The following is a 54,364-nucleotide window of genomic DNA, read 5'->3' as shown; positions in this document are numbered from 1 at the left end:
GATGCCGTCCCGCTCGGCCGCTACGGGCTGGAGGAGGAGTTGGCGGAGTCGATCTTCTTCCTGTGCTCGGACAAGGCGAGTTACATCACCGGGCAGGTGTTGGCCGTCGATGGCGGGTTCGATGCGGCCGGGATCGGATTGGCGACGCTGCGGGGTGAGCGGCGGAATTTATAGAGGGGCTGGTTTCCCCCTCCATCCGCTTGCCGGCGGGTTTCCCGGAAAGCGGGATGATCTTCGCAGCGGCTGTTGCGGTTGTGTTACTTCGTCGGCTGAGTGCGCGCGGTGAGCTTGTTTCCGTCGGGATCGCGAAGGTAGGCGACGAAGGCTCCGTTCGGGCGCTCGCTGGGTGGGCTCTCGATCGACGTTCCGCCATGGGCGGTGCCGGCATCATGCCATGCGAGAACATGGTCACGGCTCGCCGCGGCGATACCGATTGTCCCACCGTTGGCCGCCGTCGCTGGCTTGCCGTCGATCGGCTTCGTGATCATCAGCCGACCGCCGTCGTGGACATAGATCAGCCTGCCTCTGGCATCGATCTCGCCGGGCTCGCCTCCCAACGCGGCGAATGTGGCGTCGTAGAACTCTCTCGCCCGCTCCAGGTCGTTGCTGCCGATCATGACGTGAGTGAACATCGTTTTGTCTCCAAAGAGGGCCGGTGCGAGATCATCGAGCGCGAAGAGGGGCGGCTGCCCGCGCATAAAAGGTCGGTGATCGTCAGCTGCACTGTACGGCCTTTGAGCCGCATTGCCCCCTACTTGTAGAACCCCTCGCGCAGGTTGAAGCCGTGCTCCAGCCAGACTTTCATCGCGCAGAGCATGCCCGTCCAGCCCTCGCAATTGCCGTAGGAGGCCTTCAGCCCCTCCGGCGTCCGTGACCAGGCCTGTTCCGATATCCGGACGAGCGTGCGGCCGTCTTCGAGCGGCTCGAAGGTCATCGTGACGGTGGTCTCGCGGCTGGCGGCGGGGTCGGGCGTCGTCTCGGCCGAGCCCCAGCGCAGGACGATGCGCCTGTCCTTCTCCACCTCCACGACATGGACCGGGAAGGCGCCTGGGAAGTCGTGAAAATCCCAGGTGACGACCGCTCCAGTCTCGAGCCGCCCCTTCGCGCCGCCGGTCGTGAAGAAACGGGAGAGGTGGTCGGGATTGACCACTGCCTCGAAAACCTCGCCGACCGGCTTCGCGATGCGCCCGGCGACCGAAAATTTCAGATCCATCTGCGGTTCCATCGACGGTCTCCCATTGCTGTCGGGATTATTATGTTATAGATTTATAACATGTCAATGGACGACCAGGACGACGCGCTCTTCAAGGCGCTGGGCCATCGCGCCCGGCGGCGGATTCTGGATGCGCTGAAGGCGGGCCCCCGCACGACGGGGATGCTGTGCGAGCTTATGCCGGAACTCGATCGCTGCACCGTGATGCAGCATCTGAAGGTGCTGGAGGAGGCGGGTCTTGTAATCGTCGAGCGGCGCGGGCGCGAGCGCTGGAACCATCTCGACGCGCTGCCGATCCACGGGATTCACGAGCGCTGGATCGGTCCCTATGCGGCCTATGCGGCGGCCATGCTGAGCCGCCTCAAGCGGATGAGCGAAGGCGAGGCGGGCGTCCCGATGCATGAACCGACGGGCACGAAGGAAACGGGGAACGCCTAGCGGCGCTCTAGATGCGCGCTCGCCGGCCGGTCGCGCCTCCGCTGACGCCGGGTGTCAGTACATCGCCGGCAGCGGCTTTCGGCTGGCGGCAGCCATGCTAAGCCTGTCGTGACGCGTGGAGAGTTCACCGATGGCTTCAGACCCCTTGTTCGAGCGCCTGTGGAACGGCAGCGCGCCAATGGAGGAATGGACGGCGGCGGTTTCCGATGGCGCCATCACCGCTGTCGCGGACGGCATCATCACGGTCCACACCACCTATTTCTGCGGCAGCGTCACCGCGATCCGCACCACGGAAGGGCTGGTCCTGATCGACACCGCCAAGCCGGATACGGCGCAGCGGACGCTGGAGGTGATCCGGAGCTGGGACGACAGCCCGATCCATACGGTGATCTTCACCCATGGCCATATCGACCACACCAGCGGCATCGCCGTCATCGATGCGGAGGCCGATGCGCGGGGCGTCCCACGCCCCCGGATCGTCGCCCATCGCAATGTCCGCCGGCGGATGGAGCGTTACGCGGCCTCGCACGGCTTCAACAGCATCGTGCAGGGCCAGCAGTTCAACAAGCCCGGCTATGTCTACCCCATCGGCCAGCGGCAGCCGGACGAGGTCTATGACGAGACGCTGTCGCTCACGATCGGCGGCGAGCGGCTCGAACTCTTCCATGGGCGAGGTGAGACGGATGATGCCAGCTTCGTCTGGCTGCCGGAGCAGCGCGTCCTGGCAAGCGGCGACTTCGTGATCTGGGTGTTCCCGAATGCCGGAAATCCCCGAAAGGTCCAGCGCTATGCCGCCGAATGGGCCGTTGCGCTCCGGCACATGGAGCAACTCAGGCCCGCCATCCTGATCCCCGGCCATGGCCCTGTCGTCTTCGGCGAGGAGCGGGCGTTGCAGATGCTGCGCGACGGTGCGGAAGCGCTCGAACATCTCGTGCGCGAGACGCTGGCGTTGATGAACCGGGGCGCCACGCTCGACGCGGTGCTGCATGCGGTGAAGGTGCCGGCGGGTTACCTCGCGAAACCCTATTTGCTGGCGAAATATGACGATCCGGAGTTCCTCGTCCGCAGCATCTATCATTTCTATGCCGGCTGGTTCGATGGCGATCCGGCGCATCTCAAGCCCGCCCGGACCGCGGAGGTTGCCGCCGAGCTGGCCGGGCTCGCGGGCGGAGCGGAGAAGCTGGCCGAGCGGGCGGCCATCCTGTCGGAGCAGGGAGCGTCCCGGCTCGCCGTGCAACTCGCCGAGCTTGCCGGTGCGGCAGCGCCCGACGCTCCCCGCATCCAGGCCATTCGCGCCAGCGTCCTGCAGAAGGCCATCGATGGCGAGAGCTCGCTGATGGGCAAGGCCTTTCTCTCGGTCTACCAGCGCCAGGCGCAGGAGCGGGCCGGCTGAGCCCCGTCGTCCCGGCGGCGAGGGGCGCTTCCTTGCGCGGCCTGCCGGCTCCGCTGCGGTGCGGCACATAATCTCCTTGCAGCCGACCGTGAACGGCGCGAACCTGCCTTGACATGCCTCTTCGACGGCCGCTCGGCCCGCTCGGGCCGGTGCGACCGCCGCCTGACCGGTGCTGCGGGCTCTTCTGTCCCGACGCGCCGGCCTCCATCCGCGTCGATGAGAGGCCAAAGGCCTTTCGTCCTCGTGGGTCCAACCCGAAGGAGGACGTCATGGCTGCACAGAACGGCAAGGGAGACGCGGCATCCGGCACCCGACGCGCGGGGCCACGATGCATCGCGATCGTCGGCCCCTTCCAGAGCGGCAAGACCACGCTGCTCGAAAGCATCCTGATGCGATGCGGCGCGCTTTCCCGCACCGGCTCGGTCAAGGCCGGCAACAGCGTCGGCGATGCCTCGCCCGAGGCGCGGGCTCACCAGATGAGCGTCGAGCCCAATGTCGCGAGCGTCGAATTCCTCGGCGACCAGTTTCAATTCATCGACTGTCCCGGATCGGTCGAGTTCCTGCACGAGATGCGCCATGTCCTGCCGGCGGTCGACGCGGCCGTGGTGGTCTGCGAGGCGGATGACCGCAAGGCGCCGGCGCTCGAGCTCGTGCTGCGCGAGCTCGAGGAGGCCGACATCCCCCGCTTCCTTTTCCTGAACAAGATCGACACGGCCTCGCGCCGGGTGCGCGAGACGCTCGCCATCCTGCAGCGGGCCTCGCGCACGCCCTTGCTGCTGCGCCAGATCCCGATCTGGCAGAAGGGCATCGCCATCGGCTTCATCGACCTCGCGCTGGAGCGGGCCTTCATCTATCGCGAGCACGCGCCCAGCGAGATCGTTCCGATCGACCCCGACGAGAGCGGCCGCGAGAAGGATGCGCGCTTCTCGATGCTGGAGAAGCTCGCCGATTACGACGACGAATTGATGGAGGAGCTGCTCGGTGACATGGAGCCGCCGCGCGATCGCATCTTCGACGATCTCGCCCGCGAATTGCAGCATCGCCACGTCGTGCCCGTGTTGATCGGCGCGGCCGAGCGCGGCAATGGCGTGACGCGGCTCCTGAAGGCGCTGAGGCATGAGGCCCCGACGCTCAGCGAGACGCGCGGGCGGGTCGGCATCGTCGAGAACGGGCCGCCATTGGCGCAGGTGATGAAGAGCTGGCATGCGGGGCAGGGCGGCAAGGTTTCGCTCGCCCGGGTCATGCGCGGGCGGCTGGCCGAGGGCGACGTCGTCACCTCTTCCGCCGGCGTCGAGGCGCGCATTGCCGGCATCGTCTCCCTGAAAGGCAGCGAGCAGAGCCGCAAGCCCGCCGCAGAGGAGGGCGAGGTCGCCGGCTTCGCCAAGCTCGACGGCATCGGTACGGGCGAGGCCTTCATGCTCGGCAAGCAGCGTGCCGGCGTGGTCAGCGCGGTCGCCCCGCCCGAGCCGGTGCATACGCTCGCGATCGCGGTCAAGGACCGCAAGGACGATGTCCGGCTCGCCGCCGCGCTGCAGAAGATCGCGGAAGAGGATACCGCGCTCCTCGTCACCCAGGTGCCGGAACTGAGCGAGACGCGGCTTTCGGGCCAGGGTGAGATGCATCTGCGCGTCACGTTGGAGAAGCTCGCCGGCCGCTACGGCGTGAATGTCGTAAGCCGGCCACCGCAGGTCGGCTATCGCGAGACCATCCGCGGCCAGGCCGGTGCGCGCGGGCGCCATCGCAAACAGAGCGGCGGCCATGGCCAGTATGGCGATGTCGTGATCGAGATTGCGGGGCTGCCGCGCGGGGAGGGCATCCGCTTCATCGACAAGATCACCGGCGGGGTGGTGCCGCGCCAGTATATCGGCTCGGTCGAGGCGGGCATGCGCGACTATTGCGAGAAGGGGCCGCTCGGCTTCCCGGTGGTCGATCTCGCGGTCACGCTGACGGACGGCTCCTATCACACCGTCGATTCCTCCGACATGGCCTTCCGCCAGGCGGCGCGACTGGCGATGAGCGAGGCCATGCCGCAGGCCAGGCCCGTGCTGCTGGAGCCGATCCTCTCCATCGAGGTGGTGATCCCGTCCGAGGCGATGTCGCGTGCCTCGGCGCTGATCTCGGCCCGGCGCGGGCAGATCCTCGGCTACGACACCCGCCCCGGCTGGCGCGGCTGGGACCAGATCAACGCCCTCGTCCCGGAAGCGGAGATGCCGGGGTTGATCGTCGAACTGCGCTCGGCGACCTCCGGCGTCGGTTCCTTCAGCGCGCGCTTCGACCATCTGGCGGAGCTCGCCGGCAAGCCGGCCGAAGCGGTGGTTTCGGCCCAGGCACTGGCGGCGGCGCAGGCGCGCTAGAGCCGGATGATGTCAGATGGAATCACATGGTGATCCCATCTGACATCTGAATCCGTCTCTCATCAAAGAGACAGAGCAGGATTCTCGCGAAAAAGCCGGCTCCTGCTTTTCGCATCCTGCTCTAGACGGACCTCTTACGACGATAGTCTCGGCGGAACTCGCTCCGCCAGGGCTTGCCTCGCCATCCCGCGAAAGGTTTATATCTAAACAATTCGTGGGGTGGCGAGAGGTCGCGCTTGCGCGTCGGGCCGCCGTTCCGCACTCTATGGTCGTGAAAAAGCGCGCCGGAGGCTTCGCGCAAGCAAGCTGAGCCGGGCGAGAGGGAGGAGACCATGACTGCGATCGGCGTCGCGCAGCCCATGCAGGGTGCGCGTCCGTGGCTTGCGCATTATCCGCCGGCCGTCCCGGAAACGCTCGACGAGGCGAAGATCGGGACATTGGCGGATCTGATCCGCTCGTCCTGCGCGACCTATGCCAATCGCCCGGCCTTCGAGAGCTTCGGCAAGACGATCACCTTCGCCGAGACCCTGCGCGCGGCGGAGGCCTTCGCGGGCTGGCTTCAGGCGAGGGGGCTTCAGAAGGGCGACCGCGTCGCGTTGATGATGCCGAACATCATGGCCTATCCGGCGATGATCTTCGGGACGCTGCTCGGCGGCTTCACCGTCGTCAACGTCAACCCGCTCTATACGGCGCGCGAGCTCACCCACCAGGTCAACGATGCCGGTGCGCGCGTCCTCGTGGTGATCGAGAACTTCGCCCATGTCGTCGAGGAGGCGAAGGCGAACCTGAAGCTCGACGCCATCGTCATTGCCACGGCCGGCGATTTGATGGGTTTCAAGGGCAGGATCGTCAATTTCGTCGCCCGCCGCATCAAGAAGGTGGTGAAGCCCTTCAATCTGCCGGGCGCCGTCGAGCTCCGGCATATCCTGCAGACGGTGGAGGGAATGGAGCCTGTCGCCATCGTTCCGGAAGACGTCGCCTTCCTGCAATATACCGGCGGCACGACCGGGGTCGCCAAGGGCGCGACGCTGACGCATCGCAACGTCGCCGCCAATGTTCAGCAGGCCGGATTCTGGCTCGAATGGACGCTCGAGCCGCCGCAAGGGCGGGGCGAATATCAGCACGTCATGGTGACGGCGCTGCCGCTCTACCACATCTTCGCGCTGACCTGCTGCTGCATGTTCCTGCTCCGGATCGGTGCCAAGAGCCTGCTGATCGCCAATCCGCGCGATATTCCCGGCTTCATCAAGACGCTGAAGGCGAGCCGGTTCACGCTGATCTCGGGCGTCAACACGCTCTACAATGCGCTCGCCAACCATCCCGAGATCGGCACGGTGAATTTCGGCGAGCTGCGCTTTGCCGTGGCCGGCGGCATGGCGACCCAGGCCGCCGTCGCCAAGCACTGGAAGGAGGTCACGGGCAAGCCGATCATCGAGGGCTACGGGCTTTCCGAAACCTCGCCGGTCGCCACCATCAACCGGCCGGACATCCAGGAGTTCTCCGGCACGATCGGCTATCCCATTCCCTCGACCGATGTCGCTGTCCGCGACGCCGACGGCAACGACATGCCGCCCGGTGAGCCCGGCGAGATCTGCATCCGCGGGCCGCAGGTGATGCGGGGCTACTGGAACCGCCCCGACGAGACCGCGAAGGCGATGACGGAGGACGGCTATTTCCGCTCCGGCGACATCGGCGTGATGCTGCCCGACGGCCAGTTCAAGATCGTCGACCGCATGAAGGACATGGTCCTCGTCTCGGGCTTCAACGTCTATCCCAACGAGGTCGAGGATGTGCTTGCGGCGCATCCCGGCGTGCTGGAAGCGGCGGTGATCGGCCTTCCGGACGAGCATTCCGGCGAGGTCGTCGCGGCCTTCGTCGTGCGCAAGGACCAGACGCTCACGGCCGACGCGCTGCGCGCCTACTGCAAGGAGAATCTCACCGGCTACAAGGTGCCCAGGCAGATCTTCTTCCGTGAAACCCTGCCCAAGACCAATGTCGGCAAGGTCTTGCGCCGGGCCCTGCGCGAGGAAATCGTCGCCAAGGGGTGAGTGCTTGCGGCGTCCGGGAAGCTGCCAAGCGCCGCCGGGCAGTCGACAGAGGGCGGAACAGCGTGTTGTCTGTCCGGCCGCTGTCGCCGGAGACCGTTCTCGCTTGCCACGCCGCCTTATCGAACTGCCCTTGCTGCGCCGGCTGAAGCCGGGGCTCTACGTCCATGACGAGGAGGCCCTGAACGCCGAGCCGGCGCTCGATCTCCTCGACGAGGCGATCACGCCGGTCAGCGCCTTCTTCATCCGCAACAATGGCGAGCTTCCGGACATCGCCGATGAAGGCTCGTGGACGCTGACGATCGACGGTGAGGTCGAGCGTCCGGCCGTCTGGACGCTGCCGGCGCTGCGGGAGGCTTTCGAGACGGTCACCGAGACTGCCGTGCTGGAATGCGCCGGCAACGGCCGCGCCCAATTCTTGCCCGCGACCGACGGGTTGCCGTGGCGGCTCGGCGCGGTCGGCTGTGCGCGCTGGACCGGGGTCAGGCTCGCCGATGTGCTGAACCATGCGGGCGTAAGACCGGGCGCCGTCTATACCGCCCATTTCGCGCCCGACCGGCAGATCGGCAAGCCGGAGAAGGAGGCCCTGTCGCGCGGCCTGCCGATCGCCAAGGCGCTGGCACCGGAGACGCTGATCGCCTTCGCCATGAACGATGAGCCCCTGCCGCGCCTGCATGGCGGGCCGCTGCGCATCGTCGCGCCGGGCTATCCCGGCTCGGCCTGGCAGAAATGGCTGAACCGCATCAGCCTGCGGACGCAGGAACATGACGGCGAGAAGATGCGCGGCACGGATTACCGCCTGCCGATCCATGCGCTGCGGCCGGGCGAGCCGCTCGATCCCACCCATTTCGCCGTGATCACCGACATGCCGGTGAAGTCGCTGATCACCCGCCCGACGAATGGCTTCACCGTGGCGGCGGGCGAGATGGTCGCGGTCGCCGGCTTCGCCTGGAGCGGCGCCATTCCGCTTGCCGCAGTCGAGCTCTCCTGCGACGGCGGAAGCCGTTGGGACGAGGTCGCGCTCGAACCGGGCGAGGGCCCGTTCGGCTGGCGCCGTTTCGAGATCCGTCTGCCGGCCGTGGCGCCCGGGCCGCTCACGATCATGGCCCGCGCCCGGGATACGGCCGGGAATTGTCAGCCGCTCGAACCGCCGTGGAATCCGCGCGGTTACTGCAACAATCAGGTGCAGCGTGTCAGCGGGACGGTTAGGGCGCGCGATGCGAGGGGTTTGCGCGAGGAATTTTCTCGGGGCATTTGAACCTTTTACGGCGCGGGCGCGTCTAACCCCTCGAGTCTGCCGCTGCCGGCACGGCTCTGCCGCCTCGGTCACTCCCTCCTCCCATCGGCGACCGAGGCGGCTATTTCTCTTTGTTTCGGCTCTTCAGGCGGCCAGCAAGGCACGGCCGTCGCTGGCATGGCCGGTGACCGAGACGATCCGCCCCGCTTCGATCTCGCTTGCGAACCGGACGAGCGTGAAATCCTCGGCGCGGCCGGTCTTGCCGCGCTCGGTCAGCACCGAGAGCGCCCGGCCCATCCGGGCCGCGAGGTGCCGCTGCTGAGCCGTCGCGGCGGCCGCACGCAGCCTCGATGCCCGCTCCGTCACGATCTCGCCAGGCAGTTGCGGCATGCGCGCGGCCGGCGTTTCGGGCCTTGCCGAATAGGGAAAGACATGGACGAAGCTGAGCCCGCATTCCTCGATGAGGGACAGCGAGCGGGCGAACATCGCCTCATCCTCTGTCGGGAAGCCGGCGATGAGGTCGGCGCCGAAGACGATGTTGGGGCGCAGGCGCCGCATCTCGTCACAGAAGCGGATTGCGTCGCTACGGCTATGCCGGCGCTTCATGCGCTTGAGGATGAGGTCGTCGCCATGCTGCAGCGACAGGTGCAGATGCGGCATCAATCGCGCTTCCGTGGCGATGAGATCGCGCAGGGCATCGTCGACCTCGACCGCATCGATCGAGGAGAGGCGTAGCCGCCGGAGCTCCGGGATTTCGCGCAGGATGTCCGTGGCGAGCGTGCCGAGCGTCGGCTTGCCGAGCAGGTCGCGGCCATAGCTGGTGAGATCGACGCCGGTCAGGACGATCTCGCGCGCGCCGGCCTCGACGAGACGTCGGCACTGGGCAAGGACATCGCCCGCCGGCAGCGAGCGCGAATGGCCCCGGCCGAAGGGGATGACGCAGAAGGTGCAGCGATGGTCGCAGCCGTTCTGCACCTGCACGAAACCGCGCGTATGCCCGGCGAAGCGGCCCGTCGGCGCCGCACGCATGGTCGCATGGGCCATGATGTCGCCCACTGCGAGCTTGTCGGCAGGCAAGGCCTGCTCGCCGCCGAGGCTGTTGGAACGGGCAAGCGCCTCCCAGCTCTCCGGCCGCAGCTTCTCGTCATTGCCGAGGACGCGGTCGGCCTCGGGCATGGCGGCAAAGCGGGCCGGCTCGATCTGCGCGGCGCAGCCGGTGACGATGACGGGCCGGTCCGGCTGCTCGCGCTTGAGGCGGCGGATGGCCTGACGGGCCTGCCGGGTCGCCTCGGCGGTGACGGCGCAGGAGTTGACGATCGCGGCGTGTTTCAGCCCGGCGGCTTCCGCCTGGAGCCTGAGCGCCTCGCTTTCGACGATATTGAGGCGGCAGCCGAAGGTAACGACCTCCAGAGCATTTCCCCGTTTCTCCGAAACGGGGAAATGCTCTGATCCTTTGTCTTCTCGCATTTTCTTCACGCGAACCGGTGTCCACTTCGCTCAAAAATGCTTGGCCCCCATCAGGCGGCGCTCTCGAACAGGGACGGATCGAGTGTGCCTTCCCACTCAAATTCGGCCGCGCCTGTCATCAGGACGTGGCCATCGCTCTCGCGCCATTCGATGGTGAGATCGCCGCCCGGCAGGCTGACCACGGCCTTGCGGGCTGATAGCTCACGGCGCACTGCGGCGACCAGCGCCGCGCAGGCGCCCGAGCCGCAGGCCTGGGTGATGCCGGCGCCGCGTTCCCAGACACGCAGCACGATATGGTCGGGCGCCTTGACCGCGGCGAGCTCGATATTGGCGCGGTCGGGGAAGATCGGGTGGTTCTCGAGCAATGGGCCGATCTGCGCGAGATTGTAGGCATAGGGGTCCTCGACGAAGAAGACCGCATGGGGATTGCCCATATTGACGGCGCAGGGCGTGTGCAGGATCGGGTCGTCGATCGGGCCGATCTGCAATTCGAAGCGGCTGGTATCCTCGAAGGGCTCGGCGAGCGGGATCTCGTCCCAGGCGAGGCGCGGGGCGCCCATATCGACGGTGAAGATCGTCTCGCTCTCGCGCCTGACCGGCAGCAGGCCGGCCTTGGTCTGCAAGGTCAGGCTGGTCCTGGCGGGGTCGCCCATCTCGGGGTCGGCGACCATCGCCCAGGCGACGCAGCGCGTGCCGTTGCCGCAGGCGCCGGCCTCGGAGCCGTCGATGTTGTAGATGCGCACGAAGGCATCGGTGCCCGCGACCTGGGGATCGTGCAGCACCATGAGCTGGTCGAAGCGGGCGCGCGGCTCGGCGGCGATGGCGCGCGCGTCGTCAGCACTCACCAGGAGCTTGGTACCGCGCAGGTCGAGCACGGTGATCTGGTTGCCGAGCCCGTTCATCTTCAGGAACCGGCGATTGGCCAGAGCGTTCATTTGGTCACACGTCCCATGAATAACGGGTCTATGACGGAGGCGACGTGAAAAAGCCACCCTCGTCCCCGTTCCTGAGAGAAGGTGGACATTCTATGCTGCGCTGCAAGGGCGCGAATCGCGAGAAGCTAGGGCCGTGACGATGCGGTATTTCCGGATTTGTGTTCTGGCCTGCACCGGCATGGCCGGTGCCGTGTCGATGGCCTTCGCCCAGGCGACGGTTGCTCCGCCTTCCGCCGTCCAGTCGGCGCCGCTTGCCCCGCCGCCTGGCGCGACCCCGGTACAGGTGCCGTCGGCCCCCAATCAGGGCCCGCCCGCAGCGGTTCCCGATTCGCAGCCCTCTCCGCAGCCGGTCCAGCCCGCGCCGCCGCCGCCCTTTCCGGTGACGCCGCAGCCGGTGCAGCCTGCGCCGACGCCACAGCTTCCGCTGGAGCCGCAGCCGGTGCAGCCGCCGCCGACCCTGCCGGCGCCGGGCCAGCCGCTGCCGCCCGTCCCGCAGCAACAGCAGACCGGCGTGCCCGACCCGAATTCCACGCTGGCCGGCAAAGGCTCCGATACGAGCGATGTCGCGGAGGTGACGCTCTCGCCCAAGCCCGTGCTTCTCCTGTCAGGGCAGGCGACATGGGATCAGGGCTTCCAGAAGCTCTCCGACAGCTTCAAGGCGTTGCGGGCCGAGGCGCAGAAGGCGGGGCTCTCCGCCGCCGGCCGGCCGCTGACGCTCTTCGTCGAAACGACGGATGAAGGCTTCCGTTTCGATGCGATGCTGCCGGTCGCGATCCCGCCGGGCGGTCAGGCGCCTTCGCTCGGCGCCGATTTCAAGATGTCGACCTCGCCCGCCGGGGCGGCGCTGCGCTTCCTGCATCAGGCGCCTTATGACGACATCGATTCCACCTATGAGACGATCACCGCCTATCTGGAGGCGAAGAGCATCGTCGTGAAGGACGCCTTCCTCGAGGAATATGTCAGCGATCTCAATGATCCGGGCGATCCGAATCTGGAGATCAACGTCTACGTCCAGCCGAAATAAGGCGGGGCGTCACGCGCTCCAGCTCAGGCCCGGCCGCATCGGCCGGAAGCGCTCTTCCGGCAAGCCAGCGGCAGCCAGCGCCGCCTTCAGCGCCTCGGGCGGGCGCTCGACGCCCTCGTCGGTGAGCTGGAAGGTACCCCAGTGGTGGCCGATGGCCGCCTCGGCGCGAAGCGCCTGCATGACCTTCACCGCCTCTTCCGGGTTCATGTGGTTGTCCGACATGAACCAGCGCGGCTCATAGGCGCCGATCGGCAGCACGGCGAGGCTGAACGGGCCATGGTCACGGCCGAGCCGCTCATAGAGCGAGCCGTCATGATAGCCGGTGTCGCCGACATGGAAGAGTTTCGCGCCGCCGGTTTCGAGGATGAAGGAGCACCACAGCGCCATGCGCCGGTCGAAGGCGCCGCGCGCCGACCAGTGATAGGTCGGCACCAGCGTGACGGCGACGGCCTCGGAGAGCTGCAACCGGGCGTCCCAGTCATGCGCCTCGGTGCGGGCATCGGGGATGCGGGCCCTGACGATGGTGTCGTTGCCGAGCGGCATGATCATCCGCGGCCGGTCGCGATGGTGGATCCGCGCCAGCGTCTCGATATCGAGATGGTCGTAATGATTGTGGGTGATCAGGACCGCGTCGATCTTCGGCAGGTCGTCGAAGGCGACGCCGGGCGCGTTGACGCGCTTCGGCCCGAGGAAGGTGAAGGGGCTGGCGCGCTCCGAATAGACCGGGTCGATCAGCAGGTTGAGGCCGGCGATCTGGTAGAGGAAGGATGCGTGGCCGAGATGGACGATGCGCACGCCCTCGACTCGCGCCGGCGGCTTGTCCTGTACAGGCGCGGCGTATTGCGGCGGGAAGGCTTCGCGCTCGCGCTTGCCGGTCTGCCAGCGCAGCACGTCCATCAGCCCTTTGCTGACCGTGCGGCCGTCGCTGAAAAGGAGGCCGTCGAAATGGTCGCTGACGGGCCCTTGGTAATAGGGGTTGCGCGAGCGGGAGATCGCGGCCCAGGCCGCGCCGGTCGAGGCCAGCAAGGCACCGAGACCGAGGAAGGAGAGGAGTTTGCGGCGGTTCATGGCCCGGTAGAAGTAGGCGGTCGTGACGTTCGATCAAGACCGCCTACGGCAGTATTACTTCTGTAAGGCGGTGGCCTTCAGTTGCTGCCGGAGCGGATCGCCACCGTCGCGACGCCGGCGCCGATGAGCAGCGTGCCGCCGGCCTTGTTGAACAGGCCGATGGCGCGCGGATTGCTCACCACGGCGCGAGCCCGGGAGGCGATCAGCGCGTAGCCCATGGCGTTGGCGAAGGCGAGGCCGATGAAGGTCGTCTCGAAGATCAGCATCTGCATCCAGAAATCGCCCTTGGTGTCGAGGAACTGGGGGAGGAAGGCGACGAAGAAGGTGATGCTCTTCGGGTTCAGCGCCGTCACGAGCCAGGCATGGCCGAGCATCTTCCAGGCAGGGGCGGCATCCTCGCGCGGCTTGGCATCCAGCGTGCCGCCGGCGCGGAAGAGCTTGATGCCGAGCCAGATCAGATAGGCCGCGCCGATCCATTTCAGCGCGGTGAAGATCATGGCTGATGTTGCGAGCAGGGCGCCGACGCCGAGCATCGAAAGGGTCATGGCGGTGAAGTCGCCCAGCGCGACGCCGACCGCGATCGGGAAGGCCGTGCGCCAGCCCTGGCCGAGCGCATAGGAGATGACGAGCAGGATCGTCGGCCCGGGGATGACGAGGAGGACGGCGGTGGCGGCGGCGAAGGCGGCCCAGGCTTCGAAGGTCATGATGATGGCTCCCTGAAAACCAGAACCATCACCAGAAGCGGGTGCTTGTAAAGAGGTCAGCCGCGAGCGGCGTCGACAAAGTTGCAGAAGCCGCGGCGGACCTCGCCCTCATGGCCGATCTGGCCTGCCTGGACGGTGAAAACGAGATCGAGGCGGGTGGCGCCGCCGCTCTTGCGGGCGGTGATGCGCAGCGATTGCAGGCGGCCCGAGCCGGCACCGTCCTGAAGGGCGGTGAGCGTGTTGGTCGCCTTGTCGACGCGGATCCCGCCAAAACCTTCGGCGGACACGGCGCGGGCGGCGCCATTGATGGCCTTGGCCGGCGGGCTCTTGACCAGGTCCCAGGTGCGATAGGTGATCTCCGACAGCATCGGCACGCCGGCGCTGGTGAAATTGGTGGAGCAGGGCTGCGCCTGGGCTCCGTTCAGGCCGGCAAAGGCGGCGGACACGGCGATGGCACAAGGTATCAGGAGGCGGGTAGGCATCGTTGCGCTCGCAATCGATTAAGGGACGCCCTCCGTTACCGAGGTTGCGGCATCCTGTCACCGTAACCCAAGGTTACGCGCGGCTCCGGTTCGGCTGCGACGACCAGCACCCACCAGGCGCGGTAGCTCGTGCGCGGATCCTTGGAGAGCGCGATGCCGTAGCGCGTCGCCTCCTTCATCCGCAGATTGGCGTCGTGGCCGGGGGATTTGCGCCAGCCCTCGAAGGCTTCTTCGACGGAGAAATAGCCACCGCCGAGATTTTCCGCGACGCGGGCGGAGTCGAGGCCGGCCGCCTCGACGCGGCCCGCGAAGCCGCCGCCGGCGTCATGGGAGAGGGCGTTCTTCGCGACCATGGCGTCGGCCTGGCGCTGGGCCATCGCCATCAATCGCGGATCGGGCCGGACAGGTCCGAGGCCGAGGCTGGCGCGATAGGCGTTGAGGATGCGCCCTGCCTGCGCCGGATCGAGGGAGACGGCGTTGAGCCGCTCGACCATGCGGGGATCGAGCGGGCCTTCGCGGCGGGGCTCGCCCGCGCAGCCGGCAAGGAGGAGGGTGAGGGCCAGCAGCGGCGGGGCGATCACGGTCTTCATGGGCTCGGCTCGATTGGGGGCGCGATGCGATGCCGTCAGATCAGGGCCATTCTGGGGCCGAACGCCATTATTCCCATGAGCGAGAGGTGGCCGGTGACGGCACGAACGCCCACAACCTTGACTTTCGCCACATTCTTCCGCTTTAAGAGCGCCATCCGTTTCGCCGACATCGCCGAAACCACATCCGCCGACCGGGCCGCATCATGCTTCCATGAGCCCGGAGGTCAACGTCCGACAGCGCGCTTGCGCCCTCGGGCGCGAAACCGTTTGGCGATGAGGTTCCGGCTGTGACGGTTCCTTGAGGCAAAGCAGGCAGGTCCGCATGTTCGGCACGCTGAGCGAAAGACTCTCCGGCATCCTTTCGGGGCTGACCCGCCGGGGTTCGCTGACCGAGGAGGACGTCAACGCCGCGCTGCGCGAGGTTCGCCGCGCGCTGCTCGAGGCCGATGTCGCGCTCGAGGTCGTGCGCTCGTTTACCGACAAGGTGCGCGAGCGCGCCGTCGGCGCCGAGGTGCTGAAGTCGGTCACGCCCGGCCAGCAGGTCATCAAGATCGTCAACGACGTCCTGATCGACACGCTGGGCGGGGAGGGCGAGGGCATCGGCTTCGACGCCGTGCCGCCGGTGCCGATCCTGATGGTCGGTCTGCAGGGCTCCGGTAAAACCACCTCTACGGCGAAGATCGCCAAGCGCCTGACCGAGCGCAACAAGAAGAAGGTGCTGATGGCGTCGCTCGATACGCGACGCCCGGCCGCCATGGAACAGCTCGCCATTCTCGGCACCCAGGTCGGCGTGCAGACGCTGCCGATCGTCGCCGGCCAGTCGGCCGTGCAGATCGCCAGGCGCGCGATCGAGGCCGCCCGTCTCGGCGGCTACGACGTCGTCATGCTCGACACCGCCGGCCGCGTCACGCTCGACGACACGCTGATGGAAGAGGTCGCGCAGGTGAAGGCTGCGACCAGCCCGCATGAGGTGCTGCTCGTCGCCGACGCACTGACCGGCCAGGACGCGGTCAATACCGCCCGCGCCTTCGACGCCCGCGTCGGCCTCACCGGCATCGTGCTGACCCGTATGGACGGCGATTCGCGCGGTGGCGCGGCGCTCTCGATGCGCGCCGTCACCGGCAAGCCGATCAAGCTGGTCGGCACCGGCGAAAAGGTCGACGAACTCGACGATTTCCATCCCTCGCGCGTCGCCAACCGCATCCTCGGCATGGGCGACATCGTCTCGCTCGTCGAGAAGGCGGCGCAGACGGTCGATGCCGACAAGGCGCAGGCGCTGGCGCAACGCCTCGCCAAGGGCAATTTCGACCTCGACGATTTGCGCATGCAGCTCCAGCAGATGGAGAAGATGGGCGGCTTCGGCGGCGTGATGGGCCTGCTGCCCGGCATGGCGCAGATGAAGAACCAGCTCGCCGCCGCCAAGGTCGACGACAAGATGATCGCCCGTCAGGTCGCGATCATCAATTCGATGACGCCGGCCGAGCGCCGGAATCCCGACCTGCTCAAGAACAGCCGCAAGAAGCGCATCGCCGCCGGCTCCGGCACTTCGCCCGAGGCGATCAACAAGCTGCTCAAGATGCATCGCGGCATGGCCGACATGATGAAGGCCATGAAGAAGCAGAAGGGCGGCATGCTGGGCAAGCTCGGCGGCATGTTCGGGCTTGGCGGCGGTCTGCCCGCGGGCATGCCCGACCCCTCCAAGATGGACCCGGCCCAGCTCGCCGAACTGCAGAAGCAGCTCGGCGCGGGCGGCGGCCTGCCGTCGCTGCCGCCGGGCGGGTTCCCCGGATTGCCGAAGGGCGTCACCCCGCCGGCCGGCATGATGCCGAAGCTGCCAGGCCTTGGCGGCGGCCTGCCGGGGCTGGGCGGCGGCCCGTTCGGCAAGAAGAAATAGCCTTTACCGTTCAACCCGACTTCAACGTTCAACCAAAGGAAGAAGACCCATGTCCCTCAAGATCCGCCTGACCCGCGGCGGCGCCAAGAAGCGCCCCTATTACCGCATCGTCGTCGCCGACGCCCGTTCGCCGCGCGATGGCCGCTTCATCGAGAAGATCGGCTCCTATGACCCGATGAAGCCGAAGGATTCGGCCGAGCGCGTCGTGCTCGACCTCGAGAAGGTCCAGTCCTGGCTCGCCAAGGGCGCCCAGCCGACCGACCGCGTCCTGCGCTTCCTCGATGCCGCCGGCCTCGCCAAGCGCCCGGCTCGCAACAACCCGAACAAGGCCGTTCCGGGCGAGAAGGCCAAGGAGCGCGCTGCGGCCAAGGCCGAGAAGGCTGCCGCCCCGGCCGCCGAAGAAGCTTCCGCCGAGGCGTGAGCTCGACGCTGCACTGCCGTCATTCCGGGACGGGCCGCAGGCCCGGGCCCGGAAGCCATGAACACGTCGTTCATGACAAGGTGGCGGTGTGCTCCGGTCATCGTGGTGTTCATGGGTTCCGGGCTCGCAGCTTCGCTGCGCCCCGGAATGACGGATGATGGCTGGCACCGACAATCTCGTCCTGCTCGGTATCGTCGGCGCGCCGCATGGCGTGCGCGGCGAGGTCAGGATCAAGACCTTCACCGGCGATCCGCTCGCGATCGCCGATTATGGCCCGCTGACCGACGGCAAGGGCCGCAGTTTCGAGATCATCGACATCCGCCCTGCCAAGGAGGTCGTCGTCGCCCGGCTCAAGGGCGTGGCCACGCGCGAGGCAGCCGAGGCGCTGAACGGCGTCGAGTTGTTCGTCTCGCGCGACAAGTTGCCGGCAGCCGAGGATGAGGACGAGTTCCTGCAGGCCGACCTCATCGGTTGCAGCGTTATCGGGCCGGATGGCGTGCCGCTCGGCACCGTCTCCACCGTCGAGAATTACGGCGCGGGCGACCTGCTCGATATCGAGACGCCGGATGGGCGCTCCGTCCTGATGCCCTTCACCAAGGCCTTCGCGCCGCGCATCGACATCGCCGCGCGCCGCATCGAGGCCGAGCCGCCCGCAGGATTGTTCGAGCCCGACGATGGTCGCAGAGATGACGCCAAGCGATAAGCCCGCCCGCGCGCTGATCTTCGACATGGACGGCACCGTCGTCGACAACATGCGCTATCACGAGGCGGCATGGGGGCGACTCCTGACCGAGCACGGCCTGCCTTTCGACGCCGACAGCTTCTTCAAGAAGACCGCCGGCATGGCCTCGGCCGAAATCCTCGCACCCCTGTTCCCGGATGCCGATGCGGCGCGGATCGACGCGCTCGGGCACGACAAGGAAATCTATTACCGCGAGGATTATGCCCCGCATGTCGCGCCGCTCTCCGGCTTGCTTGCGCTGATGGCACGGGCGGACGCCGCCAAAGTGCCGATGGCGCTCGCCACCGCCGCTCCTCCGGGCAATGTCGATCTGGTGCTCGACAAGCTGAAGCTGCGCGAGCGCTTCGTCACGGTCGTCTCTCCCTCGCAGGGCTTTCCCGGCAAGCCGAACCCGGACCTCTTCCTGGAGGCGGCGCGGCGCATGGGTGTTCCGGCGACCGAATGCATCGTCTTCGAGGATGCCCCGAATGGCGTCGAGGCGGCCCGGCGCGCCGGGATGCGCGCGGTGGCGCTGCTCACCATGCTCGATGCGCAGGCCTTCGCCGCTTATGATAACCTGATCGCTTCGGCGCACGATTTCACCGCGCTGGACGGGTTGCCCGCGCTGCGCTTTGCTTGACGGCATGCCCTTCCGCGCCTCGATCCTGACGCTCTATCCGGAGATGTTTCCCGGGCCGCTCGGCATCTCGCTGGCGGGCGAGGGGCTGCGCAAGGGGCTGTGGTCGCTCGACACCCACCAGATCCGCGAGCACGGCATCGGCCGGCATCGCAATGTCGACGACAATCCGGCCGGTGGCGGGGCCGGCATGGTGCTGCGCTGCGACGTGCTGGCGGCGGCCATCGATGCCGCCGTGCCGACCGATGATGAACGCCCGCGCCTGCTGATGTCGCCGCGCGGGCGGCCCTTGCAGCAGCGCCAGGTGCGCGAATGGGCTGACGGTCCCGGCCTCGTCATCGTCTGCGGGCGCTTCGAGGGCGTGGATGAGCGCGTCATCGAGGGGCGCAACCTGATCGAGGTCTCGATCGGCGACTACATCCTCTCCGGCGGCGAGATGGCGGCGCTGACGCTGCTCGATGCCTGTGTGCGCCTGATTCCGGGCGTGATGGGCAAGGAAGCCTCCGGCGAGGAGGAGAGTTTCGAGAACGGGCTGCTCGAATATCCGCACTACACGCGGCCGCGCGAATGGGAGGGCAGGGGCCTGCCCGAGGCGCTGCTCTCCGGCGACCATGCCCGCATCGCGAAATGGCGGCGCCAGCAGGCGGAGAGGATCACGCGCGAACGGCGGCCGGATTTGCTGAGGGAGCGGGGCGAGGGGTGATCCCTTGCCGTCATTCTCGGGCGGAGCGCAGCGCAGATCCGGAAAATTCGTTCAGGAGAGGGCGCCGGCTCCCTCTGCGGCATGCGATGCTCGGGTCAAGCCCGAGCATGACGCAACGCTAACGATACTCTGCCACCGGCAGCTTCTCGGCCAGCCAGCCGCCCGGCCCGAGCATGCCTCCCCGCACTGCCACGAGATCGCGCCAGCCTCGGCCGCCGAGCTTCTGCGCCGTGGCGACCGCCTGTGCGCCGGTGCGGTCGATCAGGGCGATGCGCTTGGCCGGGTGGTCGAGACGCAGCCCCGCCAGCCTGACCTCGAAGGCCGTGGCGTCGACATCGAGCGGGATCGCGCCCTGCGGCAGGCCGGTATCGCTCCACTCGCCCGGAGACCGGATGTCGACGAGGAGGAGGCGCCCACCGGATTGCTCTCCATGCGCCTCCTGGACCGTGATGGAGCCCGGTGCCGGCGAGCCCGCTCCCTGCGCGGCAGCCCCGCCAGCCATCGCCCCCCAGAGAGCCAGGGCCGGCAGCAACGCGGCGAAACACCTTCCCTTTCGTGACGTTGACCGGGCCGTGGTCTTGAGGCCAGCGTGGTGCGGCGTGATCGATACGGGGTAGGGCATGCGGGCTTTCTTGCTGGTGGTGACCGCGGCGGCGGTGGCGCTGCTGGTTTCCCAACTGGCACGCCGACCGTTTCGCAGCGCTGAAGCGTTGCCGGCTGAAATGCAGAATCTAGAGCAACCCGGCCCGTTGCGCATCCGTGTCGGTGGGCGCGAGCGCATGGTGCAGCTCGATGCCCTGCTGCGCTACGGCGCAACGGCCGAGAACATTCTCTGCCGGCCGCAAGATGGTACGACGCCCGACGATTGGCGCCGCGTGGCCTGCGGCGGCAAGGCCGAACAGGATGAGGACGAAGCCCAGTCACGCGGCGATGCCGCAATGCTGGAGGCTGCCACCATCTTGCGCCAGGCGGAGAAGCGACCGCTTGCCGAGCGTGAGCGGCTGGTGCGCGACGCCAACGGTTTCGTCCTGCTGGCGCTGCGCAGCGATGCCTTCGAGACGCGGCCGGTGCCACCGGTCCATGTCTATGAGGATCTCGCCGACCAGTCCGATGATGGGCGGCTGCACGATATTGCCTCCGAGCTCTGGCTGGTTACCGCAGCCTTCTGTCCCGATGGCGAACGGCAATGCCGCCTCTCCAATCTGCGTCAGTCCGGCCGCAGCCTCGTCAATGCCGGGCGATGGTTCAACGACACGGTGCGGCTGCGCCTGGCCGCCGAGCGATTGCGCGACGTGCTCCGGGAACAGGGGAACGATATCGATCCGGATGAGCGCTTTTCGCTGGCGAACGATATCGGCAACGCCTTCAGCTATGCCTCGGCTTTCGCACCGGCGGGCGAGCGATTGCCGCTGATCGACGAGGCGATTGTCGCCTATGAGGCGGAACTCGCTCAGGCGGACGCCAAGGCACCGTCCTTCGATTCCGGCAGGCTCTGGCAGAACCTCGGAGCGGCCTATGTCGATCGCGGTGCGATCAGCAACAGCAAGAAGGATTTCGAGCGCGGCATTGCCTTCTACGAGAAGAGCCTGCCGCTCTTCGACCGCTCTCGCTTCCGACAATCCTGGGCGCGTGCGAAGTCGAATCTGGGAGCGGCTCGCAGTCGAATGGCGTTCGCGGAAAACGATCTGGCACTGCACGACGCGGCGTTGCGCGACCAGGAGGACTCGATCGCCGCCTTCGAGGAAGGCCAGGAGAAGCTCGATGCCGATTATGGGCGCTACCGGCTGGCGAAAAGCCTCGATGCCAAGGCGCGTAGCGCCGATGCGCTCGCCAAGCAGCTCGGGGATGGAGAAGAAGGGCGGCACGCCGATCTGGAGAAGACAGCGAAGCTGTGTCGCGACGAGGCGCTCAAGCTGCTGGAGCGGGCCGGGGAAGCGTTTCGCCGCTCCGGCTCGCGGGATTATCTGGCCTGGGTCGAACGCCTGACCGCCGAGATCAGGAGCGCGACACCGGGGCCGTGAGCGCGCGGCTCAGCGCAGCTCGGCGCAGAAGCGCTGGATGCGGCGGCAGGCCTCTTCCAGCTTCTCGTCCGAGGTGGCGTAGGAGATGCGGAAGTTCGGGCCGAGGCCGAAGGACGAACCGTGCACGGCCGCGACGGCTTCCGTCTCGAGCAGGCCCAGCACGAGGTCCTCGTCCGTCTCGACCTTCTTGCCGTTCGGCATGGTCTTGCCGATCAGCTCCGAGCAGTCCGGATAGACGTAGAAGGCGCCTTCCGGCATCGGGCACTTCAGGCCACGGGTCTGGTTCAGCATGGAGACGACGAGGTCGCGGCGACGCTCGAAGGCCTTCTTGAACACCGGCAGATGGTCCTGCGTGCCGTCGAGAGCCTCGACGGCTGCCCATTGCGAGATCGCCGAGGTGCCCGAGGTCTGCTGGCCCTGGACCATGTCCATGGCGTTGATCAGGTGCTGCGGGCCGGCCGCATAGCCGATGCGCCAGCCGGTCATCGCATAGGCCTTGGAGACGCCGTTCATGGTGAGCGTGCGCTCGTAGAGTGCTGGCTCGATCTGCGCCGGGGTGACGAATTTGAAGTCGCCATAGACGAGATGCTCGTACATGTCGTCCGTCAGGATCCAGACATGGGGATGGCGCATCAGCACGTCGGTGAGCTTCTTGAGCTCCTCATGGGTGTAGGCGGCGCCCGAGGGGTTCGAAGGCGAGTTCAGGATCACCCATTTGGTCTTCGGGGTGATGGCCTTCTCCAGCGCTTCCGGCTGGAGCTTGAAATTGTCCTTCAGATAGGTCTGGGCGAAGGTCGCGGTGCCGCCGCAGAGCGCGACGATCTCGGGATAGGTCACCCAATAGGGCGAGACGCAGATGACCTCGTCGCCCGGGTTCAGCGTGGCGAGCAGGGCATTGTAGATGACATGCTTGCCGCCGGTGCCGACGATGGTCTGGCTCGGCTTGTAGTCGAGGCCGTTCTCGCGCTTGAACTTGCGGGCCACGGCCTCGCGCAGCTGCGGAATGCCGGCGACGGGGGTGTACTTGGTCTCGCCGCGGCGGATCGCGGCGATGGCCGCCTCCTTGATATTGTCCGGCGTGTCGAAATCGGGCTCGCCCACGGAGAGCGAGATCACGTCCTTGCCCTGGGCTTTCAGATCGCGGGCCTTCTGCGTGATCGTGATGGTCGCAGACGGCTTCACGCGCTTCAGGGCTTCGGCAAGAAAGGCCATGGGACTGATCTCCGGAGGAGCGGGAGGATGAGCGCCCGGCAGGGCGCGCGCGTGGTTTATGACTCGGCGGCGATGATCGCAAGCGCAACTGCTTGATGTTTTGCAGAAGCGTCATGAATTGTGAGCCGTTTGCCCTTGCAGGTCGGGTATGCGAAGCCCGGCTCATGACGAGCCCTGCCGAACCGATCGCTGTTTATGTCGATGCCGATGCCTGTCCGGTGAAGGACGAGGTCTATCGCGTTGCCGGCCGCCATGGCCTGCACGTCTTCGTCGTCGCCAACAGCTTCCTCAACGTGCCGCGCGAGCCCTGGATCGAGCGCGTCACCGTTCCCGGCAATTTCGATGCTGCCGATGACTGGATCGCGGAACGCGTCTCACGGGGGGCGATCGTGATCACCGCCGATATTCCGCTCGCCGATCGCTGCATCAAGGCCGGCGCCGAGGTCATTGGGCCGACCGGCAAGCCGTTCACCGAGGCCTCGATCGGCATGGCGCTGGCGACCCGCGACATGATGGAGGATCTGCGCGCCATGGGCGTGGCGGGTGGCGGGCCGAAGCCCTTCTCGCAAAAGGACCGTTCCGCCTTCCTGCAGGCGCTCGACCTCGCCATCCAGCGGCTGAAGCGGGCCGGTTTCGGTGCGGGGCAGCCATGACATCCGTGCTGCTGGACGCATGCGGCCTTTGTCCCTAAATCTCCCGGCCAATCAGCACCGCCATTCAGACGGGCTCCCGGGAGGATATCCATGTCGTTGACCCGCCGCTCCACTCTCGGCCTGATGGCCGGCGCCGTTTTTGCTCCGTCCGTCGTCCGGGCCGAGAGCTTCCCGAGCAAGGTCGTCACCATCATCGTGCCCTATCCGGCGGGCGGCCCGACCGACGCGATTGCGCGCTTCGTCGCGCAGGATCTCTCCATCGCCTTCGGCCACAATGTCGTGGTCGACAACCGGGCCGGCGCCTCCGGGGCTGTCGGCACCCGTGCCGTCGCCCATGCGCCGGCCGATGGCTACACCATCGTCTTCGGCAACAACCAGACGCATGGCAACAACATGTTCCTGCTGAAGGACCCCGGCTACGACGCGGTGAAGGATTTCGCGCCGCTCGCCGGCGTCGGCGCCTTCGAGCACGCCTTCGTCGTCCGCAACGACCTGCCTGCCAAGAACATCCAGGAACTGATCGCACTGGCGAAGGCCGAGCCGGGCAAGCTCAATTACGGCTCGACCGGCGTCGGCTCCGGCTCGCATCTGGCGATGGAGCTGTTCATGCAGCGCACCGGCATCAAGATGACGCATGTGCCCTTCCGCGGCGCGGCGCCGCTGGTGCAGGAGATCGTCGGCGGGCGCATCGACATCGCCAATTCGACGCTGCCGAGCGTGCTCGAGCAGATCAATGCCGGCACCCTGCGCGCGCTCGCCATCGCGAGCCCCGAGCGCAACCCGCAGGCGAAGGCCATCCCGACGCTGCGCGAGCAGGGCGTGAGCAATGCCGATGCCGATTCCTGGGCCGCCTTCTTCGCGCCGGCGAAGACGCCCCAGCCGGAGCTCGACGTGCTCTCCAAGGCGATCATCGCCTCGCTCAACAAGCCGGCGACGCGCGACGCCATCGTGAAGCTCGGCTTCACGCTCAACGTGCGTGATCCGGAAGCGTTCAGGCCCCGACTCCTCCAGGAAATCGCGAGCTGGAAGCAGATCATCACTGAGGCCGGGGTGAAAGCGGAATAGGCTCCGTCCGCCGCTCGCCGGCCGGTCCCTCACGTCGTCGTGAGCTTGCCGCAACGCCTTGGCTGATCGCTGCGTTGCCCTCTATCTCAGGCGAAGCGATGAGCGGAGGGAAGCTATGCGGCGGCTCGGGATGGCTTTGGGACTGGGGGCGGGGCTTGCGCTTGCCGGCGTGATCGCTCCCGCGACCGCACAGAAGCGCTTTCCCTCGAGCGCCGGCGAGCTTGCGGTCGAAACCGTCGCAGGTGGGCTGGAGCACCCGTGGGGTCTCGCCTTCCTGCCGGACGGACGCATGCTGGTGACGGAGCGGCCGGGCCGGCTCAGGATCGTCGATGCCAAGGGCGAGCTGTCGCGGCCCCTCTCCGGCATCCCGAGTGTGATGGCGCGCGGGCAGGGCGGCCTGCTCGATGTGGCGCTCGATCCGGGCTTCGCTGACAACCGGTTGGTCTACCTCTCCTATGCCGAGCCGCGACCGGGCGGCAACGGCACCAGCGTCGCCCGCGGCAGGCTGAATGAGCAGGGCACCGCGCTGACCGGCGTCGCGGTGGTCTTCCGGCAGATGCCGACGGTCAGCTCCAACCTGCATTTCGGCTCGCGGTTGGTCTTCGACCGGACCGGCGCGCTCTTCGTGACGGTCGGTGAGCGCTATACGCAGCGCGACCAGGCGCAGAATCCGGCCAACCATCTCGGCAAGATCATCCGCATCCGCCCCGACGGCAGCGCGCCGGCGGATAATCCGAAGAAGCCGGGCTGGGCTCCGGAGGTCTGGTCGATCGGCCATCGGAACGTGCAGGGCGCGGCATTGCATCCCGATACCGGCCAGCTCTGGACGGCCGAGCACGGCGCGCGCGGCGGCGACGAGATCAACACGCCGAAGGCCGGGCTGAACTATGGCTGGCCGGTCATCACCTATGGCGTCGACTACTCGGGCGCCAAGATCGGGGAGGGGACGGCGAAGCCCGGTATGGAGCAGCCGCTGTTCTACTGGGACCCGTCGATCGCGCCTTCAGGTGCCGCCTTCTATACGGGGCCGGTCTGGCCGGCCTGGAGGAATTCTCTTTTCGTCGGGGCGCTGGCCGGCAGCATGCTGGTCAGGCTGTCCACGCAGGGTGAGAAGGTGACGGGTGAGGAGCGCCTCCTCACTAATATCGGTGCACGCATCCGCGACGTGCGGCAGGGGCCGGACGGCCTGCTCTATCTCCTCACCGACGAGACGGACGGGCAGATCCTGCGGGTGCGGCCGGCGAAATAGACGCCGAGACGCGATCCGCTCAGGGGCCGCAATCCCACTCGCTGTCGAGGGCGTAGACATTGCGCGTCGCGAGCTTGCCGGTGGTGTCGTAGAGGTCGCCGACATAATAGGTCATGCCGGCGTCGTCATGATCCTCGCGCTTGACCTGCAGCGACCAGCCATAGCCGACCTTCCTGCCGTGCCAGGCGGGGTGGATGGCGCCGATCGAGGCGGAGCCGAGGATCTGGGCCCTGGAATCGCTCGGGCTGCAGGTCGGGCCGGCCAGAGCGGGCAGGGTGCCGGCAACGAGGCAGGCGGCAATCAGCAGGGTCCTCACGGGGCAGTCCTTACGAATCGGGATCGGTCGCGGCGAGCCATATCCACCGCGCCGCGCGAAAGGCCAAGCGCTGTTGGCGCGTGGCTGTGTTGCGCTGCAACCGGGGCTGGTCAGCCCTCGGCCTGGACGATGAAGCGTCCTGCCGGTGTTCGCGTTCCGATCGCCGCGTTTTTCCTTCGCACCGCCATTCTCGCTGGTTAACCTCCGTTAACCACGCTCGCCTAGCTTCGCGGCGAATGCATTCGAATCGGCGGAGACCCATGCGCGCAATCAGACTGGCCCTGCCCCTCGTCCTCTTCGCCTCTGCCGCCTGCGCTCAGGCGGGCTTTCAGTCCTGCCTGTCCGGCCTGCGCGCCGACGCGGCGGCCAAGGGCGTCTCGGGCGCGACCTTCGACCGTGCCATGGCCGGCGTCGAGCCGGACATGAAGGTCATCGAGGCGATGAACAACCAGCCGGAGTTCAAGACTCCGATCTGGGACTATCTCGGCACGCTGGTCGATGACGAGAAGGTGGCGGAAGGGCGCAACATGCTGCGCCAGTATGCCTCCGTCTTCGCGGCGGCCGAACAGCGGTTCGGTGTCGATCGCCACACCATCGCCGCCGTCTGGGGCGTCGAAAGCGATTTCGGCAAGGCTCGGGGCAAGTGGCCGCTGGTGCAGTCGCTGGCGACCGGCGCCTGCCTCGCACCGCGCCGCAACGCCTTCTTCAAGGGCGAGCTGATCGCGACGCTACAGATCATCCAGCGCGGCGATGTTCGGCCGGATCGGCTCTTCGGCTCCTGGGCCGGAGCCTTCGGGCACACCCAGTTCATTCCCTCGACCTATCTCAGGCTCGCTGTCGATGGCGACGGCGACGGCAAGCGAGACCTCGTCGATTCCATTCCCGACGCGCTACACTCAACCGCGAACTTCATGGCCAAGGCCGGCTGGGTGACGGGTGCGAGCTGGGGCTACGAGGTGCGCGTGCCGGATGGCTATTCCGGGCCGAGCGGGCGCAATCCGAAGCATCCGGTCTCGACCTGGGCGGCGCGCGGCATCGTCAAGTTCGACGGTTCGCCTTTGAATGGCGCCGGCAATGCCGGGCTCCTGATGCCGGCCGGCCGCAACGGCCCGGCCTTCCTCGTCTTCAAGAATTACGATGCCGCCTACAGCTACAATGGCGCGGATTCTTACGCCTTGGCGATCTCGCTCCTCTCCGACCGGCTGCGCGGCAAGCCGGGCGTGCAGGGGCAGTGGCCGACCGACGACCTGCCGCTGTCGCGCGAGCAGCGGCGCGAGCTCCAGCGCCTGCTGATCTCACGCGGCTACAATGTCGGCGAGCCCGATGGTGCCGTGGGCTCGCTGACGCGCACGGCGATCAAGGAGATCGAGGGCAAGCTGGGCATGCCCCAGACGGGACGGCCGGGCGAAAAGGTGCTGCGCGCGCTGAAGGGCGGGCGAGTCTGAAGGTTGCAGAAAACGGGTGGCGTCGCGGAAGCGCTTCAGAGAAGCGTTTCCGCCGCATCCAAGCTTCCGGAGACAGCATGACACGCCGCCTGATTTCCACCGGCTCGCCCTTCGAGCGCAATTTCGGCTATTCGCGCGCCGTGGTCGATGGCGATCTCGTCTTCATCTCCGGCACGACCGGCTACGACTACGCCACCATGACGATGCCGGACGATCCGGCCGAGCAGGCGCGCAACATCTTCCGCACGATCGGCGCCGTGCTGGAGGAGGCGGGGTCGTCGCTGATGCAGGCCGTGCGGGCGCAGTACTTCGTCACCGACCGCAGCTATTGCGAGCCGGTTCTGGCGGTCTGCGGTGAATTCTTTCGCGAGATCAGGCCCGCCGCCGGCATCTATGTCGTGGCCGGGCTGCTCAAGGCGGAGATGAAGGTCGAGATCGAGGTGACCGCGCGGGTTAGGGGAGGCTGATCGGAGTTGTCGACACTCTGTCGACTTTTGGTATATCTCTTGCAAGTCAGCGTGCATCAAGGCGCGTGCCTTAAGCAGAGGGAGATATGCCATGTCGATCCGTCGTCGCACTGTTCTCAAAGGTGCTGGTGCGCTTGCCGCGACAGCCTTCCTGGGTAACCGGGCCTTCTCGCAGGGAGCGGCGGCGACGCTGCGCTTCAACCCCTCGACGCCGCTGCCCTCGCTCGATCCGATCACGGCCACCAGCTACGTCATCCGCAACCATGGCTATCTGATCTACGACACGCTGTTTGCGACCGACGCGAATTTCCAGATCAAGCCGCAGATGGTCGAAGCCTGGGAGACGGCGACCGACGGGCTGAGCTGGACTTTCCGCCTCCGCGACGGGCTCTCCTTCCATGACGGCGAGCCGGTCCGCGCTGAGGACTGCATCGCGTCGATCGCCCGCTGGTCGAAGCGTGATGCCTTCGGCCAGACCTTTGCCACCTTCGTCGAGGGCTACGATGTCGTCGACCGGCGCAGCTTCCGGATTCGGCTGAAGAAGCCCTTCCCGATGATGACGTCCGCGCTGGGCAAGCTCTCGTCGAACGTGCCCTTCATCATGCCGGAACGCATCGCGCAGACCGACCACATGAAGAACATCACGGAGGCGATCGGCTCCGGCCCGTGGCGTTTCATGGACAAGCAATGGGTGCCCGGCCAGAACGCGATCTATGAGCGCTTCGCGCAATACAAGCCGCGCGAGGAGGCGCCGTCCTGGGCCGCCGGCGGCAAGATCGCCAAGATAGACCGCATCGAGTGGCTGGCGCTGACCGAAGCTGCCGCCGCGGCTGGCGCGCTGATGCAGGGAGAGCTGGACTGGTTCGAGCAGCCGCCGGTCGATCTCATCCCGATGCTGAAGGGCAACAAGGACGTCGTCATCGAGAACGTGCCGCTCGGCCTGTTCCTGCTGATGCGGTTCAACCAGTTGCAGCCGCCCTTCAACAATCCGGCGATCCGCCGGGCCGTGATGGCCGCCGTCAATCAGACCGACTACATGGAGGCCGTCGTCGGCGACAAGGCCTACTACAAGGAGGCCAAGACCTTCTTCACGCCCGGCTCGCCGATGTCGAGCGGGGCGGGCGGGCAGGCCGCCATGCCGGGTAATCTCGAGAAGGCCAAGGCCATGCTCAAGGAGGCCGGCTACAAGGGGGAGAAGGTCATCCTGCTCGCCCCGGCCGACCAGCCGATCGCCTATCAGCAATGCATGGTCACCGAGGATCTGCTCAAGAAGCTCGGCATCAACGCGGAACTCGTCGCGACCGACTGGGCGAGCTTCATCGGCCGGCGCGCCAATCGTGGCCTGCCCGAGCAGGGCGGCTGGTCGGTGTTCCATACGCTCTGGTCCTGTGCGGATACGCTCAACCCGGCGCTGCATCCGCTGACGCGGACCAATGGCGGCGCGGCCTGGTTCGGCTGGCCCGACGACGCGCCGATGGAGGGGCTCCGCGACGCGTGGATCGCAACGCCGGAAGAGGCCAAGCAGAAGGAGATCGCGGCCAGGATCGAGGAGCGCGGCTTCGAGGCCGTTCCCTATGTCCCCTGCGGCCTCGTCCAGCAGCCCATGGCGTTCCGCAAGAATCTGAGCGGTATGGTGCTCTCGCCGGTCCAGTTCTTCTGGAACATGGAGAAGAAGGTCTGAGCACCGCTCTCGGCGCCGGCGCATGGTCTGCCATGCGCCGGCTTCGCGTGCCTGCCGCTTGCGTCGTCACGGTTCCGCCCGTAATCACCGCCGCGAGACCGGAAACCGGTTCGGTTCAGACCAAGCGCGAGGCGACGACCATGGCGACCCACAAGCTCCTGCTGCTCCCCGGCGACGGCATCGGCCCCGAGGTGATGGGCCAGGTCGAGCAGATCGTCTCCTGGTTCGGCAAGCAGGGGCTCGGCTCCTTCGAGATCGAGAAGGGGCTCGTCGGCGGGGCCGCCTATGATGCGCACAAGCAGGCGATCTCCGAAGGCGACATGAAGCTGGCGCAAGACGCCGACGCCGTGCTGTTCGGTGCCGTCGGCGGGCCGAAATGGGCGGATGTGCCCTATCAGCACCGCCCGGAAGCCGGCCTGCTGCGCCTGCGCAAGGATCTCGGCCTGTTCGCAAACTTGCGTCCGGCGATCTGCTATCCGGCGCTGGCCTCCGCGTCGTCGCTGAAGCCTGAAATCGTCGAAGGCCTCGACATCCTGATCGTGCGCGAGCTCACCGGCGGCGTCTATTTCGGCGAGCCGAAGGAGATCGTCACGCTGGAGGATGGCTCCAAGCGCGGCGTCGACACGCAGGTTTACACTACGCCTGAGATCGAGCGCATCTGCCGGGTCGCCTTCGAGCTGGCGCGCACCCGCCGCAACAAGGTCTCCTCGGCCGAGAAGCACAACGTCATGAAGACCGGCGTGCTCTGGAAGCAGACGGTGACCGCGCTGCACGCCGCCGAGTACAAGGATGTCGAGCTCGAGCATGTGCTCGCCGACAACTGCGCCATGCAGCTCGTGCGCCGGCCGAAGCAGTACGACGTGATCGTCTGCGACAATCTGTTCGGCGATATCCTCTCCGACGTCGCGGCGATGCTGACCGGCTCGCTCGGCATGCTGCCCTCGGCCTCGCTCGGCGCGGAAGACCCCGTCACCGGCAAGCGCAAGGCGCTCTACGAGCCCGTCCACGGCTCGGCGCCGGACATTGCCGGCAAGGGGCTGGCCAACCCGATCGCGATGATCGGTTCCTTCGCCATGGCGCTGCGCTATTCCTTCGGCGCGGGCGAGGCGGCCGACCGGCTCGAAGGCGCGATCTCCGACGTGCTCGGCTCGGGCACCCGCACCCAGGACATCGCCGCTGATGGCACCAACGCCGTCTCGACCAGCGAGATGGGCGCCGCCATCATCAAGGCGCTGGAAGCGCGGGGCTGATCGTTGCCCTTCTCCCCTAGGGGAGAAGGTGTCTGCGAGGCCGACGGACGAGGGAAGGGCCGCATAGCGGCCCTTTTTCGTTTTGGCGAGGTTCCTGCCCTCATCCGTCAGCGCTGCGCGCTGCCACCTTCTCCCCCGAGGGGAGAAGGAAGACCTCCCTCTCTCCCTCGTGAATTGCCGTGACACCGCTTTCGTGGCTTAGCTCGGCGCAACGAAAGCGGAGTATGTCCGTCATGCTGATCAAGCGCCGCGCCGGCTGGGAATTGCCGGAGAGCGAAGCGACGCCGGAAGGCGCCTTCCTCAATCGCCGCCAACTCATGGCTGCGGGAGCTGGGCTGATCGCCGGTGCGGCCCTGCCGCGTCTGGCCGCGGCCCAGACGCCCGATCCGACGCTCGACCTCTACCCGGCCAAGCGCAACGAGGCCTTCAAGATCGACGTGCCGCTGACCAAGGCGGAGGACGCGGCGAACTACAATAATTTCTACGAATTCGGCATGTCGAAGGACATCGTCGACGCCTCGCAGCGGCTGGCGACGCGGCCCTGGAGCATTCAGGTCGACGGCTTGGTCGAGAAGCCCTTCGAGATCGGTTTCGACGACCTCGTCCGCAAGCTGCCGCTGGAGGAGCGGCTCTATCGCTTCCGCTGCGTCGAGGCCTGGGCGATGGCCGTGCCCTGGACCGGCATTCCGCTCAAATCCTTCGTTAATCTCGCCAAGCCGCTCTCCGGTGCGAAATACATCCGCTTCGAGACCTTCCTGAACCCGCGCGTCGCGCCGGGGCAGAACCAGCGCTGGTATCCCTGGCCCTATGTCGAGGGGCTGACCATCGCCGAGGCGGCGAATGATCTGCCGATGCTCGTCACCGGCATCTATGGCAAGCCGCTGCCGACGCAGCACGGCGCGCCGCTGCGGCTGATCACGCCGTGGAAATACGGCTTCAAATCGGTGAAATCGATCCGCAAGATCAGCTTCGTCGCGGAGCGGCCGAAGACTTTCTGGGAGGCGCTGCAGGCCAGCGAATACGGTTTCTGGGCCAATGTGAACCCGGCCGTGCCGCATCCGCGCTGGAGCCAGGCGAGCGAGCAGGTGCTGGGCTCGCGTGATCGCCGGCCGACGCTGATCTATAACGGCTATGGCGAGCAGGTCGCCGGGCTCTACAAGGGGCTGGAGGGCGAAGCCCTCTTCATGTGAGGCCCGACCTGCTGCCAGCTTTCGGGTGCCCTCAGCGCTATGCCGCGTGCTAGACCCATCCGGTCCACGCAATGGCGCCGGGAGCACGAACATGGCCACCCAGCATTTCCATCTCTTCGAAACGGCGATCGGCATCTGTGCCCTGGTTTGGGAAGGCGAGCGCTTCATCGGCGCGCAACTGCCCGAGCGGGACGAGGCGGCGGCGCGCAAGCGTCTGGAGCGGCGCTTCCCGGAAGCCGAGGAGGCCGAGGCGCAAGGCTTCGTCGCGGACACTGTGGCGGGCATCCGCGCCTTGTTCGAGGGCGAAAAGCGCGATCTCTCGCATCTGCCGCTCGCAATCGAGCGGACACCGGACTTCAACCGCAGGGTCTATGAAGTCGCGCTGTCGATCCCGCATGGCGAGACCCTGACCTATGGCGAGGTGGCGCAGCGCATCGGTGAGCCCGGCGCGGCGCGGGCGGTGGGCGTCGCGCTCGGCCAGAACCCTTGGCCGATCATCGTGCCCTGCCACCGCGTGCTGGCGGCCGGCGGCAAGACCGGCGGCTTCTCGGCCGATGGCGGCGTCGAGACCAAGCTGCGCATCCTGACGATCGAGAAGGCGCGGACCAGCACCGAGCCTGGCCTGTTCGAGGCGTTGCCGCTCGCAGCCCGGCCACCGCGTTCCTGACCACCGCCGGACCATGGCGATTGAAACGCTGCAATGATGCGCTTGCAGCGCATCGTCTTGCGCCGGGCTCGCGGAGCCTTCTACTGTCACGGCAGTTTCGCCCAACAACGAGGAATGCCATGGCCAAGTTGAAGCTCGCCATCGTCGTCGGCAGCACCCGCCGCGAATCGATCAACCGCAAGCTGGCGGAGGCTCTGGCGAAGCTCGGAGCCGATGTCTTCGAACCCTCCTTCGTGCGGATCGACGACCTTCCTCTGTTCAACCAGGATCTCGAAGCTGATCGCCCCGAGCCGACGCTGCGCCTGAAGCGCGAGATCGAGGCGGCCGATGCCATCCTGATCGTCACGCCCGAGCACAACCGCTCGATCCCGGCCGCGCTCAAGAACGCGATCGACTGGGCTTCGCGCCCCTATGGCAAGAATTCCTGGGCAGGCAAGCCGGTCGCGGTGACTGGCGCCAGCGGCGGCGCCGTCGGCACGGCGGTGGCCCAGAACGAGTTGCGCATGATCATGACCAATCTCGCCGGCGTGGTGGCCGGCGGGCAGGTCTTCATCACCTTCAAGGAAGACCTGATCGACGCCAACCACGAGATCACCAACGAAGGCACACGCAGCTTCCTGCAAGGCTTCCTCGACGGCTTCGCCAAGATCGTCGGCAAGCTCGCCGCCTGAGCGGCAGGGATCTGGATACGCTCTCCGGAAGGCACCGCTTCGGCGGTGCCTTTTTTGTCGGCTCGATCTGTCGGGAGCGGAGCGCCGCAACTGGGCGCGGCGCAAAAAAAAGGGCCGGCGTCCCCGAGGGGAGCCGGCCTTGAAAGTTTGAAACATCTGGCTCAAACGCCAAACATCTCAGAGGGGAACGGCTGAAACGAACTCAACGCCGGGAGGAGATTGCGGAGCCCGTTCCGAACAACCGTGTACTCAATATTGTGCAGGACCTGCCGTTTTGCAATGCAGCATAGCTTGGAGCCGCCATGCGCAAGCTGCATATCTCGCTCTCAGATGCGACCAATTTGTGCCTAAATGATTGAGAAATATGCACTCATTGCAGATTGAAATTCCGACGATCTATCATCCAGGATGAAGGTTGGTAGCTTCTGCCCGTATGGCGTGCACAGTTTCTGGGCTGCCGTCATACATTTGCAGGATTTCGGTTGGTTGCTCAGCCAACTGGCTGCCTACGAATCGAGCAGGCGGCAAGGCGACAGCGGCCTGCGTTTTCATGGAGATATGGGCCGTTCCGGCCTGGGCGAACGCAGCGCCGGAGCTCTTGCCCGAAGCGCCCCGCAAGCGCTTCGGCGTGGGGCCCGGGTCAGGTCCGGGATGATGCGGTGGGTTCGTGCAAGATCAGCAGCCGGCCGGGCATGTACCCGCGACCGGGGTGCGGCATTTTCAGGAGAAGTCCGCGCCGGGGCGGGACGCGAGCCGCCGACGTACCCGGAGGGTGCGCCGGCGATCCGCTGGGCCGTCAGTAGGTCCAGCGCTGCGCCTTCTGGATCAGGAAATCGCGGAAGACCTGGACGCGGGCCACCGACTTCATCTCTTCCGGATAGACCAGATAGCTCTCGAGCTGCGGCATCTCGGTCTCGCGCATCAGTTGCACGAGCGGCGAGCCCGTCTCGATCAGGTAGTCCGGCAGCACGGCGATGCCTGCGCCGGAATCGACGGCGCGCTTCATCGCCGTGATGTTGTTGACGACGAGATGGATCGGGCGCGGGTTGCGCTGGTCGCGGCCGATCGTGCCGAGCCAGTGCACGGCCGTGAGATAGGATGGCGAGGTGCCGCCGAAGGAGACGATCCGGTGGTTGTCGAGATCCTCGTAGCTCTTCGGCTCGCCGAAGCGCTTCACGTAAGCCGGCGAGGCATAGACGTGATAGTGCACGGTGAAGAGCTTGCGCTGGATCAGGTCCGGCTGCTGCGGCTGGCGCAGGCGGATGGCGATGTCGGCCTCGCGCATCGAGAGGTCGAGCTCCTCATCGGTCAGGATGAGGTCGACCTTGATGTCCGGATAGAGGTCGAGGAATTCGGCCAGGCGCGGCGTCAGCCAGTGCCCACCGAGGCCGCGCGTCGCCGTGACCTTGAGCTCTCCCGAGGGATGCTCGCGGGTCTCCGACAATTGCGAGCGCGTGCGCTCCAGCCGCTGCGTCATCTCGCGCGCGGCGCGCCAGAGCAATTCGCCCTGCTCGGTCAGGATCAGGCCGCGCGTATGCCGATGAAACAGCGGCGCCCGCAGCTCACGCTCAAGCGCGCCGATCTGCCGGCTCACGGCGGATTGACTCAACCCCAGAACATCGCCAGCTTTTGTGAAACTGCCTGACTCTGCGACGGTATAAAAAATTCTAATGCGGTCCCAATCCACCGCGCTTCCCCCGATATGCATTTTGTGCATGGTGGGGGATAAAGTTCTTGTCCGTCAATGCCCGGACGACAGAGATTGTTCTTTTTGGCACTGAATCTGGTGAGGGGATTCATCGATTCCAGTGATGAATCCCCGAAAAGCCCTTATTCAGCGGCTTCTCGCTGGTCGAGCGTGCTCGCCACCAGCCAGCGCTCGGCGTCGAGGGCGGCCATGCAGCCCATGCCGGCGGCGGTGACGGCCTGGCGATAATGCTCGTCGGTGACGTCGCCGGCTGCGAAGACGCCCGGAACATTCGTCTGAGTCGTTCCCGACTCGACTTCGAGATAGCCGGTCTCGCGCATGGCGAGCTGGCCGACGAAGAGTTCGGTCGCCGGCTTGTGGCCGATGGCGATGAAGACGCCGTCGGTCTTGAGCTCGCTCTCGGCGCCGGTCTTGGTGTTGGTCAGGCGCAGATGTGTGACATTGGGCGGGGTCGTGCCACCGCAGATCTCGGCGACCTCGCTGTCCCAGATCACCTCGATCTTCGGGTGCTTGAACAGCCGGTCCTGCATCACGCGCTCGGCGCGCAAGTGGTCGCGGCGGTGGACCAGCGTGACCTTGCTGGCGAGATTGGCGAGGTAGAGCGCTTCCTCGACCGCGGTGTTGCCGCCGCCGACGACCACGACCTCCTTGTTGCGGAAGAAGAAGCCGTCGCAGGTGGCGCAGGCCGAGACGCCGAAGCCCTGGAAGCTCTGCTCGGAGGGCAGGCCGAGCCACTTCGCCTGGGCGCCGGTGGCGATGATCAGCGCGTCGCAGGAATAGGTCTCGCCGCCATCCCCCCAGAGCCGGAAGGGGCGCTGCGACAGGTCGACCCTGCCGATATGGTCGGAGACCATCTTCGTGCCCATGTGCTCGGCCTGGGCGCGCATTTGCTCCATCAGCCAGGGGCCCTGGATGACGTCGGCGAAGCCCGGATAATTCTCGACATCGGTGGTGATCATGAGCTGGCCGCCGGCCTGGAGGCCAGAGATCAGCACCGGTTCCAGCATGGCGCGGGCGGCGTAGATCGCCGCCGTGTAGCCGGCGGGGCCGGAGCCGACGATCATGACGCGGGCGTGGGTGTGGGCCATCGTCTCGTTTCCTTCTCCGCGGCCGGGCCGCGCTCGACTCCGTCAGATACGGCGGCGTGGCGCCGAAACAAGGGGCGCTGCTTCAGGGGCCCGTGAGCCCGAGCGCCGCCCTGTGGCGCAGCCAGCCTTCGCGTATCGCATCGGCTATGATCGGCGTGGAGTCTATCGGCTGGTAGCGTTCGCCATCAAGCTGTCCACGGAAAGCATGCACAACGCCCTGGCGCGTCAGCGATGTGATCAGGGCGGCGATCTTCGCGTGCCCGCCCTGGGGCTCGAAGACGAGGATCGGCACGCCGGTCGCCGCCGCCTCGCCGACCATGTTGGTCGAGTCCGCCGTGACCACGATGGCGTCGGCATTGGCGAGCAGGGCGATGTAGGGGTTCTCGCCGCCGCCGTCCCACCACCAGCCGCCATGACGGGCGAAGACCGCCGCCACCGCGGCGGAGAGCGCAGGCGAGGTCCGGCGCGAGGGCGAGCCCATCAGGCTTGCGCCGGAGGCGGCCAGCGCGTCGAGCTGTCGGGCGAGGCGCTCGCTATCCGCCGGGGTGAAACGATGATGCCGGCTGTCGCCGCCGACGAGCACGGCGACACGCGGCGCGGGCAGGGCGGCGATCGGCGCCGGCGGCGCTGCGCGGGCGGCGGCGAGGCGCTCGGGCGTCAGGCGATGAGGGGAGGTCGTGGTGACCAGGACATTGCCGCCGCGCAGCCGGTCATGCTCCGCGACCCAGATCAGATCGGCCGTACCGGTGCCGGTGCGCGGGTCCTTGAGGAAGACGGTGAAGGTCCGGCCATTCGAGGCCTTCCTCACCGCCCTGAGATAGGCGACGGCACGCCGGCCGGAGGCGATGGCGATGTCGGGGAAGGGAGGGCGGATCGGGCTTTGCGGCCGCTCCGGCCCCTCGCGCGGGTCGATGGGGCCGCGCGGCATCAGCCAGGCGAAGGGCTTTCGCGGCGCCACCCGGCGGATCTCCGGCACGATGCCGAGCCGCTCGGCCACACCGAGGCATTGCAGCTCATCGCCGGCCTTGCCGTCGGTCAGGACCCAGATCGTCGGGGCGGTTTTCTGATGCAAGGGGGCGGGCGTCTGCGGCATGCGCCTTGTATCGCCTGCCGACGCCGTCTACACCAGCGCCACCTGCCTCAGAGGACATTCATTGCCGGCGAAACTCGACGATATCGACCTGCGTATCCTGCGCGAGCTTCAGGCCGATGGGCGCATGACCAATGTCGAGTTGGCAAGCCGCGTCGGCATCTCGCCGCCCCCTTGCCTCAGGCGCGTCAGGGCGCTGGAGGAGGCCGGGTTGATCCGTGGCTACCATGCCGATCTCGACGAGCGGAAGCTGGGCTATGAGGTGGTCTGCTTCGCCTTCGTGCATCTGGCGAGCCAGGCGGAAGCCGATCTCGTCGCCTTCCAGAGCCGCATCCGTGACTGGGCGCCGGTGCGCGAATGCTGGACGCTCTCCGGCGACATCGACTTCGTGCTGAAATGCGTGGCGCCCGACCTGAAGGCGTTTCAGGATTTCGTCGGGGATCTGACGGCGCTGCCGAACGTCCGCAATGTACGCACCGCGCTCGCCCTCGACCGGGTCAAGGACGAGCCGATCGTGCCTTTCGGCTGAGCGGCGCTCAGCCCGCGACGTAGCGCTTGATCCAGTAGGCGTTGTTGCGCGCCAGCGCCTTCAGCCGGCGCTGGTCGACATCCGGCAGATACCAGGCGCCTGCGCCACCCGAGAGTTCCGTCGACATGATCGGCCAGCTGTTGAGCGCGCGGCCGTGGCTGTCGTAGAGCGTGACCGTGCTCTCGAGATAGTCGTTGCTGGCGCCGCCATCGGCCGGCTTGCCGCCGCCACCACCACCGGCATAGCTCGCCAGCCAGAGGCTGCGGACCGTCACGACGAGGCGGTTGCCGGCTCCCTGACGGAATTCCGGTCCGAGGATCTGAGCCAGCGTTCGCTGAAGCTCGGCGCTGACCAGCCTGACATTGTCGCCCCAGGCATCCGTGACCGTTCGCGCGAACTCGACGCGGATCGAGCCGATGGGCGCGGCCTGTGCGAGAGCAGGCGAGAGGTCGGACGGGAGCAGGGCGAGCGATGCCCCCGCAAGCGACAATGCGAGGAAGTGGCGGCGTGTCGTCATGGCGTCGTCTCCGAAGGCCTTCGGAGATAATGTAGGAGCTCGGGCGCCGATTGCCATCGGCGCCCTGTTGCCGTGGTTAGCGGAAGGCGACTCCGACGATCTCGTAGGACTTGCCGCCGCCGGGCGTATTGACCTGCACGGAATCGCCGACCTTCTTGCCGATCAGCGCGCGCGCGATCGGCGAGCCGACCGAGACCTTGCCCGACTTCACGTCGGATTCGGGCTCGCCGACGATCTGGTAGCTCTTCTCTTCCTCGGTATCGTCGTCGATCAGCTTGACCGTGGCGCCGAACTTGACCGTGTCGCCGCCGAGCTTGGAGACGTCGATGATGTCGGCGCGGCCGATCAGCGACTCCAGCTCCATGATGCGGCCTTCGTTCAACGACTGCGCTTCCTTCGCCGCGTGATATTCGGCGTTCTCGGAGAGGTCGCCGAGCGCACGGGCCTCGGAGATCGCCGCGATGATGCGCTGACGCTCGACCTGCTGGCGGTGCTTCAACTCCACCTCCAAAGCGGCGAAGCCGCCCGCAGTCATGGGAACCTTTTCCATTCTTTCCGTCCCGTAAGATCCGAAAGCGCGGCTGACGCCGGCCCCGTCCAAGGGTGCCGGCGCGTCCGCGCTTCCGCTCGGTATTTGAACCTCGTTGCGAGCGGCTACGTCAAGCTGCCCGTTCGAAGTAGGATTGCAGCGACCGTACTTCGAGATCGCCGCTGCTATAGGCCTTGATGCCTTCCGCCGCTGCGATCGCGCCTGCCAAGGTGGTATAATAGGGCACCTTGTGCAAGAGGGCCGAGCGCCGGAGCGAACGGGAATCGGCGAGGGCCTGCGGGCCTTCGGTGGTGTTGAAGATCAACTGGATCTCGCCGTTCTTGATCGCGTCGACGACGTGCGGGCGGCCTTCCAGGACCTTGTTGATCCGGGCGGCGTCGATGCCCTGTTCCTGCAGCAGCCGGAGCGTGCCGCCGGTGGCGAGGATGCGGAAGCCGAGATCGGCCAGGATGCGCACGGCGGGCACGATGCGCGGCTTGTCGTCGTCGCGCACCGAGACGAAGACCGTGCCCTTGACCGGCACCTTGGAGCCGGCGCCGAGCTGGCTCTTGGCGAAGGCGACGTCGAAGGAACGGTCGAGGCCGATGACTTCGCCGGTCGAGCGCATCTCGGGGCCGAGCAGCACGTCGACGCCGGGGAAGCGCGCGAAGGGGAAGACCGCCTCCTTGACGCCGACATGGCCGAGGACCGCGGGCTTGAGGCCGAAGCTGCCCAGCGTCTCGCCCGCCATGATGCGCGCGGCGATCTTGGCGATGGGCTGGCCGATGACCTTGGCGACGAAGGGCACCGTGCGCGAGGCGCGCGGATTGACCTCGAGCACGTAGATCTCGCCGTCCTTGATGGCGTATTGCACGTTCATCAGCCCGCCGACATCGAGCGCGAGCGCCATCGCCTTGGTCTGGCGCTCCAGCTCGGCGATGATCGCGGGCGAGAGCGAGCGCGGCGGCAGCGAGCAGGCCGAATCGCCGGAATGGATGCCGGCCTCCTCGATATGCTCCATGATGCCGGCGATGAAGGCGTCACGGCCGTCGCTGAGGCAGTCGACATCGACCTCGATGGCGTCCGACAGATAGCGGTCGAACAGCAGCGGGTTCTTGCCGAGCACCGTGTTGATCTGGCCGGTCTTGTCGTTCGGATACTTGGCCTTGACCTCGGAGGGGATCAGCGAGGGCAGGGTGCCGAGCAGATAGTCCTCGAACATCACCTCGTCGCGGATGATCGCCATGGCGCGGCCGCCGAGTACATAGGAAGGCCGCACGACGAAGGGCAGGCCGAGCTCGCCCGCGATCATGCGCGACTGCTCGACCGAATAGGCGATGCCGTTCTTCGGCTGCTTCAGGCTGAGCTTGTCGAGCAGACGCTTGAAGCGGTCGCGGTCCTCGGCGAGGTCGATCATGTCGGGCGAGGTGCCGAGGATCGGGATACCGGCCTCCTCCAGCGCGTTCGCCAGCTTCAGCGGCGTCTGGCCGCCGAACTGGACGATGACGCCGTGCAGCGTACCGTTCTGCTTCTCGGTCTCCAGGATCTCGAGCACGTCCTCGACCGTCAGCGGCTCGAAATAGAGCCGGTCGGAGGTGTCGTAGTCGGTCGAGACCGTCTCCGGGTTGCAGTTGACCATGATGGTCTCGTAGCCGACGTCGCGCAGCGCGTAGCAGGCATGGCAGCAGCAATAGTCGAACTCGATGCCCTGGCCGATGCGGTTCGGCCCGCCGCCGAGGATGACGACCTTCTTGCGATCCGAGGGATTGGCCTCGTCGGCAACCTTGCCGGCGAAGGGCATGGCGTAGGTCGAGTACATATAGGCGGTCGGCGAGGCGAATTCGGCGGCGCAGGTATCGATGCGCTTGTAGACGGGGCGCACCTCGAGCGAGCGGCGCAGCGCCCTGACCTCGGCCTCGGTCTTGCCGGAGACGGCGGCGAGGCGCTTGTCGGAGAAGCCCATCGCCTTGACCTGGCGGAAGGCGCCGGGGGTCTGCGGCAGGCCGAACTTGCGCACCTTCTCCTCGGTCTCGACGATCTCGCGCATCTGCTCGAGGAACCAGGGGTCGATCTTGCAGCTCTCATGGATCTCGGCGTCGGTGAAGCCCAGCCGCATCGCCTGCGCGACATGCAGGATGCGGTCGGGCGTCGGTGTCGAGATCGCCGCCTTGATCGCGTTGCGGTCGTCGCCGAGGCCCATGCCATCGACCTCGATCTCGTCGAGCCCGTCGAGGCCGGTCTCTAGCGAGCGCAAGGCCTTCTGCAACGATTCCTGGAAGGTGCGGCCGATCGCCATGGCTTCGCCGACCGACTTCATCGCGGTGGTCAGCGTCGGCTCGGAGCCGGGGAATTTCTCGAAGGCGAAGCGCGGGATCTTGGTGACGACGTAGTCGATCGTCGGCTCGAAGGAGGCGGGCGTGGCGCCGCCGGTGATGTCGTTCTCGATCTCGTCGAGCGTGTAGCCGACGGCAAGGCGTGCCGCGACCTTGGCGATCGGGAAGCCGGTTGCCTTCGAGGCCAGCGCCGACGAGCGCGAGACGCGCGGGTTCATCTCGATGACGATCATGCGGCCGGTCTCGGGATCGATCGCGAACTGAACGTTCGAGCCGCCGGTCTCGACGCCGATCTCGCGCAGCACGGCCAGCGAGGCGTCGCGCATGATCTGGTATTCCTTGTCGGTCAGCGTCAGGGCCGGCGCGACGGTGATCGAATCACCGGTATGGACGCCCATCGGATCGAAGTTCTCGATCGAGCAGACGATGATGCAGTTGTCCTTCTTGTCCCGGACGACCTCCATCTCGTACTCCTTCCAGCCGAGCACGCTCTCCTCGATGAGGACCTCGCTGGTGGGGGAGGCGTCGATGCCGCGCTCGACGATGTCGATGAACTCGCCCTTGTTGTAGGCGATGCCGCCGCCGGTGCCGCCCATGGTGAAGGAGGGGCGGATGATGGCGGGAAGGCCGATGTCCTCGAGCGCGTCGAGCGCCTGGCCGAGCGTCTTGATATGGTGCGAGCGCGGCGTGGAGAGGCCGATCTTGGTCATCGCCTCGCGAAAACGCTCACGGTCCTCGGCCTTGTCGATGGCGTCGGCGGTGGCGCCGATCATCTCGACGTTGAATTTCTCCAGCACGCCCATCTTCTTGAGCGAGAGCGCGCAGTTCAGTGCCGTCTGGCCGCCCATGGTGGGCAGGAGCGCGTCGGGACGCTCCTTCTCGATGATCTTGGCGACGATCTCGGGCGTGATCGGCTCGACATAAGTCGCGTCGGCGAGATCGGGATCGGTCATGATCGTCGCCGGATTCGAGTTGACCAGGATGATGCGGTAGCCCTCGGCCTTCAGCGTCTTGCAGGCCTGGGTGCCGGAATAATCGAACTCGCAGGCCTGTCCGATGATGATGGGGCCCGCGCCAATGATCAGGATGGACTTGATGTCTGTGCGCTTGGGCATGATCTCGACCGGTCTTGGGCAGGCGCGCGCAAGGCCGGTCCGATCGGGCGAGCGGAGGCCGAGCGAGCGTCTGAATGAATGCTAGGCGCTCGCTATAGACGGGCAAGGCGGCGGGGGAAAGCTAAAAGCGCTTCCCACCCGCATCAACGCACAGGCCGTGATGCCGGCAGCACGAGATCGATCTCCAGCGGCTTGGGCGTTCTGCGCTTGCGGCGCATGGCGACGAAGAGCAGGCCGAGCGCCGCGATCTCGCAGGCGGCGCCGACGAAGCCGAGCGACCAGGTGCCGGCATGGCGCATCACCTGCTGGCCCAAAGCCGCGCCGGCGGCGATGCCGAAATAGAGGGCGGATGCGTTGAGCGAGAGCGCGACGACGATGGCGTCCGGCGCCATCGCCGCCAGCCGCGACATCTGCGAGGGGTGGCCGGCCCAGCCCGCGCCGCTCCAGACCATGATGACGAGCGGCAGCAGATAGATCGCAATCGCCGGCGGCAGCGTCACCGCGACCAGCGAGGCCGCAAGCAGGGCCCCGGTGAGAATCGTCAGCACGACCGAGAGCGTGCGCTCGGGGCCGAAGCGGTCGCTCGCCATCCCGCCGAACTGGTTGCCGAGCGCCGAGCCGATGCCGGAGAGGACGAGCGTCGCCGCCAGCCAGGGGCCGGCGATACCGGCATGGTTGGTCAGGAAGGGCGCGATATAGGTGTAGAGGACGAAGGCGCCGGTCGTCCAAAGCATGGTCGTGCCCAACGCCAGCAGCACGTCCGAGCGGCTCGCGACCTGCAGGCGCTCGCGCAGCGTGTTGGTGCCGTGCGGCAAGCCGGCCGGAAGCCTGGCGAAGAGCCCTGCCAGCGAGAGCACGCTCAAGCCGGCGACGATCAGGAAGGCGAGATGCCAGCCGCCGAAGCCGACGACGGCGGTGCCGATCGGGATGCCGAGAATCAACGACACGGTCATGCCGCCGGTGACCAGCGCGATGGCGCGCCCGCGCCGTTCAGGCGGAGAGATGGCCACGGCCACGGCGTTGGCGGCGGGCATGAACACGCCGGCCGCGAAGGCCATGACGACGCGCGCCAACACGACGACGGTGAAATCCGTGGCGAAGGCGGCACCGAGATTGGCGAGGCCGAAGACCGCCATCGCACCGATCAGGACGCGCTTGCGATCGGCATCGCCCAGCACGGTGGAGAGAATCGGCGAGCCGACCGCATAGGCCAGGGCGAAGATCGAGATGAGCAGGCCGGCGGTGTCGACGGAAACACCGAGGCCGGAGGCGAGATGGGGCAGGATGCCGGTGACGATCAGGCTGCCCGTGCCGATGGCGAACGCGCCGCCGGCGAGCGACAAGAGACGGATGTCCATAGGAGTGATCCTTGCGGATGGTCGCTGTATCGAAGTCAGGCTTCGAAATTCAATGATCATTGAATTAATCGCGCCTGGCGATTACCGCAAGGGTAATTTCAATGAATGTTGAATCTTGTCAGGAGTGATGCCATCGCCTATCTCGGAGGCATGAAACCGCTGTTCCATCCCGATATCGACGATGTCGCGCCGGCCGACATCTTCGCGGCGCTGGCCGATCCGATCCGGCTCGGCATTCTGGTGGCGCTCTCCGATGCAACGGAGATGGACAAGGCCCGCTGCAGCAATTTCGTCGGGCTGGCTTCGCCGTCGCTGCTCTCCTATCACTTCGCCAAGCTGCGCGAGGCCGGGATCACGCATATGCGCGTCGAGGGCACCTCGCGCTATCTCAGCATCCGGCGCGCCGATCTCGACCGGCGCTTCCCGGGATTGCTCGACAGCGTGATCGAGGCAGCGCAGCGCGACCCCAGCCTGCCGCGCGTCCCCGAGCCGGCTCAGGCGAAGGGCTGAGAGCGGACCTGTCCTTGCGTTGACATGCTTACCTAAGGGTATAGCGTTGCCGCTTCCGCGATGGCGTCGAGCCGGATCGCGTCAAGCCGGCCACGCCCTAACCCGAGGAGCATGGCCATGCGTGAAGCCGACCCTCAGAAACTCGATGCGCTGGTGGGACGTCTTGTCGGCGATGTCGGAGCGTCCGTCACCGGCTCCCTGATCGTGCTGGGCGATCAGCTCGGCCTCTACAAGGCGATGGCCGATGGCGAGCCCGTCACCTCCCGGCAACTGGCGGAGAAGACGGGCCTCAAGGAGCGCTATCTGCGCGAATGGCTCGCCGGGCAGGCCTCGGCCGGCTATGTCGACTATGACGAAGGCAGCGACAGCTTCAGCCTCTCGCCGGAGCAGGCCATGGCCTTCGCGGAGGAGGACAGCCCGGCCTTCTTCGCCGGCGCCTTCGAGGTCGTCCAGTCGATGTGGATCGACGAGCCGAAGGTCGCGGAGGCCTTCCGAAGCGGTGCCGGCCTCGGCTGGCACGAGCACAGCAGGTGCCTCTTCCGCGGGACCGAGCGTTTCTTCCGGCCGGGCTACAATGCCCATCTGACGGCCGAATGGATCCCGGCGCTGGGCGATGTCGAGGCCAAGCTGCAGCGGGGCGCGACGGTTGCCGATGTCGGCTGCGGACACGGCTCTTCCACCATCCTGATGGCGCAGGCCTATCCGCAGTCGCGCTTCTACGGTTTCGACTATCACGGTCCTTCGATCGAGCGGGCGCGCGAGGCGGCGGAGAAGGCCGGCGTGGGCGACCGCATCACCTTCGAGCGCGCCTCGGCCAAGGACTTCCCGGAACGGAAATACGACCTCGTGACCATGTTCGACTGCCTGCACGACATGGGCGACCCGGTCGGTGCCGGAAAGCATGTGCGCGAGTCGCTGGCCAGGGACGGGAGCTGGATGATCGTCGAGCCCTTTGCGCATGACCATCTCAAGGACAATCTCAACCCGGTCGGGCGGATCTTCTATGGGGCGTCGACGATGATCTGCACGCCGGCCTCGCTGTCGCAGGAGGTCGGGCTCGGGCTTGGCGCGCAGGCGGGCGAGATGCGCCTGCGGAAGGTTGCGCTCGATGCCGGCTTCTCGCACTTCCGCCGTGCCACGGAGACGCCGTTCAACATGGTCTTCGAGGCCCGGGCCTGACGCTGCAGGACACGGCGGGACGTGAACCGCGCCGACAGGCTGTCGCGTGAGAGGCGCGATGCAGGATGACGGGACCGCGCGAGGCAAAAAATCATTCGCCCCGCGCGCCCGATGATCTAGGAAGCGCGGATGCCGCTTCGTCGCTATCCGCGCCAGTTCCGCCAACTCGTCAGCTATGCCTTCGCCGGTGGGCTGACGGCGGTGGCCCATTACGGCGTGCTGATCGGGCTGGTGGAGGGCGCCAGGCTCGATCCCGTGCCGGCGACGCTCGCCGGCTTCGTCGTCGGCGCGCTGGTCTCCTATGGGTTGAACCGCTGGATGACTTTCGACGCGACGCGCAGCCATGCGCAGGCCGGCTGGCGTTTCGGGCTGATCGCGGCCGGCGGCTTCGTGCTCACCGGCCTGCTGATGCATCTCTTCGTGACCCGGCTCGGACTGCCCTATCTGCCGATGCAGCTCGTCACGACGGGGGTGGTGATGGTGTTCTCGTTCCTCGGCCACAAATTCTTCAGCTTCGCCGACCGGGCGAGTTGACTGGCATTTCGCCCGCCTCCACCCGATCTCATGGCGACGGGGCGACGGTCAGCTGGAGCTGCCGGCGGCCGATGCGGCCTTCCTTGTCAGTCGCCTCGATCTCGATGACATGCGTGCCGGGCGGCACCACGACCGCGGGCGCATCGATGCCGGCCGGCGTGATGAAGGTCTTGACGCGCTCGGTGATGTCGAGCGGGGGCTGGCGGCGATAGAAGACGCGAACGGTCGAAGGGTCGACCGGCACGCCGTTGCTCGGCACGAAGCGCACGGCCAGCCGGAAGGGCTTGCCGTCCACGCCCTTGTCGGGCGTCGGCAAGGTGTCGATCCCGGGGCCGCGCGTCAGGTTGCGCGTGCCCGTGGCGGCGATGCCGGCGGCCGGCAGCGCGGCCTCCTGGCGCGTGATGAGCTGGATCGGGTCGGCGGCATGGGCGCTCGACAGCATAATGGCGGCAGCGAAGACGGCAGGCAGAACGTGCCGGACAAGCACAGTCTCGATCATCTTTCTTATTTCACTCCCAAAATTCCGGCAATGATGCCGGCAATGGCAGAAATAACGGTCGTGGCCATCAGGATCGTGGTCTCGATGGTCTTCAGGGTTTCCATCGGGATCTTGCCGTGAACAGCCAGCAGCCCCCTACGCAGTTCCGGCAGCGAGACGAGGCCGCGCGCAGTCAGCGCAGCCTGCGTCGCGCGCAGCAACATCCCCGAGAAAAGGGAGGCACCGATGCTCAGCGCATAGAAGAACGTCTCGCGCCAGGCTGCCGATCCCTGCGGAAGGAGCGGTATATTGTCGTGCCAACCCAGCCACGCGTTCATGGCAGCGACGGAAAAAATCGCGAAGGCGAGGGCGATGCCGATATCGAAGGCGAGCAGCCGCGGGCGGACGCCGAAATAGATCAGGCCCGTGGTGAAGGGAATTGCGATCGAGGCAAGGCGCAGCGACCAGAGGGGCAAGTCGAGCCAGAGCACGACCGAGCCATAGGCGCCGAGCAGCAGCAGGAAGCCGAGCGGCAGCACCCAGAAGCGCCGACGCGCCGCGTTCAGGGCAGGCGGCAGCTCATCGGCCGGAGGCATAGCCTCGGGCAGGATTGCCGCCTTGACCTCTGCCGCGGGTGGTGCCGGCATGGCCGCGACTGCGGCGCGGTCCTCCTCGGCTTTCTTCTCGAAGGCGGCGAGACGCTCTTCCAGCGTATCGAGGCGGCGCAGCAGCGGCAGGACGGGCGTGAGATCGCGCCCGCAGCAGCGGCAGGACAGCACGCCCCGGTTGAGCATTGCGTCGCAATAAGGACAGGCGAATTGGTCCTGCACGGGCATTCCGGGCTTGGAGGCAGTGACTTAGTGGCGGTGACGTGGAGACAAGCCGCGCTCAAAGCCATATTTGCCGTTCCGGATCAAGTCATTCCGTCGGGTTCAGTTACGGAATGCCCGGCGCTTCCGGTGTTCGGTTTGCAGGAGCGACTTGCAAGCGGCTGCGCGCGCACCGGCCTTCAGGCCGGCCTGATCGCCTTGAAGGTCATCCGATGCGGGTTGTGGCCGAAATTCGCGGGCCGCTGGATCTCGACGAAGCCGGCCTCGCGCAGCAGGCCCTGGACAGCTTCCGGCGTATAGGTCGAAAGGCCGTATTGGGCGCGGAGCTTGCGATAATCCGAGAAGGCCGTGCGGACGAGCCCGGCAAGAGCTGCCAGGAAAAAGCCGCCGCGCCAGCCGAAGGCAAGGAGCTGGGTGGCGTCCGTCAGGGGGCTCACATCGGGCGGGATGACATCGGCGAGGACGAGGGCGCCGCCGGGCTTGAGCCGGCCGTGCCAGGTCGCGAGCACGGCTTTCAGCTCGTCGCGGGAGAGGTACTGGATCAGCGAATTGGCGACGACGAGATCGAGCGTCGCCTCGGGCAGGGCCTCGACCTCCTCCGGCGAGACGACCGCGACCGTCTCCAGCCGTCCGAACTGCCCGCGCAGCTTCTCGCGGACGCTCGGCGCCGCCTCGCAGAGATAGAGCTTGCCGCAGGCCCGCGCGACGCGGGCGGCATCGAGCGCCTCGCCGCAGCCATGGTCGAGCACGACCGCTGCGGGCGAGGGGATATGGCCGATCAGGTCGCTCGCGATCCCGCGGTAATGCAGGGCCTTGTGGCGTGGCGAGACGTAGATCGCATGCTCGCCGTTCCAGAAATCGCGCCAGGACATGGGTTCGCTCGATCCTCGGGCCGGATGCGGCCTCTTCCTTGCGACGAGTAAGCGAAAGCCGGGCCGCTCCGCAACCACAGGGCTTCCGGCGCGGCGCCGTTTGCGATTAGCTCGCCGGGCTGCCCGCGACTCGCGGGGTCAACGGGGATCGCCGATGCTGCTGCTGCCGCGACTGCTCAAGGGGTTCGTCCGCCAGGGGCGCCTGACTGTCGTCACCCCGGATGGCAAGCGGCATGTCTTCGGCCCCGGCCCGGCCGAGATGCTGTTCGCCGGGGTGCGCAAGATCGCACCCTCCGTCACCGTACGCTTTCATGACGACCGGATCGAGCGGGAGCTCTTCCTCAATCCCGAGCTGGCGTTGGCCGAAGGCTACATGGACGGGCGGATCGACTTCGAGGAAGGCACGATCCACGACCTGCTCACGCTGTTCTGGCTGCAACGGAAGGAACTGCGCAAGCATCCGCTGCAAAAGGCGATCCGGCAGGTTCGCTTCCGCATCCGGCGCTGGCGGATGCACAACCCGCTCGGTGCCGCCGGCAAGAAGGTCAAGCATCACTACGACATCCCGACCGATTTCTACCGGCTCTGGCTCGACGAGACGATGACCTATTCCTGTGCCTACTGGCACAGTCCCGAGGTCGGGCTGGAGGCAGCACAGAAAGCGAAGCTCCGGCACATCGCCGCCAAGTTGAAGATCGAGCCCGGCATGCGCGTGCTCGACATCGGCTCGGGCTGGGGCGAACTCTCGATCTATCTGGCGAAAGCCTGCGGAGCCAAGGTCACCGGCCTCAACGTTTCGCCCGACCAGATGGCGGCAGCGCAAAAGCGGGCCGAGGCCGCCGGCGTCGGCGATGCCGTGACCTTCATCAACAAGGACTATCGCGAGCTCACGGGGACGTTCGACCGCATCGTCTCGGTCGGCATGATGGAGCATGTCGGCGTCGCGCATTACGGCGAATATTTCGAGAAGATCCGCGATTTGCTGACGCCGGACGGGATCGCGCTCGTCCACTGCATCGGCCGCGCCGGGCCGCCGGGCTTCACCGGGCCGTTCTTCGAGAAATACATCTTCCCCGGCGGTTATGCGCCGGCGCTGTCGGAGGTGTTCGCGGCGGTGGAGCAGACCGGGCTCTGGTCCTCGGACTGCGAATTCTGGCGGCGCCACTACCACTGGACGCTCGAAGCCTGGCGCGAGCGCTTCATGGCCAGGCGCCAGGAGGTGGTCGGCATGATGGGCGAGCGCTTCGCCCGGATGTGGGAATTCTATCTCTGCGCCTGCTCGATCTCCTTCGATATCGGCGGCGACATGGTGTTCCAGCTTCTGCTCGGCCCGCACAAGAGCGCCGTCCCGATCATCCGCGACTATATCGCCGATGACGAGAAGGCGCTGGCGGCGAAGGGGTTTTGATCACCGCTTCAGATTGACCACCACGACCCCGGCCAGTGCCATGACGCCGCCGATCAGGCCAAACAGCGTCGGCACCTCGCCGAGCCACAGGAAACCCAGCAGCATCGCCACTGGCGGCACGGCGTACTGGAAATTGGAGGCGCGGGCGGCCGGCAGGCGCGAGAGGGTGATGGCCCAGGTGCCGTAGGCGATCAGGCTCGGCACAACGGCCAGGTAGACGACCGACCAGAAGGAGACGGCCGGGGCGACCTGAGCCTGGGCGATGGCGGAGGGCAGGAAGGGCAGCAGCACGAAGCCGCCGATCGCCATGTTCCAGGCCGCGACATGCAAGGGCTTGTAGCGGGCGAAGAGCGGCTTCTGCACGACCGTGGTGATGGCGTTGCAGAAGGCGGCGCCGAGGATCAGCAGCACGCTCATGCCGATCTCGACGTCGAGCCCCTTGCCGAGCGCGATCACGCCGATGCCGGCGAAGGACAGCGCCGTCCCGAGCCAGGCGGTCAGGCTGAAGCGCTCGCCGAGGATCATCATGGCGAGCACGGCCGTCATGATCGGGTTGGTGTTGATGATGAAGGCGGCAGGACCCGCCGGCACGACGCGCTGGCCGAAATTCAGCAGCAGGGCGTAGCCGGCGATGAAGATCACGCCGCCGACCAGGAAGCGCCAGATGTCGGCGCGCTCGGGCAGCTTCGCCCGCGTCGCGATGAGGAAGAGTGCGGCCGGGCCGCCGGCAAGGGCGAAGCGCAACGCGGCCATCTCGGCCGGGCCGAAGCCGGCGAGCCCGGCGCGGATCGCCGGGAAGGAGGAGGCCCAGGCCATGACCGTGAAAGTCACGGTGAAGACCAGCGTCGGGTCGAGGCGCCTGGCGCCGGGGGCAATGAGCGCAGGGGAGGCGCAGCTCGAGGAGGACATGGCGTCGATCCATCAATGACGAAAGGTTGCTGCCGATAAGCGCCGGCACGAGCTGATTGACAAACGAACAATTCGCGCATGAGCTGTGATGATGGATCACAGCTCGAACCTGCCGCCGCTCGACACCCTGCGCGCCTTCGAGGCGGCCGCGCGCACCGGCAGCTTCTCCTCGGCCGCCGAGGCGCTGAACCTGACGCATGGCGCCATCAGCCGGCAGATCGCCAAGCTGGAGCACTGGCTCGGCTTGCGTGTCTTCTTGCGGCAGGCCCGCGGTGTCTCGCTGACGCCGGAAGGGCAGCGCCTGCTCCAGCGCACGCAGGAAGCTTTCGCGTTGATCGCCGATACCTCCGAACGTTGGCGCGAGGCGCGCGGCGCTTCGGTGGTGCGGGTCAGCGCGCCGCCTTCGGTCTGCGCGCTCTGGCTGATGCCGCGCTTGGCCGTGCTGGAGGCGGGCGCGCCCTCGCTGCGGATCGTGCTGCAGGTCGAGCATCGCAAGGTGGATTTCGAGGAGGAAGGCGTTGATCTCGGCATCCGTTGCGGGCGCGGCGGCGCGCCGGACCGGCTCTCGCTCAAGCTGTTCGAAGAATGGTGCTTTCCGATCGCCTCGCCGGGGCTCGCGGCCGCGATCGGGGAGGGCGCGCCGGAGCGCCTGTTGGCGCAGCCGCTGATCCATGATTCCGACGCGGCCGGCTGGAAGGCCTGGTTCGCGGCGCAGGGGCTGGATTATCGCCCGCGGCCGCAGGATCGCCGCTTCGAGGACTACAATCTCGTGCTCGATGCGGCCGCCCATGGGCTTGGCATCGCGCTGGCCCGGCCGCCTTTGGCGCGCGAGCAGCTCGCGGCGGGACGGATCGTACGGGTTGATGCGCGGGAGGCGCTGAATCCGGTGTCCTACTGGCTCGACCGGCCGCTGGGGACGCTTCGGCCCTCGTCGGTGGTCCTTGCCGAGCGGATCGCGCGGGAGGCGGGAGCTGATCGGGGAGAGATCGCTACGTTCCTGAGCCGGGAGGCACGCGCGGCCTAGATGCCTTGCGCGTCATGCTCGGGCTTGATCCGAGCATCTCATGACCAGCGAGTGCCAGAGCCTCTTTCGGCCTGAGATTCTCGGGTCAAGCCCGAGAATGACGCACTGCATTCACCGCAAACTATGCCGCGGTGCCGCGAATTCGCCGCGCTGGCTGGCGCGCGCCATCTCGAAGCTGTCGGCGATGCGCCGCGCCCGGATGATGAAGGCGTCTGCGATGTCGGGCGCGCAGACCTCGCTTGCCGTCGCCTCGAACAGGTCGAGCCAGCGGTCGAAATGCTTGCCCTCGAGCGGCAGGATCAGATGCGGGCGCATCGGGCGGCCATTGTAGCGGCCGGTGCGCAGCATCACGCCGCTCCAGAAATCAGTGATCTTGACGATGTGGTCGTCCCAATCCGTCACAGCCGCCGCGAAGACCGGGCCGATCACATCGTCCAGACGCGCCCGCTCGTAGAAGGTGCGGACGAGGTCGGCGATCATCGGCTCGCGCAGATCGGGATGGGCGGCGCCCGGGTAGAGCAGGGGATTGTCGGTCATCGCAGGAGCATTCGCCTTTCCGATATTCTCGTCGCTGAGGATCGCGAAGGCTAGGCCTGCACGACCTCTGCGACCTTGTGAGGCAGGGCGGGAGTCTTTTGCGCCGCTTCGCCATGGCCATGCTCCAGGAACAGCCGCATCTCCTCCGCCAGAGCGAAGAAGCGGTCTCGCACCGCCTTGGCGTGCGGGTTGGCGCGCTCGATCGCCATGAAGACGTTCGGCGCGTCGTAGCGGACCATCTCGGTCGCCTGCATCAGGAGGTCGAAGCTCGCCGTGGTCATCGTCCGCGGCAGCGGCTCCATGCGAACCAGAATCTTGGCGATGAGATGGGTCAGGCCCTGCACCATCGCGACCTCGCGGTCATGGGCGTCGGCCGTCGTCACGATGACCTTCAGCTTGAGGACATGGCGCAGGAAGGCGGCGATGCGCGGCGTGCTGCGGCCACGGATCGGGCAGAGCGCGATCTTGAGGCCGGCAAGCCCGTTGCGAGCGCTCTGCGGGCCGAAGAGCGGATGCGTGCCGATGATCTCGACATCATCGGGCAGGGCGGCTTCCATCGCCCGGGCGGGGCCGATCTTGACCGAGCCGACATCGAGCACGATGGCGCCGGCCTTGAGATGCGGGCGCAAAGCCGCGATCGCCTCGGGGATCGCCGGAACGGGCACGGCGAGGATGACGAGGTCGCAGGATGCGACTTCGGCAGGGGTCGCCGGCTGCAGGCCCTTGCCGCTCGTATCGGTTGCGGGCGCGCTGGTGGGGTCGCAGACGCGCAAGGCGAAATGCGGCTGGAGATGGCGGGCCATCAGGCGGCCGAAGGCGCCGAAGCCCATGATGCCGATGGTGGAGACGGTTCTGATCCTGGAAGACATCGCTCTGGTCCGGTGGTGGGCCGCGATGCCGGGTGATCTGCCTGAATTCAACCGCCAGCGCGGCGGTTGAACATGGGAATGCCACCGCCTCTATGAGAGCGGGGCGTAATAGCCGTGAAGGAAGGCGAGCAGGCTGATCATGCTTTGCTTAAAGCGCGCGGGTGCGGTGCTGTCAACCGAGCTTCGGGGAGTAGTCGGTCGGGTTCATCATGCGGTCCTCGATCGCGCCGACCATGTCGCCATGCTCGTTCCGGGTGACGCGCTTGATCTCGCTCCATTCCGGATCGGTCATGAAGCTCGCCCAGGCGTTCGTTTTCGTCTCGCTATCCGGCCAGGCGAGGATATAGGCGAATTCGGTGCGCCCGGCGCTCGCCGTCTCCCACATCGCCACGATGTGGAAGCCGTGGCGCGCCATGATGCGGGCGGCGTGGTCGCGGAAGCGGGCATGGAAGGCCGCCTTGTTGCGCTCGAAGATCTCGTAGATGCGCAACTGGTGGATCATGCCTGCCTCCGGTCGTCCTGGTCGGCCCTCAGGCCGCCTTCTTGCCCTTCTCCGCCGCCATCAGCTCGACGAAGCGGTTGAAGAGGTAGTGGCTGTCCTGCGGGCCGGGCGAAGCCTCGGGGTGGTGCTGGACGCTGAAGGCCGGGCGGTCGGTGAGCGCGATGCCGCTGTTCGAGCCGTCGAAGAGCGAGACATGGGTCTCGATCGCGTTGGCCGGCAGCGTCGCCGGATCGACGGCGAAGCCGTGATTCATCGAGACGATCTCGACCTTGCCGGTGGTCTTGTCCTGCACCGGGTGGTTGGCGCCGTGGTGGCCCTGCTTCATCTTCATCGTCTGGCCGCCGATGGCGAGCGCCATCATCTGGTGTCCCAGGCAGATGCCGAAGGTCGGGACCTTCCGGTCGAGCAGTTCCTTGATGACCGGCACGGCGTATTCGCCGGTTGCGGCCGGGTCGCCCGGGCCGTTGGAGAGGAAGATGCCGTCTGGGTTCAGGGCGAGGATGTCCTCGGCCTTTGCAGTCGAGGGCACGACCGTGACGTCGCAGCCGGCCTTGGCGAGCAGGCGCAGGATGTTGCGCTTCACGCCGTAGTCGATGGCGACGACCTTGTAGTTCGTGGTCTCGCGCTTGCCATAGCCGGCGGGCCAGACCCAGGGCGTCTCGTCCCAGTCATAGCGCTGGGCGGCGGTGACGAGCGGGACAAGGTCGAGGCCTGCCATCGAGGGCAGCTCCGCCGCCTGCTTCTTCAGCCGCTCGATGTCGAAGACGCCGTCCGGGCTATGGGCGAGGATGGCGTTGGGCATGCCGTTGTCGCGGATCAGCGCGGTCAGCGCGCGGGTGTCGACGCCGCAGATGCCGACGATGTTGCGGGCCTTGAGCCAGGCGTCGAAATGCCGGTTCGCGCGCCAGTTCGAGGGCTGGGTGATCGCGGCATGGAGCACGCAGCCGCGCACGCCGGAGGAGGCGGCGGCGTTCACCGTCTCGGTGTCTTCCTCGTTCACGCCGACATTGCCGACATGCGGGAAGGTGAAGGTGACGATCTGCCCCGCATAGGAGGGATCGGTCAGGATTTCCTGATAGCCGGTCATCGCGGTGTTGAAGCAGACTTCGCCCGGCGCCTCGCCCACGGCGCCGAGGCCGAAGCCTTCCAGCACCGTGCCGTCGGCGAGCACGAGGAGCGCGGTCGCGCGCGGTTCGGTCCAGCCACTATCGGCGGGGTTTCCTTCGGTGGCG

At 66.9% G+C, this 54,364-nt stretch carries 55 protein-coding genes (2 of these 55 only partly in view); 29 read left to right on the top strand and 26 right to left on the bottom strand.

What is annotated here, in order from left to right; translation table 11 throughout:
- A protein-coding gene (locus GY40_RS04940; RefSeq protein WP_038359109.1) for an SDR family NAD(P)-dependent oxidoreductase crosses the window boundary here: on the top strand, window positions 1-174 show its end. The gene continues 615 nt to the left of window position 1, outside the view; the window shows 174 of its 789 coding nt (coding positions 616-789); its start codon lies beyond the left edge, outside the window; the stop codon is at window positions 172-174.
- 83 nt (window positions 175-257) lie between these two features.
- Here GY40_RS04940 and GY40_RS04935 read toward each other — a convergent pair whose 3' ends face one another.
- Entirely contained in the window at window positions 258-632 is a 375-nt protein-coding gene (locus GY40_RS04935) for a VOC family protein (protein WP_038360135.1), read from the bottom strand.
- 119 nt (window positions 633-751) lie between these two features.
- A complete protein-coding gene (locus tag GY40_RS04930) occupies window positions 752-1,213 on the bottom strand; it encodes an SRPBCC family protein (protein WP_038360132.1) in 462 nt (153 codons plus the stop codon).
- Window positions 1,214-1,273: 60 nt separating this feature from the next.
- On the opposite strand from GY40_RS04930, the gene GY40_RS04925 reads away from it, so the two are divergent.
- From GY40_RS04925 to GY40_RS04905, 5 genes are all read left to right on the top strand, one after another.
- On the top strand, window positions 1,274-1,651 hold the full coding sequence (locus GY40_RS04925) for an ArsR/SmtB family transcription factor (protein WP_051987523.1): 378 nt from the start codon (window positions 1,274-1,276) through the stop codon (window positions 1,649-1,651).
- A 130-nt stretch (window positions 1,652-1,781) separates the two neighbouring features.
- On the top strand, window positions 1,782-3,044 hold the full coding sequence (locus GY40_RS04920; RefSeq protein ID WP_081925142.1) for an alkyl sulfatase dimerization domain-containing protein: 1,263 nt from the start codon (window positions 1,782-1,784) through the stop codon (window positions 3,042-3,044).
- 269 nt (window positions 3,045-3,313) lie between these two features.
- Window positions 3,314-5,398, top strand: coding sequence for an elongation factor G (locus GY40_RS04915; RefSeq protein ID WP_051987521.1), 2,085 nt, complete (start codon window positions 3,314-3,316; stop codon window positions 5,396-5,398).
- Window positions 5,399-5,730: 332 nt separating this feature from the next.
- Entirely contained in the window at window positions 5,731-7,446 is a 1,716-nt protein-coding gene (locus GY40_RS04910) for an AMP-binding protein (RefSeq protein WP_051987520.1), read from the top strand.
- 103 nt (window positions 7,447-7,549) lie between these two features.
- Entirely contained in the window at window positions 7,550-8,701 is a 1,152-nt protein-coding gene (locus tag GY40_RS04905; RefSeq protein ID WP_197062697.1) for a sulfite oxidase, read from the top strand.
- A 123-nt stretch (window positions 8,702-8,824) separates the two neighbouring features.
- Here the strand turns inward: GY40_RS04905 and mtaB are convergent, their stop codons facing one another.
- Together mtaB and dapF are read right to left on the bottom strand one after the other, a co-directional pair.
- The gene (gene mtaB, locus GY40_RS04900) at window positions 8,825-10,147 is read right to left on the bottom strand and encodes a tRNA (N(6)-L-threonylcarbamoyladenosine(37)-C(2))-methylthiotransferase MtaB (RefSeq protein ID WP_051987518.1); all 1,323 of its coding nucleotides are present in this window, start codon (window positions 10,145-10,147) and stop codon (window positions 8,825-8,827) included.
- A gap of 50 nt (window positions 10,148-10,197) precedes the next feature.
- The gene (dapF, locus tag GY40_RS04895; protein ID WP_038359106.1) at window positions 10,198-11,082 is read right to left on the bottom strand and encodes a diaminopimelate epimerase; all 885 of its coding nucleotides are present in this window, start codon (window positions 11,080-11,082) and stop codon (window positions 10,198-10,200) included.
- Window positions 11,083-11,221: 139 nt separating this feature from the next.
- On the opposite strand from dapF, the gene GY40_RS04890 reads away from it, so the two are divergent.
- Complete coding sequence (locus GY40_RS04890; RefSeq protein ID WP_248311116.1) at window positions 11,222-12,106, top strand: GyrI-like domain-containing protein; 885 nt, start codon at window positions 11,222-11,224, stop codon at window positions 12,104-12,106.
- 9 nt (window positions 12,107-12,115) lie between these two features.
- On the opposite strand, the gene GY40_RS04885 is transcribed toward GY40_RS04890, so the two are convergent.
- The 4 genes from GY40_RS04885 to GY40_RS04870 all read right to left on the bottom strand — a co-directional run bounded on the left by GY40_RS04885 (window position 12,116) and on the right by GY40_RS04870 (window position 14,950).
- Entirely contained in the window at window positions 12,116-13,174 is a 1,059-nt protein-coding gene (locus GY40_RS04885; protein WP_038359104.1) for an MBL fold metallo-hydrolase, read from the bottom strand.
- A gap of 77 nt (window positions 13,175-13,251) precedes the next feature.
- Entirely contained in the window at window positions 13,252-13,878 is a 627-nt protein-coding gene (locus tag GY40_RS04880) for a LysE family translocator (RefSeq protein ID WP_038359102.1), read from the bottom strand.
- 56 nt (window positions 13,879-13,934) lie between these two features.
- Entirely contained in the window at window positions 13,935-14,360 is a 426-nt protein-coding gene (locus GY40_RS04875) for a hypothetical protein (RefSeq protein ID WP_156115870.1), read from the bottom strand.
- 35 nt (window positions 14,361-14,395) lie between these two features.
- Window positions 14,396-14,950 carry a CAP domain-containing protein gene (locus GY40_RS04870; RefSeq protein WP_051987516.1) on the bottom strand — a complete coding sequence of 185 codons (555 nt, stop codon included), beginning with the start codon at window positions 14,948-14,950 and terminating at the stop codon, window positions 14,396-14,398.
- Window positions 14,951-15,272: 322 nt separating this feature from the next.
- On the opposite strand from GY40_RS04870, the gene ffh reads away from it, so the two are divergent.
- The 5 genes from ffh to trmD all read left to right on the top strand — a co-directional run bounded on the left by ffh (window position 15,273) and on the right by trmD (window position 19,326).
- Entirely contained in the window at window positions 15,273-16,844 is a 1,572-nt protein-coding gene (gene ffh, locus GY40_RS04865) for a signal recognition particle protein (RefSeq protein WP_038359099.1), read from the top strand.
- 49 nt (window positions 16,845-16,893) lie between these two features.
- A complete protein-coding gene (rpsP, locus tag GY40_RS04860) occupies window positions 16,894-17,265 on the top strand; it encodes a 30S ribosomal protein S16 (RefSeq protein ID WP_038359098.1) in 372 nt (123 codons plus the stop codon).
- Window positions 17,266-17,422: 157 nt separating this feature from the next.
- Complete coding sequence (gene rimM / locus GY40_RS04855; RefSeq protein ID WP_038360108.1) at window positions 17,423-17,968, top strand: ribosome maturation factor RimM; 546 nt, start codon at window positions 17,423-17,425, stop codon at window positions 17,966-17,968.
- The gene (locus tag GY40_RS04850; protein ID WP_038359096.1) at window positions 17,952-18,626 is read left to right on the top strand and encodes an HAD family hydrolase; all 675 of its coding nucleotides are present in this window, start codon (window positions 17,952-17,954) and stop codon (window positions 18,624-18,626) included. Before rimM ends, GY40_RS04850 begins: the two co-directional genes overlap by 17 nt.
- Window positions 18,627-18,630: 4 nt before the next feature.
- A complete protein-coding gene (gene trmD, locus GY40_RS04845) occupies window positions 18,631-19,326 on the top strand; it encodes a tRNA (guanosine(37)-N1)-methyltransferase TrmD (protein ID WP_038360105.1) in 696 nt (231 codons plus the stop codon).
- A gap of 118 nt (window positions 19,327-19,444) precedes the next feature.
- Here the strand turns inward: trmD and GY40_RS04840 are convergent, their stop codons facing one another.
- Window positions 19,445-19,948, bottom strand: coding sequence for a rhodanese-like domain-containing protein (locus tag GY40_RS04840; RefSeq protein ID WP_156115869.1), 504 nt, complete (start codon window positions 19,946-19,948; stop codon window positions 19,445-19,447).
- Between GY40_RS04840 and GY40_RS04835 the strand changes: the two genes are divergently transcribed.
- Window positions 19,947-21,347, top strand: a complete 1,401-nt coding sequence (locus GY40_RS04835) for a hypothetical protein (protein WP_156115868.1) — start codon at window positions 19,947-19,949, stop codon at window positions 21,345-21,347. The two genes, GY40_RS04840 and GY40_RS04835, sit on opposite strands and share 2 nt — an antisense overlap.
- Before the next feature lie 9 nt (window positions 21,348-21,356).
- Here the strand turns inward: GY40_RS04835 and GY40_RS04830 are convergent, their stop codons facing one another.
- On the bottom strand, window positions 21,357-22,559 hold the full coding sequence (locus GY40_RS04830) for a pyridoxal phosphate-dependent aminotransferase (protein ID WP_038359090.1): 1,203 nt from the start codon (window positions 22,557-22,559) through the stop codon (window positions 21,357-21,359).
- A gap of 164 nt (window positions 22,560-22,723) precedes the next feature.
- Here GY40_RS04830 and GY40_RS04825 point away from each other — a divergent pair, with 164 nt between their 5' ends.
- The 3 genes from GY40_RS04825 to GY40_RS04815 all read left to right on the top strand — a co-directional run bounded on the left by GY40_RS04825 (window position 22,724) and on the right by GY40_RS04815 (window position 25,526).
- Window positions 22,724-23,212 carry a YaiI/YqxD family protein gene (locus tag GY40_RS04825; RefSeq protein WP_038359089.1) on the top strand — a complete coding sequence of 163 codons (489 nt, stop codon included), beginning with the start codon at window positions 22,724-22,726 and terminating at the stop codon, window positions 23,210-23,212.
- A gap of 90 nt (window positions 23,213-23,302) precedes the next feature.
- Window positions 23,303-24,277: a Bug family tripartite tricarboxylate transporter substrate binding protein gene (locus GY40_RS04820; protein ID WP_038359088.1), complete on the top strand. Its 975-nt coding sequence runs from the start codon at window positions 23,303-23,305 to the stop codon at window positions 24,275-24,277.
- A 130-nt stretch (window positions 24,278-24,407) separates the two neighbouring features.
- Window positions 24,408-25,526 (top strand): PQQ-dependent sugar dehydrogenase, encoded by a 1,119-nt coding sequence (locus tag GY40_RS04815; RefSeq protein WP_248311089.1) that lies wholly within the window; start codon window positions 24,408-24,410, stop codon window positions 25,524-25,526.
- Between the two features lie 19 nt (window positions 25,527-25,545).
- On the opposite strand, the gene GY40_RS04810 is transcribed toward GY40_RS04815, so the two are convergent.
- Window positions 25,546-25,842: a hypothetical protein gene (locus tag GY40_RS04810; RefSeq protein ID WP_038359084.1), complete on the bottom strand. Its 297-nt coding sequence runs from the start codon at window positions 25,840-25,842 to the stop codon at window positions 25,546-25,548.
- 260 nt (window positions 25,843-26,102) lie between these two features.
- Here GY40_RS04810 and GY40_RS04805 point away from each other — a divergent pair, with 260 nt between their 5' ends.
- From GY40_RS04805 to GY40_RS04775, 7 genes are all read left to right on the top strand, one after another.
- Window positions 26,103-27,287: a lytic murein transglycosylase gene (locus tag GY40_RS04805; protein WP_038359082.1), complete on the top strand. Its 1,185-nt coding sequence runs from the start codon at window positions 26,103-26,105 to the stop codon at window positions 27,285-27,287.
- 77 nt (window positions 27,288-27,364) lie between these two features.
- Window positions 27,365-27,754 carry a RidA family protein gene (locus GY40_RS04800; protein WP_038359080.1) on the top strand — a complete coding sequence of 130 codons (390 nt, stop codon included), beginning with the start codon at window positions 27,365-27,367 and terminating at the stop codon, window positions 27,752-27,754.
- 91 nt (window positions 27,755-27,845) lie between these two features.
- A complete protein-coding gene (locus GY40_RS04795) occupies window positions 27,846-29,435 on the top strand; it encodes an ABC transporter substrate-binding protein (protein ID WP_038359077.1) in 1,590 nt (529 codons plus the stop codon).
- A 140-nt stretch (window positions 29,436-29,575) separates the two neighbouring features.
- Window positions 29,576-30,685 (top strand): 3-isopropylmalate dehydrogenase, encoded by a 1,110-nt coding sequence (gene leuB, locus GY40_RS04790; RefSeq protein ID WP_038360103.1) that lies wholly within the window; start codon window positions 29,576-29,578, stop codon window positions 30,683-30,685.
- A 233-nt stretch (window positions 30,686-30,918) separates the two neighbouring features.
- Window positions 30,919-31,875, top strand: a complete 957-nt coding sequence (msrP, locus tag GY40_RS04785; RefSeq protein WP_038360100.1) for a protein-methionine-sulfoxide reductase catalytic subunit MsrP — start codon at window positions 30,919-30,921, stop codon at window positions 31,873-31,875.
- A gap of 91 nt (window positions 31,876-31,966) precedes the next feature.
- The gene (locus GY40_RS04780) at window positions 31,967-32,542 is read left to right on the top strand and encodes a methylated-DNA--[protein]-cysteine S-methyltransferase (RefSeq protein ID WP_038359075.1); all 576 of its coding nucleotides are present in this window, start codon (window positions 31,967-31,969) and stop codon (window positions 32,540-32,542) included.
- A gap of 119 nt (window positions 32,543-32,661) precedes the next feature.
- A complete protein-coding gene (locus GY40_RS04775; RefSeq protein ID WP_038359072.1) occupies window positions 32,662-33,213 on the top strand; it encodes an NADPH-dependent FMN reductase in 552 nt (183 codons plus the stop codon).
- A 796-nt stretch (window positions 33,214-34,009) separates the two neighbouring features.
- Here the strand turns inward: GY40_RS04775 and GY40_RS04770 are convergent.
- From GY40_RS04770 to GY40_RS04760, 3 genes are all read right to left on the bottom strand, one after another.
- Window positions 34,010-34,900: a LysR family transcriptional regulator gene (locus tag GY40_RS04770; protein WP_038359069.1), complete on the bottom strand. Its 891-nt coding sequence runs from the start codon at window positions 34,898-34,900 to the stop codon at window positions 34,010-34,012.
- A gap of 143 nt (window positions 34,901-35,043) precedes the next feature.
- Window positions 35,044-36,009 (bottom strand): thioredoxin-disulfide reductase, encoded by a 966-nt coding sequence (gene trxB, locus GY40_RS04765; RefSeq protein ID WP_038359068.1) that lies wholly within the window; start codon window positions 36,007-36,009, stop codon window positions 35,044-35,046.
- Window positions 36,010-36,091: 82 nt separating this feature from the next.
- The gene (locus GY40_RS04760; RefSeq protein WP_051987515.1) at window positions 36,092-37,102 is read right to left on the bottom strand and encodes a mitochondrial fission ELM1 family protein; all 1,011 of its coding nucleotides are present in this window, start codon (window positions 37,100-37,102) and stop codon (window positions 36,092-36,094) included.
- 61 nt (window positions 37,103-37,163) lie between these two features.
- Here GY40_RS04760 and GY40_RS04755 point away from each other — a divergent pair, with 61 nt between their 5' ends.
- Window positions 37,164-37,628, top strand: a complete 465-nt coding sequence (locus GY40_RS04755) for an Lrp/AsnC family transcriptional regulator (RefSeq protein ID WP_038359067.1) — start codon at window positions 37,164-37,166, stop codon at window positions 37,626-37,628.
- A 7-nt stretch (window positions 37,629-37,635) separates the two neighbouring features.
- Here the strand turns inward: GY40_RS04755 and GY40_RS04750 are convergent, their stop codons facing one another.
- From GY40_RS04750 to GY40_RS04735, 4 genes are all read right to left on the bottom strand, one after another.
- Window positions 37,636-38,145 (bottom strand): hypothetical protein, encoded by a 510-nt coding sequence (locus tag GY40_RS04750; RefSeq protein ID WP_038359066.1) that lies wholly within the window; start codon window positions 38,143-38,145, stop codon window positions 37,636-37,638.
- A 76-nt stretch (window positions 38,146-38,221) separates the two neighbouring features.
- The gene (gene greA / locus GY40_RS04745) at window positions 38,222-38,695 is read right to left on the bottom strand and encodes a transcription elongation factor GreA (RefSeq protein WP_038359065.1); all 474 of its coding nucleotides are present in this window, start codon (window positions 38,693-38,695) and stop codon (window positions 38,222-38,224) included.
- Window positions 38,696-38,804: 109 nt separating this feature from the next.
- Window positions 38,805-42,122, bottom strand: coding sequence for a carbamoyl-phosphate synthase large subunit (gene carB, locus GY40_RS04740; RefSeq protein ID WP_038359064.1), 3,318 nt, complete (start codon window positions 42,120-42,122; stop codon window positions 38,805-38,807).
- A 143-nt stretch (window positions 42,123-42,265) separates the two neighbouring features.
- Window positions 42,266-43,480, bottom strand: coding sequence for an MFS transporter (locus GY40_RS04735; RefSeq protein ID WP_051987514.1), 1,215 nt, complete (start codon window positions 43,478-43,480; stop codon window positions 42,266-42,268).
- Window positions 43,481-43,585: 105 nt separating this feature from the next.
- Between GY40_RS04735 and GY40_RS04730 the strand changes: the two genes are divergently transcribed.
- The 3 genes from GY40_RS04730 (at window position 43,586) to GY40_RS04720 (ending at window position 45,703) form a co-directional block, all read left to right on the top strand.
- Window positions 43,586-43,990 (top strand): ArsR/SmtB family transcription factor, encoded by a 405-nt coding sequence (locus tag GY40_RS04730; protein ID WP_248311088.1) that lies wholly within the window; start codon window positions 43,586-43,588, stop codon window positions 43,988-43,990.
- Window positions 43,991-44,107: 117 nt separating this feature from the next.
- Window positions 44,108-45,169, top strand: a complete 1,062-nt coding sequence (locus tag GY40_RS04725; RefSeq protein ID WP_038359061.1) for a class I SAM-dependent methyltransferase — start codon at window positions 44,108-44,110, stop codon at window positions 45,167-45,169.
- A gap of 129 nt (window positions 45,170-45,298) precedes the next feature.
- Window positions 45,299-45,703 (top strand): GtrA family protein, encoded by a 405-nt coding sequence (locus GY40_RS04720; RefSeq protein WP_038359060.1) that lies wholly within the window; start codon window positions 45,299-45,301, stop codon window positions 45,701-45,703.
- 28 nt (window positions 45,704-45,731) lie between these two features.
- Here the strand turns inward: GY40_RS04720 and GY40_RS04715 are convergent, their stop codons facing one another.
- The 3 genes from GY40_RS04715 to GY40_RS04705 form a co-directional block, all read right to left on the bottom strand.
- Window positions 45,732-46,202: a hypothetical protein gene (locus GY40_RS04715; RefSeq protein WP_038359059.1), complete on the bottom strand. Its 471-nt coding sequence runs from the start codon at window positions 46,200-46,202 to the stop codon at window positions 45,732-45,734.
- Window positions 46,203-46,207: 5 nt separating this feature from the next.
- Window positions 46,208-47,011: a hypothetical protein gene (locus tag GY40_RS04710; protein ID WP_156115867.1), complete on the bottom strand. Its 804-nt coding sequence runs from the start codon at window positions 47,009-47,011 to the stop codon at window positions 46,208-46,210.
- A gap of 179 nt (window positions 47,012-47,190) precedes the next feature.
- Window positions 47,191-47,883 (bottom strand): class I SAM-dependent methyltransferase, encoded by a 693-nt coding sequence (locus GY40_RS04705; protein ID WP_038359056.1) that lies wholly within the window; start codon window positions 47,881-47,883, stop codon window positions 47,191-47,193.
- Between the two features lie 154 nt (window positions 47,884-48,037).
- On the opposite strand from GY40_RS04705, the gene GY40_RS04700 reads away from it, so the two are divergent.
- Complete coding sequence (locus tag GY40_RS04700; RefSeq protein ID WP_038359054.1) at window positions 48,038-49,291, top strand: SAM-dependent methyltransferase; 1,254 nt, start codon at window positions 48,038-48,040, stop codon at window positions 49,289-49,291.
- Here GY40_RS04700 and GY40_RS04695 read toward each other — a convergent pair whose 3' ends face one another.
- Complete coding sequence (locus GY40_RS04695) at window positions 49,292-50,200, bottom strand: DMT family transporter (RefSeq protein ID WP_051987513.1); 909 nt, start codon at window positions 50,198-50,200, stop codon at window positions 49,292-49,294.
- Between the two features lie 91 nt (window positions 50,201-50,291).
- Between GY40_RS04695 and GY40_RS04690 the strand changes: the two genes are divergently transcribed.
- Window positions 50,292-51,224, top strand: coding sequence for a LysR substrate-binding domain-containing protein (locus GY40_RS04690; RefSeq protein ID WP_038359051.1), 933 nt, complete (start codon window positions 50,292-50,294; stop codon window positions 51,222-51,224).
- 111 nt (window positions 51,225-51,335) lie between these two features.
- On the opposite strand, the gene GY40_RS04685 is transcribed toward GY40_RS04690, so the two are convergent.
- The 4 genes from GY40_RS04685 to carA all read right to left on the bottom strand — a co-directional run.
- Window positions 51,336-51,761: a group III truncated hemoglobin gene (locus GY40_RS04685; RefSeq protein ID WP_038359050.1), complete on the bottom strand. Its 426-nt coding sequence runs from the start codon at window positions 51,759-51,761 to the stop codon at window positions 51,336-51,338.
- Between the two features lie 50 nt (window positions 51,762-51,811).
- Complete coding sequence (locus GY40_RS04680) at window positions 51,812-52,630, bottom strand: prephenate dehydrogenase (protein ID WP_051987512.1); 819 nt, start codon at window positions 52,628-52,630, stop codon at window positions 51,812-51,814.
- Window positions 52,631-52,802: 172 nt separating this feature from the next.
- On the bottom strand, window positions 52,803-53,132 hold the full coding sequence (locus tag GY40_RS04675; RefSeq protein WP_038359048.1) for an NIPSNAP family protein: 330 nt from the start codon (window positions 53,130-53,132) through the stop codon (window positions 52,803-52,805).
- A gap of 28 nt (window positions 53,133-53,160) precedes the next feature.
- Window positions 53,161-54,364 carry the 3' portion of a glutamine-hydrolyzing carbamoyl-phosphate synthase small subunit gene (gene carA / locus GY40_RS04670; RefSeq protein WP_038359045.1) on the bottom strand. The gene runs 5 nt beyond the window's last position, so only the last 1,204 of its 1,209 coding nucleotides appear in the window; the start codon falls outside the window, past its right edge; it ends in the stop codon at window positions 53,161-53,163.

Source organism: Allobosea sp. UNC402CLCol, from assembly GCF_000745475.1.
In the GTDB taxonomy this organism is placed as follows: Bacteria; Pseudomonadota; Alphaproteobacteria; order Rhizobiales; family Beijerinckiaceae; genus Allobosea; species Allobosea spartocytisi.
Note: the sequence above shows the minus strand (reverse complement) of the source record. Positions and strands in the feature narration are given on the sequence as shown.

Excerpts from the sequence above, each read along its gene's own strand:
- GY40_RS04850 (WP_038359096.1), top strand. The coding sequence starts at position 17,952 with ATGACGCCAAGCGATAAGCCCGCCCGCGCGCTGATCTTCGACATGGAC.
- GY40_RS04915 (WP_051987521.1), top strand. The coding sequence starts at position 3,314 with ATGGCTGCACAGAACGGCAAGGGAGACGCGGCATCCGGCACCCGACGC.
- GY40_RS04930 (WP_038360132.1), bottom strand. The coding sequence starts at position 1,213 with ATGGATCTGAAATTTTCGGTCGCCGGGCGCATCGCGAAGCCGGTCGGC.
- leuB (WP_038360103.1), top strand. The coding sequence starts at position 29,576 with ATGGCGACCCACAAGCTCCTGCTGCTCCCCGGCGACGGCATCGGCCCC.
- GY40_RS04750 (WP_038359066.1), bottom strand. The coding sequence starts at position 38,145 with ATGACGACACGCCGCCACTTCCTCGCATTGTCGCTTGCGGGGGCATCG.
- greA (WP_038359065.1), bottom strand. The coding sequence starts at position 38,695 with ATGGAAAAGGTTCCCATGACTGCGGGCGGCTTCGCCGCTTTGGAGGTG.
- GY40_RS04730 (WP_248311088.1), top strand. The coding sequence starts at position 43,586 with ATGTTGAATCTTGTCAGGAGTGATGCCATCGCCTATCTCGGAGGCATG.
- GY40_RS04775 (WP_038359072.1), top strand. The coding sequence starts at position 32,662 with ATGGCCAAGTTGAAGCTCGCCATCGTCGTCGGCAGCACCCGCCGCGAA.
- GY40_RS04840 (WP_156115869.1), bottom strand. The coding sequence starts at position 19,948 with ATGCCCTACCCCGTATCGATCACGCCGCACCACGCTGGCCTCAAGACC.
- GY40_RS04825 (WP_038359089.1), top strand. The coding sequence starts at position 22,724 with ATGACGAGCCCTGCCGAACCGATCGCTGTTTATGTCGATGCCGATGCC.
- GY40_RS04725 (WP_038359061.1), top strand. The coding sequence starts at position 44,108 with ATGCGTGAAGCCGACCCTCAGAAACTCGATGCGCTGGTGGGACGTCTT.
- GY40_RS04835 (WP_156115868.1), top strand. The coding sequence starts at position 19,947 with ATGCGGGCTTTCTTGCTGGTGGTGACCGCGGCGGCGGTGGCGCTGCTG.
- GY40_RS04920 (WP_081925142.1), top strand. The coding sequence starts at position 1,782 with ATGGCTTCAGACCCCTTGTTCGAGCGCCTGTGGAACGGCAGCGCGCCA.
- trmD (WP_038360105.1), top strand. The coding sequence starts at position 18,631 with ATGCCCTTCCGCGCCTCGATCCTGACGCTCTATCCGGAGATGTTTCCC.
- GY40_RS04890 (WP_248311116.1), top strand. The coding sequence starts at position 11,222 with ATGCGGTATTTCCGGATTTGTGTTCTGGCCTGCACCGGCATGGCCGGT.
- GY40_RS04935 (WP_038360135.1), bottom strand. The coding sequence starts at position 632 with ATGTTCACTCACGTCATGATCGGCAGCAACGACCTGGAGCGGGCGAGA.
- GY40_RS04885 (WP_038359104.1), bottom strand. The coding sequence starts at position 13,174 with ATGAACCGCCGCAAACTCCTCTCCTTCCTCGGTCTCGGTGCCTTGCTG.
- dapF (WP_038359106.1), bottom strand. The coding sequence starts at position 11,082 with ATGAACGCTCTGGCCAATCGCCGGTTCCTGAAGATGAACGGGCTCGGC.
- GY40_RS04875 (WP_156115870.1), bottom strand. The coding sequence starts at position 14,360 with ATGCCTACCCGCCTCCTGATACCTTGTGCCATCGCCGTGTCCGCCGCC.
- GY40_RS04800 (WP_038359080.1), top strand. The coding sequence starts at position 27,365 with ATGACACGCCGCCTGATTTCCACCGGCTCGCCCTTCGAGCGCAATTTC.
- GY40_RS04830 (WP_038359090.1), bottom strand. The coding sequence starts at position 22,559 with ATGGCCTTTCTTGCCGAAGCCCTGAAGCGCGTGAAGCCGTCTGCGACC.
- GY40_RS04815 (WP_248311089.1), top strand. The coding sequence starts at position 24,408 with ATGGCTTTGGGACTGGGGGCGGGGCTTGCGCTTGCCGGCGTGATCGCT.
- GY40_RS04870 (WP_051987516.1), bottom strand. The coding sequence starts at position 14,950 with ATGAAGACCGTGATCGCCCCGCCGCTGCTGGCCCTCACCCTCCTCCTT.
- GY40_RS04910 (WP_051987520.1), top strand. The coding sequence starts at position 5,731 with ATGACTGCGATCGGCGTCGCGCAGCCCATGCAGGGTGCGCGTCCGTGG.
- msrP (WP_038360100.1), top strand. The coding sequence starts at position 30,919 with ATGCTGATCAAGCGCCGCGCCGGCTGGGAATTGCCGGAGAGCGAAGCG.
- GY40_RS04760 (WP_051987515.1), bottom strand. The coding sequence starts at position 37,102 with ATGCCGCAGACGCCCGCCCCCTTGCATCAGAAAACCGCCCCGACGATC.
- GY40_RS04685 (WP_038359050.1), bottom strand. The coding sequence starts at position 51,761 with ATGACCGACAATCCCCTGCTCTACCCGGGCGCCGCCCATCCCGATCTG.
- GY40_RS04805 (WP_038359082.1), top strand. The coding sequence starts at position 26,103 with ATGCGCGCAATCAGACTGGCCCTGCCCCTCGTCCTCTTCGCCTCTGCC.
- ffh (WP_038359099.1), top strand. The coding sequence starts at position 15,273 with ATGTTCGGCACGCTGAGCGAAAGACTCTCCGGCATCCTTTCGGGGCTG.
- trxB (WP_038359068.1), bottom strand. The coding sequence starts at position 36,009 with ATGGCCCACACCCACGCCCGCGTCATGATCGTCGGCTCCGGCCCCGCC.
- rpsP (WP_038359098.1), top strand. The coding sequence starts at position 16,894 with ATGTCCCTCAAGATCCGCCTGACCCGCGGCGGCGCCAAGAAGCGCCCC.
- GY40_RS04820 (WP_038359088.1), top strand. The coding sequence starts at position 23,303 with ATGTCGTTGACCCGCCGCTCCACTCTCGGCCTGATGGCCGGCGCCGTT.
- rimM (WP_038360108.1), top strand. The coding sequence starts at position 17,423 with ATGGCTGGCACCGACAATCTCGTCCTGCTCGGTATCGTCGGCGCGCCG.
- GY40_RS04680 (WP_051987512.1), bottom strand. The coding sequence starts at position 52,630 with ATGTCTTCCAGGATCAGAACCGTCTCCACCATCGGCATCATGGGCTTC.
- GY40_RS04795 (WP_038359077.1), top strand. The coding sequence starts at position 27,846 with ATGTCGATCCGTCGTCGCACTGTTCTCAAAGGTGCTGGTGCGCTTGCC.
- GY40_RS04695 (WP_051987513.1), bottom strand. The coding sequence starts at position 50,200 with ATGTCCTCCTCGAGCTGCGCCTCCCCTGCGCTCATTGCCCCCGGCGCC.
- GY40_RS04780 (WP_038359075.1), top strand. The coding sequence starts at position 31,967 with ATGGCCACCCAGCATTTCCATCTCTTCGAAACGGCGATCGGCATCTGT.
- GY40_RS04690 (WP_038359051.1), top strand. The coding sequence starts at position 50,292 with ATGGATCACAGCTCGAACCTGCCGCCGCTCGACACCCTGCGCGCCTTC.
- GY40_RS04700 (WP_038359054.1), top strand. The coding sequence starts at position 48,038 with ATGCTGCTGCTGCCGCGACTGCTCAAGGGGTTCGTCCGCCAGGGGCGC.
- GY40_RS04675 (WP_038359048.1), bottom strand. The coding sequence starts at position 53,132 with ATGATCCACCAGTTGCGCATCTACGAGATCTTCGAGCGCAACAAGGCG.
- GY40_RS04705 (WP_038359056.1), bottom strand. The coding sequence starts at position 47,883 with ATGTCCTGGCGCGATTTCTGGAACGGCGAGCATGCGATCTACGTCTCG.
- carB (WP_038359064.1), bottom strand. The coding sequence starts at position 42,122 with ATGCCCAAGCGCACAGACATCAAGTCCATCCTGATCATTGGCGCGGGC.
- GY40_RS04715 (WP_038359059.1), bottom strand. The coding sequence starts at position 46,202 with ATGATCGAGACTGTGCTTGTCCGGCACGTTCTGCCTGCCGTCTTCGCT.
- GY40_RS04880 (WP_038359102.1), bottom strand. The coding sequence starts at position 13,878 with ATGACCTTCGAAGCCTGGGCCGCCTTCGCCGCCGCCACCGCCGTCCTC.
- GY40_RS04735 (WP_051987514.1), bottom strand. The coding sequence starts at position 43,480 with ATGGACATCCGTCTCTTGTCGCTCGCCGGCGGCGCGTTCGCCATCGGC.
- GY40_RS04720 (WP_038359060.1), top strand. The coding sequence starts at position 45,299 with ATGCCGCTTCGTCGCTATCCGCGCCAGTTCCGCCAACTCGTCAGCTAT.
- mtaB (WP_051987518.1), bottom strand. The coding sequence starts at position 10,147 with ATGCGAGAAGACAAAGGATCAGAGCATTTCCCCGTTTCGGAGAAACGG.
- GY40_RS04925 (WP_051987523.1), top strand. The coding sequence starts at position 1,274 with ATGTCAATGGACGACCAGGACGACGCGCTCTTCAAGGCGCTGGGCCAT.